Source organism: Bacteroides sp. AR20, assembly GCF_964250605.1.
In the GTDB taxonomy this organism is placed as follows: domain Bacteria; phylum Bacteroidota; class Bacteroidia; order Bacteroidales; family Bacteroidaceae; genus Bacteroides; species Bacteroides uniformis.
Map to the genome: position 1 here is coordinate 115,344 of NZ_CAXUGK010000003.1, position 57,671 is coordinate 173,014.

The window sequence follows — 57,671 nt, forward strand, 5'->3', positions numbered from 1 at the left end:
TACCTCTCTATTTACCTGCTTCCACACAAGTTTCTTTTCTGTGCTAAAAAGCTGTAAACTACCCGAATTTATCCGTTTGTTTAGCACCATATCCCGAGGATTTTCACTATATTTGCTCTGTTATTACAATAAGGAAAAAAGATTATGACTGAAGAACAGATTCACTCCAATAACGGGAGCTATTCTGCCGAAAACATCCAGGTACTGGAAGGTTTGGAAGCAGTGAGAAAGCGTCCCGCGATGTATATTGGCGACATTAGCAGCAAAGGGCTTCACCACCTGGTGTACGAGGTTGTGGACAACTCCATCGACGAGGCACTTGCCGGCTATTGCGACCACATCGAAGTCACCATTAACGAGGACAACTCCATCACCGTACAAGACAACGGACGTGGTATCCCGGTAGACTATCACGAAAAGGAAAAGAAATCCGCACTGGAAGTTGTAATGACCGTACTGCATGCCGGAGGTAAGTTCGACAAAGGTTCCTACAAGGTATCGGGAGGTCTGCATGGTGTAGGTGTATCTTGCGTAAACGCCTTGTCTACACACATGACTACCCAGGTTTTCCGTAACGGAAAAATCTATCAGCAGGAATATTCCTGCGGACATCCGCTCTACTCCGTCAAGGAAGTGGGCACAACAGACATTACCGGTACACGCCAGCAGTTCTGGCCGGACGATACCATCTTTACGGAAACAGTCTACAACTATGATATTCTTGCCACCCGCATGCGCGAGTTGGCTTACCTGAACGCAGGCATCAAGATTTCACTGACCGACCTTCGCGTAAAGGACGAAGAGGGAAATGCCAAGAAGGAAATCTTCTACTCGGAAGAAGGCCTGAAGGAATTTGTGCGCTACGTGGACTCCTCACGCGAACACTTCATGAACGATGTAATCTACATCAACACCGAGAAGCAAGGCACACCGGTGGAAGTAGCCATCATGTACAACACTTCTTATAACGAAAATGTACACTCTTACGTAAACAACATCAATACCATTGAAGGGGGTACCCACTTGGCAGGTTTCCGCCGTGCACTGACCCGTACATTGAAAAAATACGCCGAAGACAACAAGATGCTGGAGAAAGCCAAGGTAGAGATTGCAGGCGACGACTTCCGCGAAGGATTAACTGCCGTTATCTCCATCAAGGTGGCAGAGCCTCAGTTCGAAGGACAGACCAAGACAAAGCTGGGTAACAACGAAGTGATGGGTGCCGTAGACCAGGCTGTGGGCGAAGCCCTCACCTACTACTTGGAGGAACACCCGAAGGAAGCCAAGCTGATTGTAGACAAGGTGATTCTTGCCGCCCAGGCACGTATCGCCGCACGTAAGGCACGCGAATCCGTACAACGCAAATCGCCGATGTCCGGCGGTGGCATGCCCGGTAAGTTGGCCGACTGCTCCAGCAAGGACCCAGAAGAATGCGAATTGTTCCTCGTCGAGGGTGACTCGGCAGGCGGTTCAGCAAAGCAAGGCCGTAACCGTGCGTTCCAAGCTATCCTGCCGCTTCGCGGTAAGATTCTGAATGTGGAAAAGGCCATGTGGCACAAGGCATTCGAGAGCGACGAAGTAAACAATATCATCCAGGCGCTGGGCATCCGTTTCGGCGTGGACGGTGAAGACAGCAAAGAAGCGAACATTGACAAGCTGCGCTACAAGAAGATTATCATCATGACCGATGCCGACGTCGATGGTTCTCACATCGACACGCTGATTATGACGCTTTTCTTCCGCTACTTCCCGCAAGTTATCCAGCAGGGTTGCTTGTACATCGCCACTCCTCCCCTTTACCTTTGCACCAAAGGCAAGGCGAAAGAGTATTGCTGGACAGACCAGCAGCGCCAGAAGTTCATCGACACTTACGGCGGCGGTTCGGAAAACGCAGTACACACCCAACGCTACAAAGGTTTGGGTGAAATGAACCCGGAACAGTTGTGGGAAACCACCATGAATCCGGAAAACCGCATGCTGAAGCAGGTGCATCTTGAAAATGCAGCCGAAGCCGACTATATCTTCTCCATGCTGATGGGTGAAGACGTGGGCCCGCGCCGCGATTTCATCGAAAAGAATGCAACGTATGCAAATATTGACGCTTAATAAATAACCAACCTCACATCTTACAACGAGGAAGCCCCGGACGGGCAGGATAATCCTGCTGACCGGGGCTTTTCCTTTATCCCTCTTCTCCTCCAAAGAAGAGGTCCGTCTCCGCACGGAAGAACTATAGGATTCCTTGTTTTTTCATCTCTTCCACTACCAATTCCAGCTCTGCATACCAGTCCTCACCAAACTTACGGATAAGCGGCTCTTTCAGAAACTTGTACACGGGCAGATTTTCCTTTTGTCCCAACAGCATAGCGGCTTTGCAGACATCCCAATGATGATAGTTCACTGCCTTATAGAGTCCGTAGTTCCCCACCCTTATCGGATAGAGATGGCAGGATATAGGTTTGTAGAAGTTGGTCCTACCCTCACGGTAAGCCTTTTCGATGGCACAATAGCAACAGCCTTTATCATCATAGCAGGTAAAGACGCAATCCTTGTTGTTCACAATAGAAGTCACCAGGTCACCTTCACAATCGGTATAGACCACACCTTGCTCCTCTATCACGGTACGGGCTTCGGGAGAAAGCTCGTCCCAAATCAGCGGAAGCACCTCTTCCAGTTTCTCCACCTCGTCCAGCTCTACGGGAGCACCGGCATCGCCCTCAATGCAGCAAATCCCCTGGCAGGCATCCAAGTCACACAAGAACTTCTCGCGCAAAACATCGAAAGAAACCACAACATCACCAATCTGTATCATAATCGTTCTATTGAAAAAAGACGCGGATTATCCGGATTGCACAGACTCAACTTTAAGAGCATCCGTGGAATCCGTATAATCCGCGTCTAAATATTGTTACGGCTTTGACGCCTTACTTAATCAAATCCTTACCAGTCATTTCAGCCGGCTGCTCCATACCCAAGATATGCAGGATAGAAGGAGCTACGTCAGCCAATACACCGTTCTCAACCTTGGCGTCCTTGTTTGCAGTAACGTAAACGAAAGGAACGGGGTTCAGAGAGTGGGCAGTATTCGGAGTACCATCCTCATTCAGAGCATGGTCGGCATTACCGTGGTCGGCGATGATGATTACTTCATAATCGTTTGCCTTGGCAGCCTCAACGGTGTCTTTCACACATTCGTCGATGGCTTTCACTGCCTTCTCGATAGCTTCGTAGATACCGGTATGTCCCACCATATCACCATTGGCGTAGTTCACCACGATGAAATCGAACTTCTGGGTCTTGATAGCTTCAACCAACTTGTCCTTCACCTCGTACGCACTCATTTCAGGCTTCAAGTCGTAAGTGGCAACCTTCGGAGAAGGAACCAGGATGCGCTCTTCAGCATCGTAGGGAGTCTCGCGGCCACCGTTGAAGAAGAAAGTCACGTGTGCATACTTCTCTGTTTCGGCAATGTGCAGCTGGGTCTTGCCATTGGCAGCAAGATATTCGCCCAATGTGTTCTGTACATTCTCCTTATCAAAAAGGATATGTACACCCTTGAAGCTGGCGTCATACGGAGTCATGCAGTAGAACTGCAGGCCCGGAATGGTTTGCATGCCTTGTTCGGGCATATCTTGCTGGGTGAGGACAACGGTCAATTCCTTGGCACGGTCGTTACGGTAGTTGAAGAAGATTACAACATCACCTTCCTTGATGGTACCGTCGAAGCCACCGTTCACAATCGGCTTGATGAATTCATCCGTAACGCCTTCGTCGTAGGACTCCTGCATAGCCTGGACCATATCCGTAGCGACCTTCCCTTCACCGTTTACCAACAAATCGTAGGCAACCTTCACACGTTCCCAACGTTTGTCACGGTCCATGGCATAGAAACGTCCCACGATGGAAGCAATCTTGCCGGCAGACTTCTCGCAATGGGCAGTCAGCTGCTCAATGAAGCCTTTACCGCTCTTCGGGTCGGTATCACGACCGTCCATAAAGCAGTGGATGAAGGTATTCTCGATACCGTATTCCTTGGAAATATCGCAGAGTTTGAACAAATGGTCAAAAGAGCTGTGCACGCCACCGTTGCTGGTCAGTCCCATAAAGTGGATATTCTTGCCGTTTTCCTTTGCATATGAGAAAGCAGAAACAATTTCCTTGTTCTTCAGGATGCTGCCATCGGCACAAGCACGGTTAATCTTCACCAAGTCCTGGTAAACGATGCGTCCGGCACCGATATTGAGGTGACCTACTTCAGAATTACCCATCTGTCCGTCGGGCAAACCAACGTTTTCACCGCTTGCCTGAAGCTCGGAATGCGGATAAGCTGCCAACAGACTGTCCCAATACGGAGTAGGTGTATTGAAAATCACATCATCTTTACCTTGATCGCCGATGCCCCAGCCATCAAGAATCATTAAAAGGGCTTTCTTACTCATAATATTAATCGAATTTAATTGTATAATCTTTTTGTATGATACAAACGTTCTTTATAGTAGGAACCTGTTTTTGCGCTGCAAAGGTACAAAAAACAGCCGTTAAAGCGTACTGTTTCAAATGATTTATGTACTTTTGCCACGCTTAAAAAATAAAAAACAAGAAATATGGACGATTCAAACCCACGAACGTGCAATAGTATTCACCAATAAAACGAACGGAGACGTTGACTGCAATGCCTCTGTTCCAACCTGAAAGGAGGCAAACAATGAGAAAGTATCTCTACAGTGAAAACGGCTTCACTGAAAAGGCCGAATGGCAACCCAACTGCTGGGTCAACGTAGAATGCCCGGACAACGATGATTTCAAATTCCTTACCGAAGAGCTGAAAGTTCCCGAATCATTCTTGGAAGACATAGCCGACGTGGACGAGCGCCCGCGTACGGAAACAGAAGACAACTGGCTGCTGACCATCCTCCGCATCCCGATGCAGAGCAACCAACGCGGCGTGCCGTTCATCACCGTGCCCATCGGCATTATCACCAATGACGGAATCATCGTTTCTGTCTGCTATCACCACACGGAGCTGATACCGGACTTCATCCAGCACACACGCCGGAAGAACATAGTCGTCAACAATAAACTGGATTTGATTCTGCGAATCATCTACTCTTCTGCCGTCTGGTTCCTGAAGTATCTGAAACAGATAAACAACGACGTGGCCACCGCCGAAAAAGAGCTGGAGAAAAGCATCCGCAACGAAGACCTCCTGCAACTGATGAAGCTGCAGAAGACGCTGGTCTACTTCAACACTTCCATCCGTGGCAATGAAGTGATGATAGGACGGCTGAAAAACATCTTTCAGGACACCAATTATCTGGATTTGGAATTATTGGAAGACGTGGTCATCGAGTTGAAGCAGGCATACAATACCGTGAACATCTACAGTGATATTCTGACGGGAACCATGGACGCCTTCGCCTCCATCATCTCCAACAATGTGAATGCCATCATGAAACGTATGACAAGCCTCAGCATTACACTGATGATTCCCACGTTGATAGCCAGTTTCTACGGCATGAATGTGGACATCCACCTGGAGAGTTTTCCGCACGCGTTTATTTTCATCATACTTTTGTCAGCAATATTATCAGCAGTGACATTCGTATGGTTCAGAAGGATTAAGTGGTTCTAAACAGCATCATTGTCCGAAGTTCAGCGACAACTGCCCATCCCCCAAGAGATTAAACGTCAAGCGATGATAGGGTGTAGTACCCCGCTCAGCAATGGCGGCACGATGTTTCTTGGTGGGATACCCCTTGTTACGATTCCAGTCATAATACGGATATTCCTCGTGAAGGCGGTTCATGTAGTCATCACGATAGGTCTTTGCCAAAATGGAGGCGGCAGCGATGGAAAGGTACTTCCCGTCTCCTTTCACTACGGTAGTATGCGGCAAGTCCCGATATTTTTTAAAGCGGTTGCCGTCTATCAGCAGATGTTGCGGACGGACATTCAGTTGGTCAACAGCACGGTGCATGGCAAGAAAGGAGGCATTGAGAATATTGATTTTGTCAATTTCTTCGGGAGAGACGACGCCCACCGCCCATGCCAGAGCCTCTTTTTCAATCACTTCACGCAAGGTATAGCGTTGTTTTTCCGTCAGCTGCTTGGAGTCGTTCAAAAGTTCATTCTTAAAGTCCGTTGGCAGAATAACAGCAGCGGCATAGACCGCACCGGCCAGACAGCCGCGACCGGCCTCATCGCATCCTGCCTCTATCAAATCTTTATTCAAATAAGGTAATAACATATATATCGCTATCTTTGAGGCACAAAGATAAATCTTTTTGGAGGGAAACCGGACTTCTAAGAAGAATTAATTAAATTTGCAGAAACAAGACGATGCCATGAAGAAAAACCTATGTCTACTACTCGTATGTCTTCTGTCAGCAGCTGCCCCACTGCAAGCTCAAGACATGCAGCAAGCACAGAAATTGATTGACCAAGCACAGAAATACCTGTACAACAACCCCAAACAAGCTTCCTACTATGCAGCTCAGGCTTCTGCCTTGTTTCCCGAAGATGAGCCCAGTGAGGTCCGCGCACAAGCTATGATTCTCTACTGTCAAGCCGAACAATTGTTGGGGAACTTCGACCTAAGTATCAAGAATCTTTATGACACCCAAAAATATATCCATCCCACCAACAAAAAACAAATGGCACAACTCTGCTCCTTGATGGGGCGTGTATACAGCAAACTAGGCGATTACAACAAAGCCATTGAACTGAACGACAAAGCAACCTCCATCTTCAAATCCATCGGCGATTCCACCTCTGTGGCCGGATGCTATAACGAACGTGGAGTAATGCACCACTTCATGAGTGAATTTACCGTTGCCGAGCGTTTCTTCCAGCGTGCGCTGGCCATCAACCGTGCCCAACGAAACCTGAAAGAGATTGCAACCAACCTGAACAACCTCTGTCTGTACCGGGGAAATACGGAAGAGAAACTTTCTTTCATCCAGGAAGCCATCACCATCAACAAGAATCTGGATGCCCAATGGTCTCTTGGCGAAAACTACAACAACATGGGGAAACAGTATTACTATGACAAGCAATACTCCAAAGCCTTGGAAGCCTTGCATAAAGCCTACGAGTATGCCCACAACATCGGAGCCCGCGAACTGATTTGCGACAATTACGAATATTCGTCCATGGTATATGCAGCTATAGGTGACTATGCCCAAGCCTATAAATACCTGGAGAAAATGCAGCACCTGAGCAAAGAGCTACAAAGCAGTAACAAGCTGCGTAACATTGAGCTGGAAATCTCCTATAAAAGATATCAAGACCAGAAGCATGCCACTGAAATGCAGGAACAAATCTATGAAATAGAACTGCTGAAACGCAATCTATGGCTCTTGGGCAGCATACTTATTCTCGGTTTGGCTGTCAGTATCTTCTTATATAAATGGTATAAACGCAGAAAAGACCTGCAACTGATTGAAACCCGCTATCAGCTGGAACTCTCCGAACGCGAAGTATCCGAACTGAAACTACAACAGCAAGAAATGGAACTGAAAAACGTGCAGAGTGCTTTGGATGACAGCCGCCAGGAGGTTACCAGCTTTGCCGTGTTCCTAAGAAGCCGCAATGAGCTACTCGACAAGATACGTGGAATGATTAAAGAGGGTTATAAAATGGATAACCAAACACTCATTCCCCACCTGAAGAAAGTGAATGCCTTCATCAGCCAATATCAAAGCGGAGATAAGACAAACAGTAGCTTATTGCTGAATATAGAAGAAAAGAACAAGGAATTCCTGGACCGGCTCGCACTAAAGCATCCTAATCTGACGCAAGGTGAAAAATACCTAGCAACTCTATTACGCGTCAATCTGTCAACCAAAGAAATCTCCATGATAACCGGTACCATTCCCAAAACAATCAATATGAACCGGTATCGTTTACGCAAATCTTTGAACTTATCCACAGAAGAAGACTTGGTTGAATACCTTCAGAGTTTCTAAAAACGAAGCCAAAGAGAAAAGCTCTCTTGTAGATAGATCATATTAGAATATAATACTATTATTCAACGATTTAGCAATCGGATTGTAGATTAAATAACAGTACTTTCAACCCCCTTTGTAGATATTTTATAGATAAAGTTCATAGCCAACCTTTTAATTATATCGCTTCCTTTGCCCTTGTGAAAAACAAAGTATTAACCTTAAAAAACTTTATCACACATGGGTAAAATTAAACAGTATTTCTCAATGCAAAGAGTATTACTACTTGCCTTACTCTTTGTATGTCTAGCGCCGCTAAGTGCATTAGCGCAAACCATCCAGCTAACCGGTACCGTAACCGATACCAAAGGAGAATCTCTTATCGGTGCCAGTGTCCTGGAAAAAGGAACCAGTAATGGTTGCATCACCGACGTTGACGGCAACTTTACGTTGACAGTCTCTCCCAAAGCAACTATGGTAATCTCTTATGTGGGTTATGTAACCCAGGAAATTCCCCTCAACGGGCAGAAGAACATCAAAATAGCATTGAAAGATGATTCTGAAATGCTGGATGAAGTCGTAGTCGTAGGTTACGGTACGATGAAGAAGAGTGATATGACCGGTGCCATTTCTTCGGTGAAAGCGGAAGATTTGATGAAGCGTGCCACTACCAGCGCAACCGAAGCACTGCAAGGTAAAATTGCCGGTGTAAGCGTTTTGAAATCGGGAGGTAATGCAGGTGCAAGCATTTCTGTAAAAATCCGTGGTATCAAGACTATGGGTGACAATGAGCCGCTTTACATCATCGACGGGTATCCTGGTGACATCAACACCATCAATCCGCAGGATATCGAATCCATGGAAATCCTGAAAGATGGTGCCGCCGCTGCCATTTACGGTTCTGTGGCCGCCAATGGTGTAGTCATCGTTTCTACCAAGAACGGAAAGGAAGGAGAGCTGAAAGTTTCCTTTAATACGTATATGACGGTCAACTCGGTAGCCAAGAAGTTCGACATGCTCAATGCAGACGGCTACTTGAAAGTGCACAACATGATGTACGAGAATGCAGGAACAAACAAGCCCGCTTATCTTACGTACAAGAATGGACAGAACCCTACCGGTGCCGATACAAACTGGCAGGATGAAATGCTCCGTACCGGTATCGCACAGAACTATTATGTAAACCTCATCGGAGGTTCTGAAGTTGCCAAATATTCACTTTCTTATGGGCATGCCGACGAGAAGGGTATCTTTAAGGGTAACTCTTACATCCAGGATAATGCCCGCCTGAAACTGAATGCGCACAAATATATCTTTGATTTCGATGCGAGCTTGAACTTCAAGGTCACACAAAGCAAACAGCCCCAGTATTCCTTGAAAGAAATGTACTCCATTTCGCCACTGGTGCCCGTTTACGACGAAAACCAGACATACGGATACGGTCTGACCGACATGTCGGTAGACGGTACCAAGATGGAATTCCCAACCAACCGTAATGTCATGGCAGACGACCATTACAAAGACAGAAAATATACGGGCTACGACATTACCGGCAATATCGGTCTGACCATGAAGCTCGCCCCGTGGCTTACATTCAAAACAAGCTATACGTACGACGGTTACTACTACAACGACCGTTATCATCGTGCCAAATACGAAGCCAATGCACAAGAGCCGAGCCTCTATCCTTATAACTACGAGTACAACTCATACTATCGTAAGCAAACATTCGAGAATGTATTGACCTTCATGAAAGACTTCGGCAAGCACTCCGTTACTGCCATGGTAGGTAACTCCATCATTTCCGCCCATCAGGATAAAAGTTCTGTCAGCGTGGAAGGCAAGAAAACCGAATATGATGTAGTAGGCGGCAGTCTGAGTTCCAGCGAGGTTCCCGGCGGATTCTTCGACCCGACATCTCCCACAATCGATGCAGGTATCGGCGGTACATTTGCCGGCACAGGTACTTTCTACGATTACAACCGCGCTTCTTTCTTCGGACGCTTCAACTATTCATACGCCAGCCGTTACTTGCTGCAAGTGACTGTACGTTCCGACGGCTCTTCCAAGTTCGGTAAAAACAACCGTTGGGGTACCTTCCCTTCCGTAGCAGTGGGATGGAGAATCAGCGAGGAAGATTTCTTCCCCAAAAACACCCCTATCAGCAACTTGAAGTTCCGCGCCAGCTGGGGACGCCTGGGTAGCGAGAGTGCACTGGGCTACTATTATGCGCCAACAATGAGTAACAGCAACACCCAATGGATGAGCTACATACAAGGTGGTAATCCTTGGGCCGGCATGTCCAACCTCTATCTGGTAAACGACGATTTGCGTTGGGAAACTACCGATACCAAAAACATCGGTTTCGACTTCGGTCTTTTCAACAATAAGTTGAGCGGTAGCCTTAACTACTATTACAACACAACGGAAGACTTACTGATTGAAAAAGTCATGCCGCCTTCTGCAGGTATCTACAATCCTACTGTCAACGTAGGAAAGATGGTAAACAAAGGTTTCGAGCTTGAATTGAACTATGGAGACAACATCAACGGTTTCGACTATAATATCGGTTTCAACCTTTCTACCATCCACAACGAAATGTTGAAGGCAGACCCGAACCAGGTACTTTATGGTTCTGCCTGGAAGGGTGACGGCCACTTCGTAACCCAAACACTGAAAGGTTATCCGGTAGCCAGCTTCTGGCTGTATCAGACTGACGGCATATTCCAGACTGATGCAGAAGCTGCTGCTTACGTAAACAGTGCAGGCGAACGTCTCCAGCCGAGTGCCAAAGCCGGTGATATCCGCTTCAAGGATGTAGACGGCAATGGAAGCATCGACTCCGGCGACAAGGTATATTCCGGTTCCGGTATTCCCAAGGTGGAAGCCAACTTGTCATTCAGCGGTTCCTATAAGAACTTTGACCTTTCCTTCCAGTTTGGCAGTGCATGGGGGCACAAACTCTACAACGTAAACCGTCTGTATTATGAAGGAATGGACGCCGGTAGAAACTACTTCACAAGCACCATGAATGCATGGACACCGCAAAACGCAGGAACAAGTATGCCAAGAGCTGTACTGGGTGACCCGAATGAAAATACCCGTGAATCCGATCGCTTCCTCGAAAACGGTAACTTCGTCCGCCTTCGCCAGTTGCAGTTAGGATACAGCTTGTCCAGAGCTTTAGCTAAGAAAATGTATCTTGAAAAATGCCGCCTCTATGTCAGTGGAGAGAATCTCTTTACCATCACTAAATATTCCGGTATCGACCCTGAATTCTCTTCAAGCATTCTGGACACCGGTGTAGACTCCTTTGTATACCCGTTCACCCGCTCATTTGTAGTAGGTCTGCAAGTTACATTCTAATCACCATTAAAAACAAGAAGACAATGAAAAAAATTATATATATAGCCTCTTTCTTATGCGCCGCCTTACTGGCAGGATGCGATGATTTCCTGACGACAGAGTCTCCCGACTTTTCTACAGACAAATACTGGAGAGATAAAGCCGATGTAGAGGCAGGTCTATCAGCGGTATATGGCCAGCTGGATAACCGCACCGGCTCTTACACGGTTGCAGAAGTCAAGTTTGTTGTGGAAACCTTCCGTAGCGATGAGATGGTAAAAGGCCAGGACGTCAACAACTATCCGGAATGGGCTGCATTGTACGGATTCACCTACAACAATGAGAACTCCAGCATCAAAGAATACTGGATGAACAATTACAATGGCATCAACTACGCCAACAACGTATTATACGGTATTGACAAAGTACAGACCAGCGGTGAGAAGATGAGTGCCGATGACGAGAACCATCTTACGGGCGAAGCTCTGTTCCTGCGTGCCTACTATCATTTCAAACTGATTATGAGCTGGGAGAAAATCATTATCCGCAATGAATATCTGACCGGAGAATCCCAGACTCACAAAGCATTGTCTACCAGAACGGAAGCATGGGACTTTATCTGTACTGAACTGGACAAAGCAGGCAGCATGCTGCCACAAGACCGCCCTTCTTCCGAAGCGGGACGTGTAACCAAAGGAGCAGCCTACTCTTACCTGGGATGGGCTTACTTGACCCGTGCTTATGAAGAAAGTGACAAAAAGGCCGAATACCTGGGGCTGGCAGAAGCCGCTTTCAACAAAGTGACCGGCTACGAACTGGAGTCCGACTACGGAAGCATGTTCGACGGAACCAACAAAAATTGCAAAGAGTCCATTCTGGAACTTCAGTTTACCAACAGTACGGCCGACGGTACTTTCCACAAGCACGTACTCCACTTCTGGGTGGCTCCGGGCAGCATGTCCGGTTGGGACGAAATCCGTGTCAGCGACATGATGTACAACGAATTTCTGAAAGAAGGACGCATTGCCGAAGGTAACATGTACGATGCCCGTGCCTATGGTTCCATGATGTTTGATGATCCGTATTACTACGAAGGCGGGCACATCCTGGGGTACAATTACGATGACATCTATGATGAGAATTCCGCCACCCGATATAATTACCGTAAATACATGCCTTCAACTTGGAGCGACTACGCACAAAACTACGTAGGTACCAACATGCCACTGATGCGTTATGCCAATGTATTGCTGATGAAGGCTGAAGTCTACAATGAACAAGGTCATCCAGAAAAAGCCATTCCATTGATTAACGAAGTACGTAGCGTGCACGGCAAGCTGCCTGCCATGACCGGAAGTGACCAAGCTGCTGTTAAAGCGCAAATTGAGCATGAACGTCTGGTGGAATTCACACTGGAAAACTCACGCTTCTACGACCTCCGTCGTTGGGGCAAACTGGACGAAGCCATGAAGGCTGACGGCAGAACCGGATTCAGTGCATCTACCCACTCCTTCCTGCCCATTCCTCTGATGGAGATTCAGACCAACAATGAAATAAACGAATAATCCTTTTCTCCAAATAGTATATCGAGGCGGCATTCGCCCCGGCAATGCCGCCTCGTTTACTTTGAAAGCTTTATCTTTGCACCTGCAAAAATAGACCATACTATCTTTGCCACTAAAAAACGACATAGATATGTTTACAATCATCGGACTAATGCTCACGGGAATGCTGTTGGGCTATCTCTTACGGAAACGGGACTTAAAGAAAATCCACCAAATCATCACCCTGCTCATCTGGCTGCTGCTGTTTATCCTCGGCATCGAGGTCGGAAGCAACGAGCAAATCATCAAGGGGCTCCATACCATAGGTCTTGAAGCTGTGATACTCACCCTGGGAGGGACCTTGGGAAGTGTTATCGCTGCTTGGGCACTCTGGAGAGCCTTGTATAAAAGGAAAGGAGGCAGGGCATGAAAGGAAGTCTTATCATTGTGGGCTTTTTTGTATTGGGTACGATTTGTGGTGTGTGCCATCTGCTGCCTTTTGATATTGCAGAAACCAATATCAGCTACTACGCGCTTTGCGCGCTGATGTTCAGTGTAGGGTTGAGCGTAGGCAACGACCCGCAGACCCTGAAGAACTTCCGTTCACTCAATCCGCGGCTGGTATTCCTGCCCATCATGACGATACTGGGAACACTGGCAGGTTCGGCAGCCGTCAGTCTGATTCTGACACACCGTTCTATAACGGACTGTCTGGCCGTAGGCTCGGGATTCGGCTATTACTCGCTCTCCAGCATCTTCATTACCGAATACAAGGGAGCCGAGCTGGGCACCATCGCCCTGCTTGCCAATATCAGCCGGGAGATTCTGACACTGCTGGCCGCCCCGTTGCTGGTACGATGGTTCGGAAACCTTGCCCCCATCTCTGCCGGAGGAGCCACGACGATGGACACCACACTGCCCATCATCACACGGACAGCCGGACAGCAGTTTGTCGTAGTTTCCATCTTCCACGGGTTTGTGGTCGATTTCAGCGTTCCGTTCCTGGTGACATTGTTCTGCTCGATATAGGGCTTTTACCCTCTTTTGACAGACACCGGTCTCTGACAAGAGCCATTTTTATATCACTAAATCCTATTAATAATGAAAACCAAACTTTATACCTTTCTCCTTTCTTCGCTGCTTTGCACCGGTGCCCTGGCCGACAACGAGCCGTGGCAGAACCCGCAAGTCAACGAAATGAACAGAGAACCGATGCACGCCCACTTCACCCCGTTTACGAATGAAGCCAACGCATTGAAACAACGTGCCTTGCCCGCCGACGTACGGTTCGACGTTAATCCTGCAACGGAACGCCGTATCACTCTGGACGGCACCTGGAAATTTCTTTTTTCAAAGAACAATGACCTCTGCCCCAAAGACTTTCACAAGCCCGGATTCAGTACCCGCAAGTGGAGTAAAATTGAAGTTCCGGGAAGCTGGGAACTGCAAGGCTTCGATGCACCTATCTATACAGATACCCGTTATCCGTTCCCCCCCAATCCGCCCTACGTGCCTACCGACTACAATCCCGTAGGTGCTTATATCCGCGAGTTCACCGTCCCGGCTAGCTGGGAAGGCATGGACATCTTCCTTAATTTCGAAGGGGTGGAGTCTGCCTACTATGTATGGGTAAACGGCGAATTGGCAGGATATGCAGAAGACAGCCGCCTACCGTCGCACTTCAACATCACCCACCTGCTGAAGAAGGGCAACAATAAACTGGCTGTAAAAGTATTCCGTTATAGCGACGGTTCCTACCTGGAAGGCCAGGACTACTGGAAATACAGCGGCATCGAACGGAGTGTTTATCTCTACGCCCGCCCCCAGAGCCGCGTCAAGGACTTCCGGATGACAGCGGAACTGATAAACAACTACAAGGATGGCGAACTAAAGCTGGATGTATTCCTCCATCAGCCTAAAGCCGGAGAAACGGTGGAAGTGAAGGTAATGGACAGGGATAAGGTTATCTATGACCGGAAGAAGTCCATAGCCTCTGCCACGGACACCTTGTTTACCCAGCAGCAAGTCTTCCCGAATGCACGCACCTGGAATGCCGAAACACCGAACACCTACACGCTGGTAGTCAGCACCTTTGATGCACAAGGGAAACCGCAGGAATCCTTTACGCACCTTTTTGGCTTCCGTACCGTGGAAATGATGAACGGCATGCAGATGATTAACGGCCAGGCCGTCCTCTTCAAGGGGGTGAACCGTCACGAGCACGACCCGCACAAGGGACGTACCATCACCGTGGGGTCCATGATACACGACATCCAGCTGATGAAGCAGTTCAACCTGAACGGTGTACGCAACTGCCACTACCCGAACAACTATGCGTGGTACGAGCTTTGCACAGAATTCGGACTTTATATGGTAGACGAAGCCAACATCGAGAGCCATGGCATGATGTTCCACAAGGATGAGACCCTTGCCAACTATCCCGACTGGGAGGTGCCTTTCATGCAGCGGATGAGCCGTATGATTGCACGCGACCGCAACTACTCTGCCATCGTGACTTGGTCCATGGGCAACGAGTCGGGCTACGGCAAGCACTTCGAAACTCTGTATGACTATACCAAGAAGATAGACCCCACCCGTCCCGTACAATATGAAGGGGGTGGCTACAACTCCAAGAGCGACATCTATTGCCCCATGTACGCACGCATCTGGAGGTTGCGCCAACACGTGAACCAGCGTGATGCCCGCCCCATGATTCTCTGCGAATATGCCCATGCCATGGGTAACAGTGTAGGTAACTTCCAGGACTACTGGGACTTGATTTACAAGTACGACCAACTGCAAGGCGGTTTCATTTGGGACTGGGTGGACCAGACGTTTGCCATCAAGGACGAGAACCAGCGCGACATCTGGGCTTTTGGCGGCGACATGGGATTTGTAGGCGTCGTCAACGACTCCAACTTCTGTGCCAACGGCTTGATTGCTGCCGACCGCACCCCACACCCGCACATCTACGAAGTGAAGAAGGTATTGCAATATATCCATTTCGAACCGCTCGCCTTCACCCCGAACAAGATAAAGGTCACCAACTGGCACGATTTCATCGGATTGGAAGGATATACCCTCCGCTGGGCAGTGGAATGCGACGGCAAGACCGTTCAGGACGGTGAAATGGATTTCCCCAAGATTGCTCCCAGAAACTCTGCCAACATAGAATTGCCACTGAAAGCGCTGCCTGCCGACGGCAAGGAGTATTTCCTCACACTGCGTGCATTCACCAAGCACGAAGCGCCATTAGTACCGAAAGGACACGAGGTTGCCATCGAACAATGGGAATTGCCTTCTGCACCGTCAGCCAAAACCGTTCAGCCGGTGGAAGGAACGCTGACCGTAGACCGCAACAACGAAACACTGACCGTGAAAGGCAACAACTTCCAGGTAGCTTTCTCTACCCGAAACGGTGAAATGACAGAGTTGAACTACACCGGAAAGAATCTGATTAAGGAAGGGCTGCAACCCAACTTCTGGCGCCCGTTGACCGATAATGATATTCCAAATGGGCACCTGATACGCTGCGGCACCTGGAGAAACGCCGGACGCGATGCCAAACTGCAGAACATCGAAGTTGCAGAAGCCGGACAAACGGCTACTGTCACTGCGACCTACCGCATGGAAGAACAAGATGCTGATTTGCAGACTCTCTACAAAATCACTCCCGACGGCAAGGTTCAGGTAACCATGCACTTCACCCCCGGCAAGAAGCCATTGAGCGAGATGCCTCGTCTGGGCATGCGCATGATACTCCCTGCCGAATATGAAATGATGACCTGGTTGGGCCGTGGTCCGCAAGAGACGTACGCCGACCGCAAGACGGGAGCATTGATAGGCCTCTACAACGCCACGGTGTGGGAACAATTCCATCCGTATGTACGTGCCCAAGAGACGGCCAATCATTGTGACGTACGCTGGGTGGCCCTGCGCAATGCTGCCGGTGAAGGTCTGCTGGTAGTGGGCGAGGAACCGTTGAGCGTAAGCGCCTGGAACTTCCCGATGGAGGACATTGAATACCGTCCCTCACAGATGGAGCGCCGCCACGGTGGAAGCATCCAGAAGAAAGATATGATATGGCTCAACATCGACCACAAGCAGATGGGCGTAGGCGGTGACAATACCTGGGGAGCACAAGTTCATCCCGAGTACACCATCACTCCGCACGAATGGAAATACAGCTTCACGCTCGCCCCTCTCGCACCGGAGGATGATGCAGCGGAACAAGCGCACAAATAACCGTTAAATACCTCATTCATATGAAATACAAATTTATACGCATACTCTGCTTCACATTGTTGGCCGCAGGCATCGCAGCCTGCACCCCCGGCATGAAAAGCACTACGGAGAAACGGTATGCCTTCGCCGACATACTGGACATCTCCTACACTCCCGACACCCTGCACCGCTGCTATGGTTGGTTCACCGACGCCGGCTCGTGGATGGGCTTCACGCTGCCCGAACGGCAACAATGGGTCAACGGCTTCTGCGGCCCCTTCAGCCTCGATATGTTCCGCCGCCAGTGGATGGCACAGTCAGCCGCCGTCGTAAGCTTTGCCAAAGATACACAAGAGATTTTTGTTCCGGATTCCACTTGCTATTACCCCGGCGAGCTCTATATGTCGGCACATTCCACCCACGGGAGCATCACGCAACGGCTCAACTTCACAAGTGCCTCGACCGCCTTGCTGCGCATCGAAGCCGACACGGCTGAAGACCTGCTGCTCTCCGGTAGCCAATGGGGCAAAGACATCACCGTCAGCGTAGAACAGAACTCCGTCATCGCCCGTCATCCCAGTGGCGAAACCGTAACCGTGACCTTCACTCCTAATGTAGAGCTGGCCAAGACCGACAATAACTATACAGCCCTCGTCCGCTCTCCGCGCTACCCTGTCAACGTAGCCATCTCTTTCTTCACTTCCGAAAAAGAGATGACTGCCAACCTGCAAAACCTGCCGAGCCTGCTCAACAATCCCGCCCCCGCCCTGCAAGCCAATGCCGAACGTTGGGAAGGTTACCTCACCAAGATACTGCGCAAGGACATGAAGCCCGAATATGACCGTATCGCCGTGAAAGCCGTCACCACGCTCATCTCCAATTGGCGGACACACCGCGGTGGATTGCTTCACGAAGGTATCATCCCGAGCCATGCCGTAGGCTATTTCGTCGGCTTTTGGGCATGGGATAGCTGGCGCTTCAGTGCCGGAACCGCCAAATTCGACCCCGAACTGGCCAAGAACAACATCCGAGCCATGTTCGACTACCAGCAACCGGACGGCATGATTATCGACTGTATCTACACCGACCCCTCCGAGAACAATGCCCGTGACAGCAAGCCTCCCTTGGTATGCTGGGCTGTCGATGAAATATTTACCCATACGGGTGACACCGCCTTCGTTGCCGAGATGTATCCGCAACTGCTCTCCTATTATAGATGGTGGTACGAGAAGCGCGACCACAACCGCAATGGCATGTGCGAGTACGGTGCTACCGACGGAACACTGGAAGCTGCCGCCTGGGAAAGCGGCATGGACAACGCCATCCGTTTTGACGGCGCCGTGATGCTGAAAAACGAAGGCTACGAGGATGCCTGGAGTATGGATCAGGAGAGTGTGGACTTGAACGCTTATCTGGCACTGGAATGCAAACTGCTGAAGAAATTCTCCAGCCTGCTGAAGATACCTTTCGACGCACCGGACTACAGTAGCCAGGTAGCCGACTATTTCTTTGACAAGAACATCAACTTCTTCTGCGATCGCCGCCTGAAGGACGGTTCATTCATCGAAGAGCCGGGCTGCGAAGCCTACACTCCGTTGTGGACCCGGATTGCCACACAAGCGCAAGTGGACAGCATGCTGCCCATGCTTCAAGATACGGCAAAGTTCTCCACGTATATCCCCTTCCCGACCATTGCCGCCGACAATCCCAAATACAATCCGCGCGGCTACTGGCGTGGCCCCATCTGGCTGGACCAAACCTACTTTGCCATCCGCGGACTGCGCAACTACGGCTACAACCGGCTGGCAGATGAATATACGCTGCAAGTCTTCGACCGCCTGAGTGGGCTGAAAGAGGGTGCTCCCATCCACGAGAACTACGGAACCCATACCGGCGAACGCCTGAAAGCTCCCCATTTCAGCTGGAGCTCCTCACATCTGTTGATGATGTACGACGATTACGGTAAGTAAACCGGGATTCCATATATGTCATAACTCACCACAGATTACACAGATTCACGCAGATTTTTTTAGTTTATTGATATCTGACATATTTATCTGTGTGAATCTGTGTAATCTGTGGTGAGTTATGACACTTTCATGAAGAACAAAAGCGATATGATTATTATCGGTAAACCTGCACCGGAAGCTCTCCACGCAAAGCTCCCAGCGCATTCATTACCAATGCTTCCAATTCGTCTTCTCCGGGATAGACGTGGACGGGAGCAAGGAAAGACACGCGCTCCTGCAACCGCGAAGTGATGTACTCGGAATGTGCCATACCTCCCGTAAGCAGAATGGCGTCCACCTTGCCATAAAGCACAACAGCAGCACCGCCTATCTCCTTGGCAATGCGGTAAATCATGGCATCAAGCACCAAAGCGGCATGGGTGTCTCCCTCAGCGATGCGCCTCTCTATGGCGGGAATGTCGGTAGTACCCAAATGGGCGGCAAGTCCCGCCTTGCCGGAAATACGTTTCTTCAGTTCTTCGGTAGTGTAACGCCCCGAGTGACAAAGGTCTATCAGTTGCCCGGCGGGCAGGGTACCTGCACGTTCGGGCGAAAAAGGACCGAAACCGTCGAGGGCATTGGGCACGTCCACCGCACGGCCGTGGCGGTGGACTCCTACGGAAACGCCTCCACCCAAGTGACAGACAATCAGATTGAGGTCTTCGTAATGCACGGGAGCTTCGGGCTGCAGGGCACTACGCTCGGCAGCATAGCGCCGGGCGATGGCTCGCTGGTTCAAGGCGTGCCAGATGGTGATGCTGGGCATCAGAGGCGAACCGGTGATGCGTGCCACATCGTCCAGTTCGTCCACCACGCCGGGATCGGCTATGAAAGAGGGGCAGCCGGGCAGCATGGCGGCAAGTTCGTGGGCTATCAGACAACCTAAGTTGCAGGCGTGGGTACGCATGGCGTGGAGCATATCGTCCAACATGGCATCGTTCACGGCATACACACCGCCAGGAATGGGTTTCAACAATCCCCCACGGCCGACGATGGCATCGAACTTAAAGGGAATGTCATTGGCCTCCAGCGCTTCCAGCACCAAGTGCTTGCGGAATTCGAACTGGTCGATGATGCGGGGAAATTGGGAAAGCTCCTCCACCGAATGCCGGATGTTGAGTACCAGACGGGGAGTTTCATCCTCATAGACAGCAATTTTTGTCGAGGTGGAACCGGGATTTACTGCCAGTATTTTCATTGATTACGATTTACAAATTACGAACTACAAATTACTAATTACAATCAAGGTTCTTTCACCCCGCTGGTCAGGCAAGCCATGGCAATGCTGTAATATTTGGACAAACCGGAATCGCTACGCGACGGTAATACCACCGGACATGAGGGTCCTTGCAGCAACCCGGCCATATCGGCATGAGAAAACAGAGATACAGCCTTATAAAAAGCATTGCCCGATTCGATGTTTGGGAATATCAACACATCCGCCTCCCCGTCAATCGGTGATACAATGCCTTTGATGTTACCGCTCGTCTTCTCACAAGAGGTCTTCACATCCAGCGGGCCGTCGATGATGACATTGCCGAACTCTCCGGCTTCCGCCAGTTCTACAATATTCACATAGTCCAATGAATGGGGGAATTTGGCGCTAACCTTCTCCGTGCAATGAATCAGCGCGATGCGTGGCTGCTCTATCCCGAAATGGCGGCAAGTATGGATGGCATACCAAATCATTTCAATGCGCTGTTGCAGTGTCGGGCGGGGAATGACCGCAGCATCGGAGAAAAAGAGCAGTTTATCGTAAGTAGGTATCTGCATCACGGCCAGATGGGTCAGAATCTTTCCTTTAGGCAACAAACCATGTTCCTTGTCCAGAATGGCACGTAGCAAATTGTCGGTATTGATGATGCCTTTCATCAGGATGTCCGCTCCACCCTCGCGTACGATACGCACCGCCTCACGTGCAGCCTCATCGGAATCTTCTATATGCAAGGTACTGACATATTGAGGATATTTCTTCAAAGTGGGATATTTTTCCAATATGGCAGAATCGCCAATCATCAGAAATTCCGCAATCCCCTCCTCCAAGGCACGGGATATGGCATATTCTGTATTAGGGTCATTGGCACAGACTACCGCAATACGTTTCCTCTTATTCAAGGTTTTCAGGTGGGCTGTTAACTGGGCAAAGTTCCGTATCGGTTCCATAACGTTAGATTTTTAGCAAATATCTAAAAAAATGTCGAGAAATACAGCATTTGCCCCGTTGAAATTTTATATGTTTAATATCATTTTGATATGTTCACCACAGATTACACAGATTGACACGGATTTGAACAGAATTTGAATTACTCTGTTGATTATATATCATATATAACCTCCCTCTCTTCTGTTAAAAATCCGTGTTAATCTGTGATATCTGTGGTGAATTGTGTACTTTTGCCCAAAATAGATTGATAATATATATGGGTAGTCTTATTTTCCCTCCGTATCTGCAGGAAGGTGACCGTGTCATTGTTCTCTCCCCTTCCAGCAAGATTGACAAATCTTTCCTGAAAGGCGCCTACAAACGTTTGAAGTCCTGGGGGCTGGAAGTCGTATTCGCAAAGCACGCGGGGAGTTCCAACGGAACGTATGCAGGAAATATCCGGCAACGCCTCGAGGACCTGCAGGAAGCCATGGACGATGAAGAAGCCAAAGTCATATTCTGTAGTCGGGGCGGTTACGGAGCCGTGCATCTGATAGGCAAACTGGATTTTACCAAGTTCAGGCAGCATCCCAAATGGCTCATCGGATTCAGTGACATCACCGCCCTCCATAATCTGTTCCAGCAGAATGGCTTCGCGTCGTTGCACGCCCCCATGGCGCGCCATCTCACAGTAGAACCGGAAGACGACTTCTGCACACAAGCACTGAAGGATATACTATTCGGGCAGGCATTGGGAGGAACCGAAGCATTCAGTTATGTCTGCCCGGGGCACAAACTAAATCATAAGGGAGAGGGAAAAGGCGTGTTGCGCGGCGGCAATTTGTCTGTGTTCTACGGGCTGCGTGGTACTCCTTACGATATTCCCGCCGAAGGCACCATCCTCTTCATCGAAGATGTGGGAGAACGCCCACATGCGGTGGAACGCATGATGTACAATCTCAAACTGGGAGGTGTCCTCGACAAGCTTTCCGGCCTCATCATCGGACAATTCACCGAATACGAGGAGAACAAGTCCCTGGGAAAAGACCTATATGGCGCATTGGCCGATTTGGTGAAGGAATACGATTACCCGATATGTTTCGATTTTCCCGTCGGACATGTCAGCATGAATGTACCGCTGATAAACGGCGCTGCGGTAACACTGAAAGTTGGAAAGAAAGAAGTGAAACTAAGTTTTAATACAGAAAGAGAATGAAACGGAATTATACATTCATCCCGTTGCTGCTGTTGCTGATTGTAGCGATAGTGGCATGCAGCAACAACAGCAGCAAGTCTGCAGCCGATAATGACAGTGAGGGCGATGCGACCAAAGCGACTGTCCAAGTGCCTCAGTTCAGTGCAGACAGTGCATATCAATACATACAGACCCAAGCGGATTTTGGTCCGCGCGTGCCCAACACCGCCGCCCACAAAGCCTGCGGAGAATTCCTTGCCAAGAAGCTGGAAGAATTCGGCGCCAAAGTATACAACCAGCATGCCGACCTGGTGGCTTACGACAACACCATCCTGAAAGCGCGCAATGTTATCGGCGCCTATAATCCGGAAAGCAAAAGGCGTGTACTGCTCTGTGCCCATTGGGACAGCCGTCCTTATGCCGACCAGGATGCCGACAAGACGAAGCATCACAGCCCCATCCTGGGTGTGAACGATGGAGCCAGCGGTGTGGGCGTATTGCTCGAAGTGGCCCGCCAACTACAGCAGCAGGCTCCAGCCATAGGCATCGACATCATCTTCTTTGACGCCGAAGACTATGGCATCCCCTACTTCTATCAAGGTGCATACAAGAACGACACTTGGTGCCTGGGCTCGCAATATTGGGGACGAGTACCCCATGTAGACGGCTATAATGCCCGCTACGGCATCCTGCTCGACATGGTGGGTGGAAAGAACGCCACCTTCTACAAGGAACAGTTCTCTCAAAGAACCGCCGGTAAGTACGTGAACAAGATATGGAACACAGCCCACCGCCTGGGCTTCGGCAACTTCTTCCCCAAAGAAAAAGGCACCGAAGTGACAGACGACCATATGTATGTATACAACCTGCGGCAGATTCCCTGCGTAGACATCATCAACTATGACCCGAACTGCGACACCGGCTTCGGTGACTTCTGGCACACGATAGACGACACCATGGACATCATCGACAAGGGCACTCTCAACGCAGTGGGACAGACCTTGCTCGAAGTCATCTACAATGAGAAATAGACAATCAAATAGTAAATCGTAAATAGTAAATTCCATGATAAGTATCAACGAAGTACAAGATGAAGTAATTGCCGAATTCAATGATTTCGACGATTGGATGGACCGGTACCAACTTCTTATTGATTTAGGAAACGAGCAGGAACCGCTCGACGAAAAATACAAGACGGAACAAAACCTGATTGAAGGTTGCCAGAGCCGCGTATGGCTGCAGGCAGACGAAGTGGACGGAAAAATTATTTTCCAGGCCGAAAGCGACGCACTGATTGTGAAAGGAATCATTTCACTGCTTATCAAAGTACTCTCCGGGCACACACCGGATGAGATACTGAACGCCGACCTCTATTTCATTGATAAAATAGGACTGAAGGAACACTTGTCGCCCACCCGTAGCAACGGACTGCTGTCTATGGTAAAGCAGATGCGAATGTATGCGCTGGCCTTCAAAGCGAAAGACATCTAAAGGTTACGACCGACAATATATAAGCTAATAATCAGCAGATTATATTTACCGGATGTTTACCCTATAATGTAAAAGCCGTTACTCCAGAATGTAACGGTTTTTACATTATGAAGTAACGACGTTTACCATAGTATGTAAAGGCGTTTACCGTAGTATGTAAAGGCGTTTACCGTAGTATGTAAAGGTGTTTACTGTAGTACGTAAACGGAGTTTCTTAAGGCGGTAAGCATTTCAACCTCTACTTGCGCCTTCTTCTCCCTATTTATCCCTCCTTAAACTCCAGTATATCCCCCGGCTGGCAATCAAGTTCCTTACAGATTGCTTCCAGTGTAGAGAAACGGATGGCCTTAGCCTTTCCGGTTTTGAGAATAGAGAGATTGGCAGGCGTAATATCAATCTTCTCCGCCAGTTCGCCCAAAGATATCTTTCTTCGGGCCATCATTATGTCAAGGTTTACTATAATCATATAATTGTGTTCTATTTATCAATTATTCTTTTCCCACTCACACCACCAGTCAGTGTACCGTTTCGTCAACCGGTAATAACCATATATGCACAGATACATCCACGGCATTACAATATAGACTTTCCACTTCCCGTCAAAGGCCGGAAACAAGAGGAGAAAATAGACAATACTTGCCAACAATAAAACCGCCACAAGTCCGACAACGAAATACAGACCATATTTCACACTTTTCTTCATATCGCGCTCTTCACTTTTATTTAAATCGTCAACTCTTGTTCCTCACGCATACGAACTCCCATCTTAAAAAGATAGCCCATAAAGATGATGAAAACTCCCAATAACACGAATATCCGATAAGAAGTATCAGTCGGTACTCCTTCGGGAGTAAACCAGGAGAGAGTTACCTGAAAAAGCCCATTCAATGCTATCAGCACCCCAATGGTTTGTATCAAAGATGAATTCTGATAAACAAACACTTCCTCTTTCTTCACATTGCGGAGAATGAGAAAAATACACAAGCCACATATTGTCATCACCAGCATTGTTACTGATTCGGGTAATATGTGCCAGATAAAATTAGCAGTATCATCCTTTCCCAACTCATAGCACAATGTCAGATTACGAACAATGCCGCCACCAATACATAGTCCACAGAAATAAAACAGCACATTCATAATAAGCGCTATCCGTCTCTTTGGTTCCTTTGGTTCCTTTTGTTTCATAAGTGTCATAATCCCTCCTCTCACTTTTAAATAGTCAAGTCCTGTTCTTCCTTTATCTTCACCCCGGCGGCAAATATCTCGGTGAAAAGAATTATAATAACCAGGGATGTGAAATCCGTATCATGCGATGCAACCACTTCATAGCCCAGCAGAGCCACTTGCTTCACTGCTTCAAGATGATTCAGCCAATCGTGCAAAGTCATCAAGCCGTACAATGCAGCAAACGAATAAGTAAAGAAACGCAACCGGGCTACATTATCCGAAGTAAACACTTCCCGCTTTGAGATGGATACCAGCAAACGTATCAGACAATAGATTCCTACAAAGAAAGGAATGATGGCAAACATGGCAAAGAAGTTCACTATGGAACTCCAGACAGTGGGGACAATCACAGTGCCTATTCTCTTTACCTGATAAGGTACTGACTTATCGGCAAAACGATTCGTCAAGGAATCGACTGCTGTCGTTTCCAAAGGTCTTACATCCACATATACCTTATCAAATAAACCGGAATACTCCGGCTGTGGAGTTCCCGAATGCACATTTACACTATTGTAACCCTCAAGAAAACTATTCTTCATATCCACCCAGCCCGCTATCATCGCATAGGTAAACTCTGCAACAATGACCAATATAGCCAGGATACCCAATATACTTATCTTTTTCATAATCCTCCCCCCACATTAAACCGTTAAATCCTGCTCTTCCTTTATCTTCACGCCGATGGCGAATATCTCGGTGAACAATGCCAACAGCATATAATTGAACCAAGCATACTTGAAAGAATAAGGCAACACCTCGTATCCCTCCAGCTGCACTTGAGAAGCCAAGTCATGATAGATGCCCCATTGCTGCAACTCGAATAAAAGACTCACCGAAATCAGCGCATAGACAAAGATGCGCATCCGACGCACATTCTTGTGCACAAACACCTCGCCTTTCGTGGCAGTAAGCACCAGCCGCGCCACACTATAGAACCCGTAAAGCGCAAACAGTCCCGCAGGAAACAGCAAGAACGATACCCACCGCCACTTCGTACTACGGAAACCTTGCACCGATACCTCACTTGTATTGCAATACATGGGCGTATCCTGTGCCGCACTAATCAAAGTATCGGCAGGCAGCGTATCATCTGCCCGCACCAAAAGTGACACAGAGGGTAAGGCATGAAAATCCTTCTGGTCGCCCGCCTCATTCCAGCCGTCCATAAATCCACTAAACATATCCGTTACAACACTACCAATAAACACTACCAAAGCCAGGAAGGCACATACTCTGATTTTATTCATATCTCTGTCCGTTCTTCTTATTATTAAATCGTCAAATCCTGCTCTTCCTTCATTTTCAATCCAATGGCAAACACTTCACCTACAATCAGCGAACAAAGCCCAAGTACCAGCGTGGTAGTGCTCACCAATTCTGAGAGGCTCAGCTCGTAACCATGCAGCGAGAATACGGTATCGATACCTATAAAATCAAGATATGATGACGCAAAGGTACAGCAGAAGCTGACAACCAGTGCCATTCCCAATCGACGCAGCCGACGTACATTCCGCCAGTTGAAGATGTCGGACTTGTTGATAGAGATTATCAAGCGGATAAACAATACTACCGCCCAAAGGGAAAAGCCCAAATGCAGATATATCAGCAAATACTTTGCCACCACTTTCCCGACAGAATCATGAGAATCTACGCTGACCATCAACGAAGAGTAGGCTGCAGGCACATAACTCCTGCTTTTCTCATTGTAGACGGAATCCCTGAAGAAATCAAACGACTCCATGGAAGAAGGTATCAGGTTGACAACCTTTAGGTTCATCAGTTCCTTGTAGGCAGCAATGTCACTCCCTTTCTTTCCCAGCTCCAGTCCGGTCTGCGCCCCCATCTTGGCTCCCAGAAAGATATAGTACCCCTGCTCCAATACCGAGTAACTCAGTACAAGCATTACCACCAGGCAGAGAATGTTCAATCTTCTTTTCATAATTCAGTTGTTGTATTAGTATCAGATATATTATATTTATTCAGTTGTTTCAAGGAGAGTAGAAGCAACAATATGAAAACCACTGCCCAAACCAGTACATACGGGTTACTCAGCAGATGTGTCACATCCTCCATTTCAGGATGTTTCAGGCTCAGATAGACAGACAAGCCGTTATTCATGATATGTATCAGAATACATGCCATAAGACTCCGTGTCTTATAATAAAGCCAGGCAAGCAAGAAACCGATGAGGCAAGCACCTATTATCTGAACCGGATTCAGATGAAAGATACCAAATATCAACCCGGAAAACAAGATAGCCTTTGCCGGGCTATATCTGCGAAGCAGCTCCTTGGTAATGGCACCACGGAAAAGCAGTTCTTCCAGTACGGGTCCCAAAACAGAAATACAGAGAATACCCAGCCAACCGGATTGCAGTATATCAAATGTCTGGTCCAACAAATTGGGCAAAAAAGTAAGTTCGGACATCAGAAGACCTATTATACATATGGAAGTCATTCCGGCAAGCAGGCTCCATGCCAGATAAGGGACTGACACCGGAGAATACAGATGCTTGTCTCCCGTCAGGTAGTTCTTGCGCCACAAGTACAGTCCCATGAAAACAAAGCCCAGCAGCATGGTAGGCGCCACAGCAATCTGACCAGCCTTGTCCATGTCGAAAGTTCCATAAGCGAAATACGTATACAGCAGACAGAAAGGTCCTGCAAACAGTGCTCCTACAATCTGCATCAAAAAGTAAATCAATACTAGTTTTATTGCCGTTTTCATTGTTCTATTCGTCTAAAAGTTCGCAAAGATACACATTTTCTCTGTCAATCCGTCAAGCTGTGGCAACAAGTCCCATCAGCAGCACCATCACTGTAGAAAGTGACAATACCAATAGTGTAATACTCATGAATGCTCTTCTCATAACCTAAACCCCTCCCTCATTTCTATATTGTTCTTCATTTATTTTACTGCCAGGAGCAATACGTCTTCCTCCGCAGTGGCATGTTCCACCAACAGATTCCAGTCGTTGTCCTTCTTACTCCATTTGTAACTCAAGTAGTTGATGTCATCTCCCGCCTGCAGATAAACAGCTTTTTCCTTCACATCGGAGTAGGCATTCGTCTTGTTGTCCCACAAGGCATATTCCACATCCGTACCGGCTTCCGTATAATTGTAGTTCAAGCAATAGAAGCGTTCAAACGCCTGCTCAATCTCGTTCCATCTCAACGCCTCCTTCTGTATCGTACGCCCTTGGGCATCATAGGTGAAATTGTATTTCAAATGGTTCTGCAGAAACTTACCGTTCTCTACTTTATATACAATTTGGGACTCCACCTGATTTCCGTTCATCACTTCATTATAGGCAAAGTTTTCCTGGATATTACCACCAAAAGCATTTATCACTACTGTCACTACAAAAATTGTTGTCATTACTAAAGTTTTCATACCGTTATTGTTTTATTAGTTCTTTATTTTGTTTTTCGATAATCATTTATCGTTTTTCGATATGCAAATAAAAGGCCTTTTTTTGATATGACAAAGAAAAACAGAAAATATTTATCGAAAAACAATAAAAAAAACGCGTTTTACGATAAATATACAGAAAACAAACACTTCAAACGGGAAAATACATAGAACTGCAAGGGGATAAATGACCTCGCCTTATGTTTATAAAGAAAGAATGGATTTAATCTCCACCTCGTCACGGTGAAGCTGGGCAATAAGTTCTTCTATACTGTCGAATTTCAGTTCAGGACGGGTGCGGCGCACAAAGGAAAGACGCATCGGCTGCTGATAAATATCAGCATCAAACCGGAATATATGGACCTCAATACTGCGATCGGGTCCGTTCTCCAACGTAGGCCGGTAGCCAATGCTTAGCATACCGCCGTACTCCTTGCCTTCAACACAGACACGGACGGCATACACACCATCGCAGGGAATCAGCTTGTCAGGATCGGAAACACGGAGATTAGCCGTAGGGAAACCTATCTTACGCCCCACCTGATAGCCACCGACAACCGTACCGTCCAAAAAGAAATCATATCCCAGATACTCGGCAGCTTCCGAAACGTTTCCCTCCAGCAACAGACCGCGAATAGCCGAGGAGCTGACAGTAACCTCCGTTACCGATGTCTCCTTACTATAAGAATACGCGCGCGCAAGAAGCACCTCCATACCCAATTCGCGACCATAGTGCACATAGTCTTCAAAACCCTCGCTGCGGTTATGCCCGAAACGATGGTCGTACCCCACTACCAAAGCTTGTATCTGATAGCGATCCTTCAGTATGGACATGAATTCCCGTGCCGAAAGCCGGGCTATTTCAGGAGTAAAATCAAGCATCATGCAATAATCCACCCCAGTCTTGGCAAGCAGGGAAACTTTCTCATCACAAGTGGTCAATAACTTCGGATGATAATCGGCCTGCATCACTTTACGCGGATGTACCGGAAAAGTCACGACCGACGAAGCAAGCCCACGCCCGGCAGCTACCGCACACACTTGCTCTATCAGGTAGCGGTGTCCCCGATGTACTCCGTCAAAGAAACCGATAGTGGCTACACTTGGACGGGAACCAATGTCCGATGTTTCACAAAACAACTGCATGTCTCCAATCCTCGTGGGCCTTTGGCGTATAGGTAGAAATACCCAACGCCTCCGCTGTCCGGCAATTGGCCTCAGAATCGTCAATGAAAAGAGTCTCGTTGGGAAGAATACCGGTCTCATCCAGTACTTTCTGAAATATATCGGCATCCGGTTTTGCCATCTTCATCTCATAAGAGAGATAGATATGCTCAAAAAAGTCCTCCGCACGGAAAGCCTTGTAGCGAAACGCGTGCAGACACGACCATTGCCAATGGATTTCATTGGTGTTGCTCAGCAGATAGACCACATATTTTTTGCGCAGTTCCAACAGTAAATCCAATTTAAAAGTAGGAATACTCACTAGGAAACTGTTCCAGGCGTCATCTATCTGGGCATCAGTCACCGGTTTCCCTATCTTTCCACGAATCACTTCCCGGAACTCCGCACTGGTAATCAACCCTTTTTCATATTTCTGGAAGAAATCCTGCTGGTGATAGAGGTCCAACATGACTTCCACGTCCGGCAATCCCAGCTTTCTGAAATTCTCCAAACAGCGCTGGCGGTCCAAATCAATCAGAACTCCGCCAAAATCAATAATAAGGTTCTTGATTCCTCTTCTTTTCATCACTATTTCTGTGTTAAACGTCGGATAAGGCGAACCAGTTCACCTATCCACAAAACAAACGAAGTAGAAACGACAATCGTCATCCAAGTCATAAAATCGAGCGGCACTGTGCGGAATACAGCTCCACCAAACTGTACAATCAGTATCTGTCCGCCCAAAATGGCAAGTATAATCAGCTCCATGCCATAAGATTTGGAAATGCCCTTGAACGCCGAGTCCGAAGTGCCGAACACACGCGCATTGAACAAGTTCCAGAACTGAAGCATAACAAAGAATGTGAAGAACACAGTCAGCCGATAGGTAGTCATCCCTCCCTCCTCACTGTTAAACCAGAAGAGCATTCCCATAAGTAACACCAGGAAGGCAGTCCCCATTCCCAGAATGTAATACCTCATGGACTTGGTTATAATGAAATCCGTACTCTTACGCGGCTTTTCCTTCATCACGCTCTCACTGGGTGGAATGGACGCCAGGGCCAGGGCCGCAAACGTATCCATAATCAGGTTCACCCACAACATCTGCGTGACGGTCAAAGGAAGCGTCGTACCCACCAGTGAGCCCAGAAGAACGATAAACAAAGCCACAAAATTGATAGTCAGCTGAAAAACAATGAAACGCTGTATATTTTTATATAAAGAACGTCCCCACATCACGGCCGTGCCTATACTGTTGAAGGAGTCATCCAGCAGCGTGATGTCGCTGGCCTCCTTGGCAACGGAGGTTCCGGTACCCATCGAAAGTCCCACTTGCGCATGGTTCAGCGCAGGAGCATCATTCGTGCCGTCACCCGTCACAGCCACTACCGCACCTTTCTGCTGCAACAGTTGCACCAGACGCTGTTTGTCTGTGGGGCGTGCACGCGACATTATCTTCAAGTCCATCACACGGTCCAATGCCTCCTCATCCGTCAATTCGGCAAATGCAGCTCCCGTAATGCGGTTCTTTTCCGTATCCTCCGGTTTCCACAGACCAATCTGGCGTGCTATCTCGGTAGCCGTACCCGGTGTATCTCCCGTCACAATCTTCACTCCGATACCTGCCGACTGGCATTTGGCAACGGCCGCAGGCACATCCGGACGGATAGGGTCACTGATGGCAACCACACCGAGGAACGACAAGTCATTTTCAGCAACCAATGACACACAATCAGACGCTTCCGCATCATCCACAATCTTGAATGCAAAGCCAAGTGTACGCATAGCCATATTCTGATAGTTGAGCAACTGAGCCTCCACTGTAGAACGGTATTCCACCGCATCCACACGCTTGCCGTCCAACATGACATCCTTGCATTTACCCAAAACAATCTCGGGAGCTCCCTTCACATACAGCACCTTCTTCCCAATCAGGGGAGATTGCACCAGGGTAGCCATGAATTTCCTTTCCGTAGAGAAAGTCAGCTGGTCGATAACCGTAGCTTTCTCACGCAGTGCCAGGTAGTCGCATCCCTGACTGCTCAGCCAAAGCAGCAGTGCCACCTCCGTGGGATTACCCACCCCTTTCGGCTTCTCTCCAGTCACCTCTTCTTCCAGGAAAGCAGTGGAGTTAGCACTGATACCTTCCATTACCAGCTTGCTGAGGTCATCATTCCCCAGCTGCCCGTTATTCTTCAAACTATAGAAGTTGGGTTCATGCACCTGCATCAGATTTTGGGTCAATGTCCCGGTCTTGTCGGTACAAATCACTGTAATGGCTCCCATCGTCTCGCATGCATGCATCTTGCGCACCAGATTGTTGGTGGAGAGCATACGCCGCATGTTCAACGCCAGACTGAGTGTCACGCTCATCGGCAATCCTTCGGGCACAGCCACCACAATCAGGGTAACTGCCATCATAAAGTATTGCAAAGTAGCCTGCAAGGCCGGCAGCCAATCACGGAAGGTGTGGAATGAAGAAAAATCATAGACCAGTACCACATCCTTTACAAAGAAAATGAGAAAAGCCAGACCCGCTACGGAAAAGCCAATCTTTCCAATCAGATTGGCCAATTTGGTCAACTGAATATTCAGCGGAGTAGGTTCCGTATTCTGTTCGGTACTTTGACGTGCCACTTTACCGATTTCCGTAGCATCGCCCACAGCCTCCACACGCATGGTGCCATGTCCGTCCACCACCGTTGTACCGCGCAAAATGCGGTTGGAAGCATACGTAGCCTCTTCGTCAAAGTCAGCTTCTACGGTAGTTTTCGTCACTACCGGCTCACCGGTCAGATTCGATTCGTTCACTTGCAGGGAAATGGCTTCCAGCAATTCACCGTCCGCCGGAACCTCTTCACCGGTTTCCAGCACCACTATATCACCCACCACTACATCTTTACGGGGAATCTCCTGCACATGTCCGTTACGAATTACTTTCACCAAAGTTTCTTCGTTCACTGCATTCAGCAGGTCAAACTTCTTTCCGGCATCATACTCAAAGAAGAAACCGATACCGGTAGCCAGCAGAATGGCTACTATAATGCCGATAGTCTCGGCATATTCATTCTCTACAATGGAAATAATCAAAGAAAACAGAGCGGCAACCAGCAATACCCTTACTACGGGGTCCTCAAACTTCTCCAGATACAATTTCCATAAGGAAGGCCGTTTAGGAGGCGTCAATAAATTTACTCCATGTTCGTCGCGGCTCTTCCGCACTTGTTCGTCGGTCAGTCCGACATGATAATAATCATCCTTTATTGCAGTCATGCAAGTCTTTAGGTTTAATTTTGGAACGCAAAAATACAATAATAATCCGGGAAAACAATACCTATATAATGATTAGTGATTAATTGACTGTCATTGATTCTCTTTTTCCCTCACCAGTTTCGGTCTGGTTGCAGGCTCCCACGGCAATGTGAACCAGAAAGTCGAACCTGCCCCTTCTTCCGATTCCACGCCTATTTCGCCCCCCAATTTGCGGACAATGGTCTGGCAAATGGAGAGTCCCAGTCCGGTACCGTTCTTTTCCTGCTTCAGCTTGACGAAACGTTCAAAAACATGTGGCAACTTTTCCTGGGGAATACCGGTTCCCGTGTCTTTTACGTAGAAATAGAGACCTTCCTCATAGGGTCTGAATCCGAGGGTAATACTGCCTTCCTGGGTGAACTTCAGGGCATTCGTCATAAAATTGGATACCACTTGTGCAAGCCGGTTTCTGTCTGTATGCATGGTATATTCCTTCTCAGAAGCCTCCCGGACAATCTGCACTCCACTACCCAACTCGGCCACCCGCATACGGAACTGTTGTTCCAAATCGAACATCATCTGGTTGATGTCCACATTCGAGAACACAAATTCCAATGTTCCGGCTTCTATCTTCGAGAGGTCCAGAATATCAGCAATCAGCTGTTGCAGCATTTCATTGTTACTTTGCACAATTTCCAGGAACTGTGTCTTCTCCTCGTCTGTCGATGCAGAGGCCAGCAATTCCGAGAATCCGACAATTGCGTTCAGCGGGGTACGGATTTCATGGCTCATATTCGCCAGGAACACCGATTTGGAGCGGTCGGCATTCTCTGCCTTCTCACGTGCCAGTTTCAATTCAGCTTCCACTTGTTTCAGTCGGGTAATGTCATGCACGGTAATCACCATGCAGTCGCGGTCCTCAATCTCCATATACTCGCCGGAAACATAAGCATTGCATTCCGTAGTTCTGCCTTCGCTATCCCTAAGATTCAGAATAGCTGCCAAATCCGTGAAGTTCTTCTGCACCACAAAGGCATTCTCTATGGCATTCCGCACGGGGCAGTGCTCACACAAATCGTGAGTGCCGCAACCTCCTGCTGCCGACAAGGCATTGTTACAGCGCAGAATATCTCCTACCCGTCCGGTTTCGGCAGGCTTTACAGCTCCGGTAATATCGTAGTAATTGGTGTAGAATACAGTGAAGTCGCGGTTTATCAGCAGTACATAGGCGTGCAGATTCCGCATAATCGCCCTGAACAGCTTGTCGGTCATTTTCATAAAATGTTGTTTTAATAGAGAACAAAAAGGGCTTTTAAACGTTATTATAAGAGAATAAACCTAAAAAAAGAAATTTATGGAAAAGTACATTTGCACTGTATGCGATTATGTCTATGACCCTGAATTGGGCGACCCTGAAAATGGAATAGAACCGGGAACATCTTTCGAAGACCTTCCCGAAGATTGGGTTTGCCCCTTGTGTGGAGTAGGCAAAGAAGAATTTGAGAAAGCGCCCTAAGACGCTTTCTTTTCTTTTATATCGCTGCTGGCTTCCACTACATTCACCACATAGTCGCCCAGCTTTTCACATTCCGCAATGATGTCCATATAGTAAACACCCATCTGGTAATCATATTCCTTGTTGTTCACATCCAAGATATTCTGGTTCTTCAGCTGATTGCGGTAATTATTGATTTCGTTCTCCAAATTAAAGGACTTGTTCACATCCGCGCCTGCATGCTCCGGATGTTCCACCACGACAATCATCTGCTCCAAGGCATCATCCGTCAGCTTCATCATGAAATGGATATGCTCGTACTGCTTCTCGGTGAAATCCTGGTTGGTCTGGCGCTTGCGGTTGATGGTACGTGCCAGATTATAGCAGCTGTCGCCGATGCTCTCTATCTCCGTCACTTCACGCAGCATGGCACGTATCTGCAACTTACTTTCCGAACTCAGGCGCCCTTCGGACACTTGATTCAGATAATTGGCAATCTCCAGCTCCATGCTGTCACTGATATTCTCGTACTTCTCCACACGGCTGAACACTTTGTTGAAATCATCATCCTTCTCCGTATGCAGCAAGTCCTGCACCATTCCGAACATACGGCGGGTACGTTCGGCAAAGAGATGTATTTCCTTGCTTGCCTGCAGGATGGACAGCTCTGCCGTAGAAAGCATACCGCCCGAGATAAAACGCAAGCGATATTCCTCGTCCTGCTCCTTCATTGGAATAATGGCACAGACCGTACGTTCGATAAACTTCACGAACCATATCAATATCAGCACGTTGCAGATATTGAAGCAAGTATGGAATGCCGAAAGCTTGAAGGATACGGCCACAGCCGGATCTTTAGTACCCATCACGTTCTCTACGAACCATGACACAGCCTCGGTAAAGGGGGTGAAAAGACACAACACCCATATCACACCAAACACATTGAATACCAAATGAGCCAAAGCAGCCCTCCTCGCCTGCGTATTACCGGTCAGCGCCGCAAGGTTTGCCGTGATGGTTGTACCGATATTCTCTCCCAAAACCAGTGCTGCCCCCAATTCGAAACTAATCCAGCCGTTGGCGCACATAATAAGCGTAATGGCCATAGTTGCCGCAGATGCCTGCACAATCATGGTCAACACCGTACCGATACCCACAAAAAGGAGTATGGAGATAAAGCCCATGTCGGTATAGTCCTGCACAAATGACAGCATATCAGGATTTTGGCTCAAGTCAGGAGCATTGTTTTTCAAATAGGAAAGCCCCATGAACAAGAATGAGAAACCGAAAATAAATTCACCGACAGACTTGCGGTTACTTTTTTGAGAGAAGAGGAGAGGAATGCCGAAAGCAAGAAGAGGAAGAGCAAAGGCGGCAATGTCCACCTTGAAACCTAAAGCTGAAATAATCCATGCCGTAACAGTCGTACCGATATTAGCACCCATTATGACACCTATGGACTGTGAAAGCGTTAACAACCCCGCATTGACAAAACTTACAACCATCACCGTGGTTGCAGAGGAAGATTGTACAAGTGCTGTAATCAGCACGCCCGTCAACATACCGGTCACTCTGTTGGTTGTCATTGCGGTCAATATCTTCCGCAGTCTGTCACCGGCAAATTTTTGAAGCCCCTCACTCATAATCTTCATTCCGTAAAGAAACAGTGCCAATGAGCCGAGTAGCTTTAAAAAATCATAAAAAGAATATTCCATCTTTAATTATTTAAGGTGTTTCATTCCTTCACGTGTTATAATGTCCTATATTTAACGTGTCAACCCACTAAAAACGAGACATCATGAAACACATGTTACAAATTTGTTGCAAAAATAATAATATTTCTAAAGAATTCCCTATAGGGAGCTCACTTTTGGATATTTATTACGGTTTTAATCTAAATTTCCCCTATCAGGTAGTCAGTGCAAAGGTCAACAACCGTTCCGAAGGGCTGAATTTCCGTGTATACAACAATAAGGATGTAGAATTTCTCGACATACGCGACTCCTCAGGTATGCGCACCTATGTCCGTTCCCTCTGCTTCATTCTTTACAAAGCTGTCAGCGAGCTGTTTCCGGAAGGAAAACTGTTCGTAGAGCATCCGGTATCCAAAGGTTACTTCTGCAACCTGCGCATCGGCCGCCCCATAGAGCTGGAAGATGTGGCAGCCATCAAGAAGCGGATGCAGGAAATCATTGCCGAGAACATCCCCTACCACCGTGTAGAATGCCACACCACCGAGGCTGTACGCATCTTCAACGAACGGGGCATGAACGACAAAGTGAAGCTGCTGGAAACTTCCGGCTCGCTATATACCTATTACTACACACTGGGCGACACCGTAGACTACTACTACGGCAACCTGTTGCCCAGTACCGGATACATCTGGCTGTTCGATATCGTGAAGTATTACGACGGCCTGCTGCTACGCATCCCCAACCGGGCAAACCCAAATGTACTGGAAGAAGTGGTGAAACAAGAGAAAATGCTCGACGTATTCAAGGAACACCTGCGCTGGAATTACATTATGGGACTGGGCAACGTAGGCGACTTCAACATGGCTTGCGAGGAAGGCCATGCCACCGACCTCATCAACGTAGCCGAAGCCCTGCAGGAAAAAAAGATAGCCCAGATTGCCGATGACATCTACCACCGCGGCGAAAACGGAAACCGGGTGAAGCTCGTGCTCATCTCCGGCCCCTCGTCTTCCGGAAAAACCACTTTCAGCAAACGCCTCAGCGTGCAGCTGATGACCAACGGCCTGCGTCCTTACCCCATCTCGCTGGACAACTACTTCGTAGACCGTGAAGACACCCCGCGCGATGAGAACGGCAATTACGATTACGAATCGCTCTATGCCCTCGACCTTGAGCTCTTCAACACCCAATTACAAGCATTGCTCCGTGGCGAAGAAGTGGAGCTGCCCCGCTTCAACTTCAACCTCGGGAAGAAAGAGTACAAGGGAGACAAGCTGCGCATCGACGAGCATACCATCCTCATCCTGGAAGGAATCCATGCCCTGAACCCTGAACTGACACCACAGATTCCCGCCGCCAGCAAATACAAGATTTATGTATCCGCCCTGACCACCATCTCGCTGGACGACCACAACTGGATTCCCACCACGGACAACCGCCTGCTGCGCCGCATCATCCGCGACTTCAACTACCGCGGCTACTCGGCACAAGAGACCATTTCACGCTGGCCCAGTGTACGTGCCGGCGAGGACAAATGGATATTCCCCTACCAGGAAAATGCCGATGTCATGTTCAACTCCGCCCTCTTGTTCGAATTTGCCGTGCTCCGCTGCCACGCAGAGCCCATCCTTACCAGTGTTCCACGGAACTGTCCGGAATACGCAGAAGCCTACCGGTTGCTGAAATTCATCAAATATTTCACCCCCGTGCAGGACAAAGAAATTCCACCGACATCCTTATTGAGAGAATTTTTAGGAGGCAGTAGCTTCAAATACTAAGTTTTTATTCTAACTTTGTGAGCAAATAAAACAAACGTACACATGAAAAAAATTATTTCGATACTTCTCTTAGCGACTTTCTGCATCTTTACTCAACTCCATGCGCAAAACCGTGCAGACGAATTGATGAAACAAGCACAAGAAAATCTTACGAAAAAAGAATATATCAAAGCCCGCTATCTATTCCTGCAAGCCTACAATGCCTTTGCCACGCAAGACAAGTATGCCCAGGCAGTGGAATGCGGCGTCAATGCCAGCGCCCTCTACCATCGGGAGAATTACTATAAAGAAGCTTTTGAACTGCTGCGCGGTGCCGAGCAAGTGGTGGCAACCGGCGAACAGAAAACGGGCAAGGCCATGCCCAACCTACGTTTCCGCATCAACAAGGAACGCCTGCAGATGTACATCAACCTGAAAAATCCCGCACGCGCCAAGGAACAGCTGACCAAACTGGAAGAGACCGCCAAAGCCTCTCACAACGACTCTCTGAGCAACGACCTGCTTTATACGCAGGCCAACTATTACTACACCTTCGGTATGAATGCGCAAGGTGATGCCGCCACCAACCGCCTGATAGGGCAATATAAGGAACAGAAGAACTACGCCAAGGTAGACGAATGCTACAAGACTCTCATCAGCATTGCCCGCAAGGCAAACAATGCCGGACTGGTGGCTCGTACATACGACAAGTATATCCTCTGGACCGACTCCGTGAAAGCGCTTACCGCACAGGACGAACTGAACGTCCTGAAGAAGAAGTACGATGAAAGCCTGGCCACCATCCAGGAGAAGGACGACTCCTTGAGCGCCAAGCAATACATCATCATCGGACTCTGCGTACTGGCTGCCATCCTTGCCGCAGTCCTGATATTCGGTGCTATCGTATTGTTGCGCTTCATCGTCCTTACCCGCAAGCAGAAGAAAGCCATCGGTATCGCCAACGAGCACAACGAACTGAAAACAAAATTCATCCAAAACATCTCCGCCCAGATGGAACCGACACTGGACACGCTCGACGCTTCGCTGCCGGGAGTAAAGGCCCTGCATACATTCTCCAACCACATCCAGGAACTGTCCGAATTGGAGAACACCTTGTCCGAACCTTACGAAATGCAAGAGAAGAACATCTCCGCCTTCTGCGAGGCTATCATGGACAAGATTAAGGGAAAAACCCGGGAAGACGTTTCCCTGGCCGTCAATGCTCCAAAGCTGAATGTAAAAATCAATCCGGAGCAACTGGAACGCATACTGCTGCACCTTTTAGAGAACGCCGCCGAATACACTCCCGCCGGAGGCAAGATATGGCTCGACTTCAAGAAACGCGGTGCACACACGCATCAGTTCATCGTCAGCGACACCGGTTGCGGTGTTCCCGAAGAGCAACGCGAAAACATCTTCAAGCCCTTCACCGAAGTGAAGGACTTGACACTGGGCGACGGCTTGGGGCTTCCCATCTGCTCACTGATAGCCACCAAGATGAACGGCAGCCTGACACTGGATACCGGCTACAGCAAGGGGGCACGGTTTGTACTAGAACTGCATGCTTAACGGCAGGTTGGTACAGAATAGAGTGGAATTCAGCAGCAAGCGAGAAAGAAACAAGAAGTTATCAAACCTGCCCTCACTGCCCTCACCGCTTTTCTGAAATGCCCTGCTCATCGGCATTGCAGCGGCGAGTGAGAGCAAATAAAAAGAGTGAGGGCAAAATTTGCCCTCACTCTTTTCAGTTACCCGGTTACTTGCTGCCACTCCCCCTCAGTACGCACGGGCTTTCGTCCGCCTCTCCCCCGTCTTTTATTAAGAAAAGCATATACATTTCTTGTGCCAGACACAGTGTATTGACAACGGCTCACTATAGTGGTCTGTTCAGCTCACTGTAGTGGTCTGTCTTGTTCACCTTAGTGAGCCGACTTGTTCACTGTAGTGGAGCATTGGCAAATCAAAAGGTTTCTCGGAAGAAACACGCATGCGGAGCACAACGAAACCATAGCCTTTACATCCATACCGACCGTGCCATTGGCAGCCTGCACTGAAACGACAAGTTACAAAACGGCTAAAAAGCATGATAAACAGCACTCCTTCCGATACATGAGACATGTATCATGCAAAATGAGACAATTCACCTCAAAAATGAGACATGCTTTATTGCGCAATAGATAAAAATTGGCTAACTTTGCCATAAGCCCAAAAGCAAAAAGCATGAAACAAGTCTTGTATCTTACCGCTTCAACCGTATTCTTTGGAATAACAGGTACAACCATCCCCCCTCCCGCTCCTTATTCAATACCATCATAAATTAAAATCTTGTACTTATGAAGTATTTATGTATCATCCTTTTTCTGGCAATAAGCATTTCATCCTGCCAGCAGCAAGCCGTCAATGAAAAATGCGAGAAGAACATTATAGTATGTTTCGACCATTATCATCCTAAACCATACAAGACACCGGGAGGAATGGGACACATGCCGATGCCTAAAGTCCTCTATACCGACAGCATAGGAACTCTTGTGGAATACATGCCCAACAAAGATTCCGATACCCTGACCATCTATTCCACTGAATACTTCAAGGAGTTGGGCCTGAACTATGGAGATTTTGAGTTCAACTACTACCCATTAATGCAAGGAGATACCGTTATTATTTCCATGGATAGCCTTGGCTACCCCATTTTAAGCAGCAAGCATCATCCCGGATATAGCAGAATCTATAACATGAACCATGAGTTGCGCAAAGGGAAGACCCATGCAGGACTGGAAGCAAAGACTTGTCTTGGGGGTGACTGGGTGCGGATTGCCAAATCGATTGATATAATACGGGCAAATAACTGGACTTCATTACTAATGGATTACTGCCCTTTGGATTCATTACAATCCATGTTCGACAGTTACAAGAAAAACTATACAGACACCATCGATTCCTTTAAAGAACAGCAGCTTATCTCAAGCGAGATACACGACCGTTATCAATGCCTGCTCAAGCTGAAAGACTATGAATCCCGGCGAATGCTGAATGAAGACACCGCCTTCTACCGCCAGATGGAGCCCGAAATAGCTGACAAATACATCCGTTATCCCTCCTACCGTGAATTTCTGGACTATTACCTTTGGTTCTTCAACCAGCATATCCCGACGATACGCAAATCCCAGGGAGGAAGCAAGGACTGGCGTCAAACCTTCGATGAGCTATCTGCGAAACCGTTCCAGCCAAAATCCAAGCAAGCCCTGCTTGAACGCTGCATCAAAGAAATCGGTGAGAACTTTTCGGCACAAGACGCAAACAGCTATCTTGACAAATATATCCACATCACCCAAGACACACTGCTGTCCGACAGGATAAGAGACCAATACAACTTGTCTGCCGATGCCGGCCAGCTATTGCTGAAGGACATTCACGGAAAGTCCACTAACCTGAACAGACTGCTGGAGAAGAACAGGGGAAAGGTCATTTATGTGGACTTTTGGGCAAGCTGGTGTGTGCCCTGCCGGGAAGAGATGCCTCCCTCGGCAAAGCTGAGAGAACTGTACAAGGGAAAAGATGTGGTATTCGTCTATCTCGCCTTCAAGGACCAGGAAAGCAGTTGGAAAATGGCGGTAGAGCAGGAGGGCTTATCAGAAGTACCCGACAATTTCTTCATCACAAATCCAAAGAACAGCAAAATGCTGGAAAAGCTAAAACTGGAATTAATTCCCCGATACATCATTTTCGACAAACAGGGCAATATTGTTGAAATGAATGCTCCGAGACCAAGTGACAAACAAGTGACAACAACAATAGACAAGTATTTAAAATGATACATCAGCAAAAGTTTGAAGTATAATTAAAACTTTTCGGTCTATGAACTTTCCACAAAGCCTGCCGCATTCTCACACAAGATGCAGCAGGCTTTATCATTCTATATCTTAATGGATTCAGCGCAATGCCTCCACCTCTTCCGGTGTCAGTGGAATTTTCTTGCCCAAGCGGCGCGCTCCCGTTTCGGTAATCAGATAATCCTCCTCATTGCGGATGCCACCGAAATTGCGGTATTCTTCCACCTTATCATAGTCAATGAAGTCCATAAACTTCTTCTCTCCCCTCCACAAATCAATCAACTCGGGGATGAAATAAATGCCCGGCTCAACCGTATGCACAAAGCCCGGTTCCAGAGGGATGGCAAGGCGCTGGCTCTTTCGGCCGAACTGCGTACTCTTGGGCTGGCCGTCATAGCCTACCCAAAGCTCGCCCAGGTTCTCCATATCGTGTACGTCCAGTCCCATCATGTGACCCAGCCCGTGAGGATAGAACAAGGCGTGCGCTCCTTCGCGCACGGCATCCTCGGCATTGCCCTTCATCAGGCCCAGCTCTTTCAGCCCTTCCACCATCACTTGGGCGGAAAGCTCGTACACCTTCATATAAGGAATGCCCGGACGGAGGGCTTTGACAGACTCTAAGTGCATGGCGTTCTGGATTTCGTAAACGGCACGCTGGCGTGGAGTAAAAGTTTTGTCCGCAGGCACGGTGGACGACATGTCGCCACAGTAACCCGAAGGAAGCTCTGCGCCGGCATCAATCAGGAAGAGGTCGCCCGGCCTTACTTTATTTCCATGATAGTGGTTGTGCAAAGTCTGGCCATTGACGGTGGCAATCGTGGCAAAAGACAACTCGCAGTTGTTCATCTCGGCGATGCGGTTCATTTCGGCCACAACCTCGTATTCGTACATGCCCGGACGAAGCACTTTCATTGCGGTAATGTGCATGTCTGCAGTCACGTCGCAGGCCTTTTCTATTTCTGCTATTTCTTCTGTCGACTTGTAGTTGCGCTGTGCCACCACCGCACGGATAAACGGCACGGACCCTTCCTGACGTGCTGGAGGAACACCCAGCCAATCCATCAGTTTCAACTTATGCTCGGCACGATAAGGGGGCAAATAATGGATGGTCTGTCCCTTCTGTACAGCCTTGTGCAGATAACCGACAATGTCGGCAAAAGGACGGGTTTCGGAAATGCCCACGGCGGAAGCCTTTTCGTGAAGGGTGGGCTGGGTACCCATCCATACAATATGGTCGATGGTCAGCTCATCACCGAAAATGATTTCCTTATCTTCGTCTATGTCGATGAGAGCCGACAACCCGGCAAACGACAAACCGAAATAATAGAGAAAAGTGGAATCCTGGCGGTAACGGAAAGTATTGTCCTCATAGTTCAACCCTTGTTCATCGTTACCCAAAAACAGTAATACTCCGGAGCCAATCGTTTTTTTCAGCCGGGCCCTGCGCTGCACATACGTTTCTTTAGCAAACATAACGTTCCATTTTTTAGTAGTTATGGAACAAAGATAGGAACAAAAAAGCAACCAAGCTCCCGTTTTCTTGTTAAATATCATAAGAGAAGGTTTCGCGTTCCCGAACTATTCACTATTTTTGCGGTAGAAATTTCCCTTATTCGTAATTTGTAATTTATAAAGTATGGCACAAGGCTCCCGACAAGTACAGACCCAAGCGCAACAGCAGATACAAACGCTGTCGCCGCAACAAATTCTGGTGGTAAAGCTGCTGGAACTTCCCGCCGTGGAACTAGAGGACCGCGTACGTGCCGAACTTCTGGAAAATCCGGCACTGGAAGAGGGTAAGGAGGATACTCCTGGCGACGAATACCCCGACACACCCGATGCGGAAACCGGCTCAGAAGATGGTGGAGACACTAGCTATGATTCTTTAAGCGATTATCTGAACGAAGACGATATCCCCGACTACAAGCTGCAGGAGAACAACCGCAGCAAAGGGGAGCAGGCAGAAGAAATTCCTTTCTCCGACGCCACCTCTTTCTATGAAACCTTGCGCCAGCAGCTCGGCGAGCAGGACTTGACTCCGCACCAGCGCGAACTGGCCGAATATCTCATCGGCTCGCTGGACGACGATGGCCTGCTGCGCAAATCGCTGGACAGTATCAGCGACGAACTCGCCATCTACGCCGGTATCGACGCTTCTCCCGAAGAGCTGGAAGAAGTATTGAAGATTATACAAGACTTCGACCCCGCCGGTCTGGGCGCCCGCACCCTACAAGAGTGCCTGCTCATCCAGATTCGACGTAAGGAAGCGCAACGGCCCATGCCCTCGCCTCCACAATACTATATAGAAGAAGATATTCTTACCCAGTGCTACGAAGAGTTCACCCGCAAGCATTGGGACAAGATTATGCAGAAATTAGGTATCAGCGAAGATACCCTGCAACAAGCCGTTAAGGAAATCTGCAAGCTGAATCCCCGTCCCGGTGCCTCGCTCGGCGAAGCCATCGGCAAGAACATGCAGCAGATTGTGCCCGACTTCCTGGTAGACACTTATGACGACGGTACCATCAACGTGACACTGAACAACCGCAACGTACCGGAATTGCGCATGAGCCGCGACTTCACCGAGATGGTGGAAGAACACACCAAGAACCGGGCCAATCAGTCTAAGGAGTCCCGCGAAGCCATGATGTTCCTCAAACAAAAAATGGATGCCGCACAAGGTTTCATCGATGCCGTGAAGCAACGCCAGAATACGCTGATGACTACCATGCAGGCCATCATAGACCTGCAACGTCCTTTCTTCCTCGAAGGAGACGAGTCATTACTCCGCCCCATGATTCTGAAAGATGTTGCCGAACGCACCGGGTTGGACATCTCGACCATCTCCCGTGTGAGCAACAGCAAGTATGTACAGACCAACTACGGCATCTACCCGCTGAAATTCTTCTTCAACGACGGCTACACAACCGAAGACGGCGAAGAGATGTCTGTACGCGAAATACGCAAGATACTCAAAGAGTGCATTGACAACGAGGACAAGAAAAAGCCTCTGACCGATGACGAACTGACCGAGTTGCTGAAGGAGAAAGGCTATCCCATAGCCCGCCGCACGGTGGCAAAGTATCGCCAACAGATGAATATCCCCGTGGCAAGACTGAGAAGATGAGAGAAAAGGATGAGCGATTAGGGATTAAGGTTTAAAGATTAGTGCATTCAAATAGTAAATTGTAAATAGTCAAATCGTAAATAAAATTAGGTTGTGGAAGAGCATATTATAGCAGATAAAACTTTAATCAGAACAGCGAAAGTGATTTCGGCGGTATTCACACCGTTCTCCATCCCTTTCCTGGCATTTCTGGTTCTGTTTATATTCTCGTACCTGCGCATCATGCCGTTGCAGTACAAGTTGATAGTATTGGGTGTGGTGTATTGCTTCACCATCCTGATGCCTACACTGACTATCTTCATCTTCCGCAAAATCAACGGTTTCAGTCCGGAAGAACTGGTGGAACGAAAAAGGAGATACATTCCCTTTATTCTGACCATCACTTCTTATGTATTCTGCCTGCTCATGATGCACCGGCTCAATATCCCGTGGTACATGACCGGTATCATACTCTCCGCCCTGGTAGTGATGATAATCTGCGTCATTGTCAACTTAAAATGGAAACTGAGCGAACACATGGCAGGCGCCGGAGCCGTAATTGGCGGACTGGTAGCTTTCAGTGCCTTGTTCAGCTACAATCCCGTATGGTGGCTATGCCTCTTTATACTGGTGGCTGGCGTGTTGGGCACCGCCCGCATCATCCTGCGACACCACACCCTGGGCGAAGTTATGGGAGGCTTTGCCGTAGGGCTTATCTGCTCGTTGCTGGTACTCCACCCGCTGAGCAACATACTGTTCCGAATCTTCCTCTTTTAAGAGCCTTGTTTAATTTTTAATTTTCAACTTTTAATTTACATAGTATCAACCCTTAAAAACTAATGATCATGAATTTCCCGACTAATGTAAAGTACACCAAAGAACACGAATGGATTCGCCTGGAAGGTGATGTAGCCTATGTAGGTATTACCGATTATGCACAAGAGCAACTGGGTGACATTGTGTTTGTCGACATCCCGACCGAAGGTGAAACATTGGCTGCCGACGAAGTGTTCGGTACCATCGAAGTAGTAAAAACCATATCAGACCTCTTCCTGCCCGTAGCCGGTGAGATTCTGGAGCAAAACGAAGCCCTTGCCGACCAGCCGGAACTGGTAAACCAGGACCCGTACGGCGAAGGCTGGCTCATCAAAATCAAACCCGCTGCTGATGCCGACTTCGACAGCCTGCTGGATGCCGAAGCCTACAAAGCGCTGATAAACGAATGAAATGAAAGGATTAGGGGTTAGCGATTAGCACCGGACGGAATGATAGCGCAGTCCCTAACCCCTAATCGTTAATCCCTAACCCTTATAAAATTAACCCTTTAATAATTTAAAGATTCATGTCTCCAATCGTTAGCATCATCATGGGTAGCACTTCCGACCTCCCCGTTATGGAGAAAGCCGCGCAATTGCTCAATGACCTGCATGTACCGTTCGAAATGAACGCTCTCTCTGCCCACCGCACACCGGAAGCAGTGGAGGAATTTGCCAAGAATGCCCGTCAACGCGGCATTAAAGTGATTATCGCTGCTGCCGGTATGGCTGCCGCCCTGCCCGGCGTCATTGCTGCCAATACCACACTGCCGGTAATCGGGGTTCCCGTAAAAGGGGCCGTACTCGATGGCGTAGATGCCCTCTACTCCATCATCCAGATGCCTCCGGGCATACCGGTAGCCACCGTTGCCATTAATGGTGCCATGAACGCTGCCATCCTTGCCGTACAAATGCTGGCATTGGGCGATTCCTCATTGGCCGAAACATTTGCCACCTACAAAGAAGGGCTGAAAAAGAAAATAGTCAAGGCAAATGAGGACTTGAAGGATGTGAAGTACGAATACAAAACCAATTGATTTACGATTGGATGATTTACGATGTACGATTGAAATTACTTCTTGGTATCTTCAATCGTACATCGTAAATCATCCAATCGTAAATCTTTTAATCCTTTAACTGTAAATATCATCGTGGATCTATTTAACTATTCCCGACGGGAAACGTCAGAAGTAAACATCGGAGCCACCCCTATGGGCGGCTCCAATCCTATCCGCATACAAAGTATGACGAACACCGCTACGCAGGACACAGAAGCCAGTGTAGCGCAAGCCAAACGTATTGTCGATGCCGGAGGAGAGTATGTACGCCTCACGGCCCAAGGCATCAAAGAGGCTGAAAACCTGATGAATATCAACATAGGCCTACGCCAGGACGGATATATGGTGCCGCTTGTCGCCGACATTCACTTCAACCCGAAGGTAGCTGACGTGGCAGCACAGTATGTAGAAAAAGTACGCATCAATCCGGGAAACTATGTGGATGCAGCACGTACTTTCAAACATTTGGAGTATACCGATGAAGAGTATGCCCAGGAGTTGCAGAAGATACACGACCGCTTTGTACCCTTCCTTAATATCTGCAAGGAGAACCATACTGCCATCCGCATCGGCGTAAACCACGGTTCATTATCCGACCGCATCATGTCGCGCTATGGCGATACACCGGAAGGCATGGTGGAATCTTGTATGGAGTTTCTGCGCATCTGCGTGCAAGAGAATTTCACGGATGTGGTCATTTCCATCAAGGCATCCAATACAGTGGTCATGGTAAAGACAGTACGCTTGCTGGCAGCCGTCATGGAGCAGGAAGGTATGCGATTCCCGCTGCATCTCGGTGTAACGGAAGCCGGAGACGGAGAAGACGGACGCATCAAATCGGCCTTGGGCATCGGCGCCCTGCTGGCAGACGGCTTGGGTGACACCATCCGGGTTTCCCTGAGCGAAGCTCCGGAGGCGGAAATCCCCGTAGCCCGCAAATTGGTGGACTATATCGTGCAGCGCCACGACCATCCTTATATCCCCGGAGCAGATGTGCCGGAATTCAATTATCTCTCTCCCACCCGCCGCGAGACTGCCGCCGTACACAATATCGGCGGAGACAATCTGCCCGTGGTCATTGCCGCACGCTTAGACGGGGACATGGACTTCAATCCGCAATTCATGCCGGACTATATCTATACGGGACGTTCCATCCCGGAACAACTTCCGGAAGGCATGCAATGCATCATCGATGCCGATGTCTGGATGGAGCACAGTAACGGCAGAACGGAACCGGACAATGCCTGGCCTGCCTTTAAAGGAGACCAGCTTCCTTTCCTAAGCAGCTGCGGCGCTTCCTTGAAATTCCTCTTCATCACGTATATGGGATTGAATGACGAAGCCATCGCCTGCCTGAAGTATCATCCGGAAGTCGTATTGGTTTCGCAAAGCAATCATCCCAACCGATTGGGAGAACAACGCGCCCTGGTACACCAGATGATGAAGGAAGGCCTGAAGAATCCGGTAGTCTTCTTTGAACACTACGCAGAGAGCGAATTGGAAAATCTGCAAATCAAAGCGGCGGCAGACATGGGAGCACTCATCTTCGACGGTCTGTGTGACGGTATCCTTCTCTTCAACCAAGGAGAAACCATAAGCGGCAAAGTAGTGGATGCCACTGCTTTCGGTATCCTGCAAGCCGGACGTGTACGTACCAGCAAGACCGAATACATCTCTTGTCCCGGCTGCGGACGCACCCTCTACGACCTGGAAAGTACCATTGCCCGTATCAAGGCAGCCACCGGCCATCTGAAAGGACTCAAGATAGGAATCATGGGATGCATTGTCAACGGCCCCGGAGAAATGGCAGACGCCGACTACGGCTATGTGGGCGCCGGACGAGGCAAAATCAGCCTCTACAAGAAGAAGGAGTGTATCGAAAAGAACATTCCCGAAGAAGAGGCGGTAGAAAAGCTGATAGAACTGATAAAAAGTAACGGAGATTACGCTGAAAGGACTTAAGTCTCAGCGCAGATATTCGTCAAAGTCCACCTCTCTGAACTTAAAGTTATGATGTTCGGAGGGGTGGTAGGCTTTATTCCAAGTCGAATAGGTCTTCACATCTATCTCCCTTGTCTTCCGGTTAAAAGTTACAATGCGTAAGTAGCCCTCACCTCCCAATCTACTGCCTTCCACACCACGCTGATAGTTTGCCAGCATCTGATACACTTTATTTCCCTCTTTCCCTATAGAGACCAGCGTGCCGACTCCGCTTTTCAAGACATGCCCACAAAAGACAGCTATCACATTGCGATGTTTGAGAAGCAATTTCTCCCAGATTCCAGCACCATCGTTCACTGTGCGCCCAGACTCTTTGCCGATGCCATATCCTTGAGGGCGCCACCAGTCTTTCCCGTCATGCAACGTACTGTCACAATACAAATAGGCGTGTGTATTCAATATGACAAGCTTATCCGGATGAATACCCACTATGGAATCGGCCCATTGCAGAGCCTCATCAGAAGGCCCGAATTCCAGATTCAAGACCAGCCAATCGGTATCGCCCGACCTAAGGTTTATGTAATAGTTATCCAATGTCTTTCCATCCGCACTGCCTCCCCAATAACTCTTCTGCTTATAGTCAGAAAGAGGGAAATACTTGTTGGCCATTGCAGTGTTATGCACGTCCGAAAACTTGCCGGGCTTACTGCCAATATCATGATTTCCCCACACGACAGAATAAGGTATTCCCGCTTGGCTGATACGATGAAAAGCTTTCTGCATATACGCCCATTCCACCGGAGAATTATCTTGTGTCAAATCTCCCACTTGGAACACGGCATCTATTTTCTTACGGTTGGCAACCAACCAGTCCACTTGCGAATCAAAGACCTCCGGACATTGTTCCAGATAAGTCTGCGTATCCGGTAAGACCACAAAAGTACTTACCCTACCAGAAGTGGTGCAAGAAGTAAAAAAAGCGCCCCCTAAAAAGAGCGCTCCGATAACAGACAATATCCTCATCATTTTTTCTTCTGATTAAACAGCCAACCCATAAACTCAGAATCATTGAACGCCGGTGTCCAGCTGCCATGATTGACTCCGGGGAATTCGATATACTCAACATCGGCACCAGCAGCCTTCAAGGCCTTGTAAGCCTGACGCGAACCTTCTACCGGAACAATGTTATCGGCATCTCCGTGATAAATACGGAACTTCACGTCTTTGGCGGCAGAAAGCCTTGCCGGATTCACAATACCGCAGATGGGAACGGCTGCGGCAAAAACTTCGGGATAACGTATCGCCAAATCAAACGTCCCCATACCGCCCATGGAAAGTCCCATCACATAAATCCGGTCTTTATCCACCTGGGGCATAGCCAAATAGGTATCCAGCAACTCCTTCAATGTGCGGAATATACGCGTAGGCTCCTGTACCTCGGGCATTTCTCCAGGTACAAACGACTTGGGACGACCCACATAAGCCCAATAATCTTCCTTAGGACACTGGGGAGCCAATACAAAAGCCGGATATTCCTCTCTGTTCACCGGATTGAGCCACATCTGCCCACCATGCACCAATTGCTTCTGATTATCATCTCCTCGTTCGCCCGCACCATGCAGAAAAAGCACCAACGGATATTTCTTCCCTGCCTTTTCTGCTTCGGGACGCAGCAAACGGTACTTCAACGAATCTCCCTGCGAAGAGACATACACTTTCTTTTCATACTCTCCATACAACTCCTGCGCATACATACACACAGACATCAACAGCATCAAGGCTGTACAAACTATATTCTTCATATTTTATAAAATTAATGTTCAATCAAGAAGTTTACTATCTCACTTTTCTTATATCCTACCCGGAAAGCCTGCACTGCCACCCGGTCTCCTTTACGGACAGCAAACGGCTCAACATATAGACTCCAATGTTTCTCTCCATTCCGTCCCCGACCATTCAACTGATAGGCATAAGAGACTCCAGGAGTGGAACACTCCAGCTTGACCTGCCCCCCTCTGTACAATCTGCGGAGCTGACACGAGCGGCTGTACACCGTCCGGCCACATAGTTTATACTATTTCCGGTTCTGTCAGCGGACGACATTGCCAATATTTCCTTTCCCACTGCCGATACACCTTCCGCAAACGGTCAATGTCTTTCCGGTAAGCCGAATCATTAATCAGATTGCACATCTCATGAGGGTCTTTCTCCAAATCATAGAACTCTTCACGCTGACGGGGCCAGACAAACCAGCTTTCTTGATTCTCATCGAGTGCGCCTTCTTCATGGAGTTGAAGCATACGGCGCATCATCGGCATGTTCAGACGAAATCCTACCGGCTGATAGCCGGGCTGATTGGGAGTATAATTACAGATATAACGATAACGGCAATCGCGCACGCCCCCCTGCTGGTCATAGCACTTATCCATACGGTCACGTGCGGCAAAAACATAGCGCCGCGATGGCGAAGCATATTTCCCAGCAAATGCCTTGCCATCCATATAGGCAGGAGGCTTGATACCCGCCAATGAAAGAATCGTGGGTGGAATGTCAATGACACTGCGAAGTCCATCATCAATACTGCCGGCCAATCGTCCGTCCGGATAACGGATAATGAGAGGAATATGGGTACCAACCTCTGTTATTTCACGTTTCTGCCGAGGAAGCGGTCCGCCATTATCCGAATAAAAGATAAGAATAGTATTATCCCACTCGCCTGCAGCCTTCAGTTCATCAATCATCTGGCGGACAAAACAGTCCATGCGGTAAATATTGCTGTACATGACAGCTATGTCGCGGCGCACAATGCTGTCCTCAGGATAATAGGGAGGCAGTACCACATCGTCGGGAGAGACGTATAGCGTATCCTTTGCACTTTCCCATACCTTCTGCTCATGCGAAGCAAGGGTATTGAATATAGCGAAAAAAGGCATTCCCTTAGGACGATTGCGCCAATGCGCCTGCCTACCGCATTCGTCCCAAGCTGTCAAAGGCGATAGAAACTGATAGTCGGTCTTCGGATTGTTCGTACAATAATAACCAGCGGCACGCAACAGCTCAGTATAGCATTTAATTCCTTCAGACAACACAATATCGTAACCGGTTACTGCTGGCGGACGTGCAATCTGCCCCCCTTGCGTACGCATATAATTAGCTTTAATATGTGTGGGATACATTCCCGTGATGAGTGCCGCACGCGAAGGAGCACTGACACCCACTGTCCCGTAAAGGCTGGTATAGCGTACGCCCTCTGCCGCAAGGGCGTCAATAGTGGGAGTCACTGCCACACTGTCACCAAAACAGCGTAGCCAAGGACTGATGTCTTCGCATACCACACAAACAATGTTGGGACGAACAACCTCGCCATCCTCTGCAGCAGAAACAGAAGTTCCACCGGCCTTTACTCCCTGCGATACAGCACAAGCTGCCCAAACGGTACCACCACACAAAAAAGAGTGTATTATCTGTTTCATTATTACTCAATTTACATAATCAGTGAGCCTCTCGAAGAAAGACACGTTGCGAAATACCATTTTCATTAAACGATTCGATGGCAAAATAATATTTTTGTCCCACCGTGAGGGCACGTAAGTCTAATGAATTATCGCCATATACCATCCACGAACTATACAATTTATCAAGAGCAACACCCCACAATACATTATAGCCTTGCGCACCCTTCACCGCTTTCCAAGAAATGCGGGCATTACGTTCGTCCGCTTCACGCACTACCGTAAAACCTTTTACCGTAGCCGGTTTTTTCCCACGTCCCAAACCGAACACGCGAATATCCCCCATTGCCAGATTCTTGCCCGGCACGTAATGGTGGCGATAACGAATATAGCGTGCTTCTATCGGTTGATCCAGTTCTATGTAATTATGAGGGGCATCACGGAAACTGTTGCGATAGTCCACCAATACCCGCCAACGGGCACCATCCACCGAAGCTTCTACAAGATAGCGTTGCCGGAGGTTTGGCATACGTCCCCAAAATCCGGTTTCCTCATAGTCAAAGAAATTCAGTTGCAAGGCATACACGTCACTCACTTCTTCAAGGTCTATCTCCACCCATTGCTTATCGTCATTTTTTTCGGCCACCCAGAAGGTTTTCAAGTTCTCGTCCGTCACATTTTCCACCGGATAACTTTCTAATTGCGAAGAAGCCTTCACGGGTTTGCCATAAGAAAGCAACATCCAGCCCCGGAAACCACCGCTTGTCGTCTGTCGCGAAACCTGGTCGGGAGAATAATGAGGATAATCGCCAAAGTAAGTGTCGGAGTACATCGCACCGTCTTCGTCAAAAAATGTAGGAAACATACAAAGCCTACGCTCAAACTTATAATTAATGGACAGATGAATCGTACCGAAATGCCAGTAAATTCCTCCGGGACCACAAACCGTACTTCCATGCCCGGCACCGGTAGCAAATCCTCCCGGCTTGTAACAAAACGGATTATGAGCCGCATACTCGAAAGGCCCCAAAGGAGATTTTCCTACATAAACACCGTCACCATACACATTGAACTGAGTGCCCGGAGCGGCATATTGCAAATAATATTTCCCATTGTGTTTCGTCATCCACGCACCCTCGATGAATGGTTTGATGTCACTGGTATGATTTTCGCCAAAACGTTCCCACCCATGAATGTCAGGACGGAGAAAGAGCAGTGAATCCGGCTTTTTCGCTATCGGCAGGAATTTATTCTTCATATCAAGTTCCTTACCACGGATAGGCCAACGGTTGGAAGACCCCCAATACATATAAGCACGTTCATCATCATCAATGAAAAGGGCAGGATCCTGAAGGTCGTGGAGCACCGATGGCACTGCCTTCCAGTCCCCCCGTTTGGGATTATCGGTATACAGTATGCTCATGGCTCCGGATGGATTCCCACAAACATAGAGTACGGAATCTTTATAATTATGGGCAGCAGGAGCATTGCAACCTTCGAAATACCATTTTTCGGGAGTAATAAAGTCCCAATTCAGCAAGTCCTTGGAATGCCAATAACCCCAGGAACGGGTAACGAACATATAATACTCCCCCCGAAACTCCACTACGGCAGGGTCGGCACCCGAACGATAGGACTTGCCCAAATGGGAATTGTGAAAAGGATAAGTATAGTCCAGATTAAGAGGGTTACAGTAGGTAGTAGTACGATATTGTGCATGTAATGAACCGACGAACAACAACATCAACCAAGCGATGCAATACGACTTTTTATCCATAGTTTTATTAAGCTGACAATAAACAAAATACACATAAAACGACAAATAAGGGTGTGTCAAAACGGTTGATGGCACACCCTCATTTTACAACACATTATTTCACTTCTTTTACGACAGAAATTTGAGATACACCGTTTTCATTGAAAGATTCGATAGCAAAATAATATTTCTGGTCGGTAGAAAGACATTTCATCAGATGCCTACACTCGTCACCATACACCATCCAAGAACTGTAAAGCTTGTCCGGCGCAATACCCCAAAGGATGTTGTATCCTTGTGCACCTTTCACCGGTTTCCAAGTCAGCGTGATGTCACGGCGATCTTCGTGACGGCGAGGGTCAAATGTCTTCACTTGAGCAGGCGCCTTACCTTCGCCCAGACCGAAAATACGGATGGCAGAAATGGAAAGGTGCGGTGTGGGAACATGGATGTTTTTGTAACGTACATAACGTACCCGGGCAGGGATTTCCAGTTCCACATAATCGTGCGGAGTGTCTTTGAAACTGTTGCTACGGTTGACAAGACGTATCCAGTTGACGCCATCTACGGAACCTTCGATAGTGTAACGGTGGCGCAAATCGGGATAACGACCATACATATCACTCTTATAATCGTTGTAATTCACCTGAATAGCGTTTACAGTGGCAGGTGCCTGAAGGTCTATCTCCACCCACTGCGTTTCATCGTTGGAAGAAGCCAGCCAATAGGTCTTGCAATTCTCGTCCGTCAATCCGGCAGCTGTATGACCCTCTACAGCCGAAGAACCTCTGGCAGGCTTGTTGTAAGAAAGAAGCATCCAGCCGCGGAACTCCCCTTTCTTTCCCGGCACAGTAGGTGCATAACGGGGATAATCTCCAAAACGGGTGTCACAATACATGATGCCGTCTTCGTCAAAATAAGTAGGGAACATGCAGAGACGGCGTTCCCAGTGCATATTAATGGGCAGAGCCATAGAACCGAAATGCCAATATTGCCTACCTGGTCCGAGCACCGTACTTCCATGACCGGCACCGTTGATATAACCGCCAGGCTTATAGGAAATGGGGTTATGTTTCTGATAGGTATAAGGTCCCATCGGATGGTCGGCCACATATACACCATCGGCATATACATTGAACTGAGTGCCCGGAGCGGCATATTGCATGTAATACCTCCCGTTGTGCTTTGTCAACCACGGTCCTTCGATATAGCCGCCCAGCACGGTATCGGCATGATTTTCTCCAAAACGTTCCCAACCATGTTTCTCTGGGTCGAGATTGAAAAGTTCCAGCTTCTCGCCTTCTTGTATGAAACGATGGTTCTTGTTGAGCTTCATGCCGCGAATGGGCCACTTGTTGGAAGAGCCCCAGAACATGTAAGCACTGCCGTCATCATCAAGAAAAAGGTCAGGGTCTTGCAAGTTGGTGATGATTGCAGGAGTGGCTTTCCAGTTACCCGACTTGGGGTTGTCGGTATAAAGCACACTCATCACACCCGAAGGATCGCCACAGACATAAAGTACTGAATCCTTGTAGTTATGTGCCGCCGGAGCGTTACAACCTTGTGGATACCAGTTTTCCCCCGGATTGATAAAATTCCAGTTTTGCAAATCCGTAGAATGCCAGTAGCCGTGCGTACGGGTAACGAACATATAATATTCTCCACGAAACTCTACTACGGCAGGGTCGGCACCCGAGCGGTAGGAGATATCTTTCGAAGAATTGTATATCATATAGGTATAGTCTACATTCAGCGGATTACAATAAGTATCCATGCGCATGTCCTGCGCCAAAAGGGGAGACGCCAAGCATAATAATGCCAGCAGCAGATTAGTAATCAGTCTTCTCATTATCTTTTATCTTTATTATCAGGTTATTAATGTTCAATATGTCTTCCGGTAGCTTTTCAGCGGCATAACTCCTGCGGCACATCGTATTCTTTTTGCAAGCGTGCCAGTTCAGCCTTCAGTTCGGTGGTAATCTTCTCCATTCCCTTCTTCCCATAAAGATTGTGCATTTCTTCAGGGTCTGTCTTGAGATCATAAAGTTCCCAATTGTCATCCACGTAGAAGTGCATCAGCTTGTAGCGTTCCATCTTCACACCGTAATGGGCACGCACGCTGTGGAAGCCGGGAAACTCATAATAGTGATAGTACAAGGACTTACGCCAGTCGCGCGGTGTCTTACCTTTTTCCACCAGTTCCTTGAACGAAACGCCCTGCATGTCCTGCGGAATGGAGATGCCGCACATATCAAGGAAAGTAGGAGCAAAGTCGATGTTCTGGGTCAGACCTGTAACTTGCGTACCCGGTTTGATATGTCCCGGCCAGCGCATCACCATCGGCATACCAAAAGACTCTTCGTACATGAAACGCTTGTCAAACCAGCCATGTTCGCCCAAGTAGAAGCCTTGATCGGTGGTATAGACTACAATCGTATTCTTGTCCAACCCCGTACGTTTGAGATAGTCCAGTATCTCGCCCACACTCTCGTCCACACTTGCTACACAAGCCATGTAGTCTTGCAGGTAACGTTGGTATTTCCATTCAGCCACTTCCTTAAATGAACGTGGCTTGGAATAGAACTTATTATTTCGATCGCGGTAAGCATCAAGGAAACGGCGGCGTTCTTCCGGTGTCATTGTTCCCATGAAAGCGTGCGGCCAAGGGTCAAAGAGCAGGCTGTCGCTATCGATACCCGCAACCATCTTCAAATCGTGACCTTCGTACATGTCACGGTATATATTCATCTTCTGCATCTGTGCTGCGTAACGTCCCTCATAGGCATCGTAATAATTATCGGGAAGCGGGAACTTGGCGTGTTCATACAAACGATAATGCCGTTCGGCAGGTACCCAATTGCGGTGAATGGCTTTGTGGTGCATCATCAGGAAGAACGGCTTGTTCTTGTCACGACCGTTGTCCATCCATTCCTCACAATATTGAGTGATGAGGTCGGTCACATATCCTTTATGAATAGTAGTGTCCCCCTCGGTAATGAACTGTGGGTTACAGTATTCGCCTTGGTCATTGAGAATCATCCAATGGTCAAATCCCGTCGGCTTGGAAATAAGATGCCATTTACCGATGACGGCAGTCTCATAGCCGCCTTGTTGCAACAGTTTAGGCAACGTCTGCTGAGAGCCGTCGAAACCTAGTGCCCAATTCTTCATGAAGCCGTTCTTATGGCTATGCTTGCCAGTAAGTATCGCGGCGCGACTGGGGCCTGAAATAGAATTGCAGCAATAATTATTCCAGAACACAGCTCCTTCCTGCCCGATACGGTCAATATTAGGAGTAGGTGCCACTTTACCTATAGGATGACCATAGATACTCATAGCCTGCTGTGCATGGTCATCACTCATGATAAAAATAATGTTAGGACGTTCACCGTCTTGTCTGCTTTGTTCCTGAGCCTGAACAGCAGGAACCAATGGAAGCATGGCAAGTCCTAAAGATAGTTTATGATTCATCATCTTCAATGATTTATAAGATTTTTCAATTTATCATATCAACGTAAAAACAGATTCATTCCGCTCATCTGCCGACGATGTTCCTACCCAGAGCCGGAATTCCCCCGGTTCCACCTGCATCTTCATATCAGCACCACAAAAGGCAAGGTCTTCTTCAGTCAGCACAAATGTCAGAGACTTCTTCTCGCCAGCCTTGAGATACAGCTTTTGAAAACCCTTCAATTCTTTCACCGGACGAGTCACACTTCCCACAAGATCGCGAATATAAAGCTGTACCACCTCTTCACCACCGACTTTACCGATATTGGCTACATCCACTGTAACGGTAAGTGTTTCCCCCTT

At 48.2% G+C, this 57,671-nt stretch carries 48 protein-coding genes (1 of these 48 only partly in view); 21 read left to right on the forward strand and 27 right to left on the reverse strand.

Annotated features, from left to right (window positions below; all coding sequences use genetic code 11):
* The first annotated feature begins 144 nt into the window (after nt 1-144).
* Entirely contained in the window at nt 145-2,106 is a 1,962-nt protein-coding gene (gene gyrB / locus ACESTD_RS02915; RefSeq protein ID WP_005830422.1) for a DNA topoisomerase (ATP-hydrolyzing) subunit B, read from the forward strand.
* Between the two features lie 124 nt (nt 2,107-2,230).
* Here gyrB and ACESTD_RS02920 read toward each other — a convergent pair whose 3' ends face one another.
* A complete protein-coding gene (locus ACESTD_RS02920) occupies nt 2,231-2,812 on the reverse strand; it encodes a DUF3109 family protein (RefSeq protein WP_117866076.1) in 582 nt (193 codons plus the stop codon).
* Between the two features lie 112 nt (nt 2,813-2,924).
* Nucleotides 2,925-4,439 carry a 2,3-bisphosphoglycerate-independent phosphoglycerate mutase gene (gene gpmI / locus ACESTD_RS02925; RefSeq protein WP_005830427.1) on the reverse strand — a complete coding sequence of 505 codons (1,515 nt, stop codon included), beginning with the start codon at nt 4,437-4,439 and terminating at the stop codon, nt 2,925-2,927.
* Nucleotides 4,440-4,705: 266 nt separating this feature from the next.
* Here gpmI and ACESTD_RS02930 point away from each other — a divergent pair, with 266 nt between their 5' ends.
* The gene (locus tag ACESTD_RS02930) at nt 4,706-5,632 is read left to right on the forward strand and encodes a magnesium transporter CorA family protein (RefSeq protein ID WP_005834540.1); all 927 of its coding nucleotides are present in this window, start codon (nt 4,706-4,708) and stop codon (nt 5,630-5,632) included.
* 6 nt (nt 5,633-5,638) lie between these two features.
* Here the strand turns inward: ACESTD_RS02930 and ACESTD_RS02935 are convergent, their stop codons facing one another.
* Nucleotides 5,639-6,247, reverse strand: coding sequence for a ribonuclease HII (locus tag ACESTD_RS02935; protein WP_008662678.1), 609 nt, complete (start codon nt 6,245-6,247; stop codon nt 5,639-5,641).
* A 97-nt stretch (nt 6,248-6,344) separates the two neighbouring features.
* On the opposite strand from ACESTD_RS02935, the gene ACESTD_RS02940 reads away from it, so the two are divergent.
* The 7 genes from ACESTD_RS02940 (at nt 6,345) to ACESTD_RS02970 (ending at nt 19,029) form a co-directional block, all read left to right on the forward strand.
* Complete coding sequence (locus ACESTD_RS02940; protein ID WP_057097772.1) at nt 6,345-7,967, forward strand: tetratricopeptide repeat protein; 1,623 nt, start codon at nt 6,345-6,347, stop codon at nt 7,965-7,967.
* Nucleotides 7,968-8,186: 219 nt separating this feature from the next.
* Nucleotides 8,187-11,312, forward strand: a complete 3,126-nt coding sequence (locus ACESTD_RS02945; protein WP_098031811.1) for a TonB-dependent receptor — start codon at nt 8,187-8,189, stop codon at nt 11,310-11,312.
* Nucleotides 11,313-11,335: 23 nt separating this feature from the next.
* Nucleotides 11,336-12,856 carry a RagB/SusD family nutrient uptake outer membrane protein gene (locus ACESTD_RS02950; protein WP_057097764.1) on the forward strand — a complete coding sequence of 507 codons (1,521 nt, stop codon included), beginning with the start codon at nt 11,336-11,338 and terminating at the stop codon, nt 12,854-12,856.
* A gap of 130 nt (nt 12,857-12,986) precedes the next feature.
* Nucleotides 12,987-13,265 (forward strand): LysO family transporter, encoded by a 279-nt coding sequence (locus ACESTD_RS02955; RefSeq protein ID WP_057097774.1) that lies wholly within the window; start codon nt 12,987-12,989, stop codon nt 13,263-13,265.
* Nucleotides 13,262-13,864: a lysine exporter LysO family protein gene (locus ACESTD_RS02960; RefSeq protein WP_005830487.1), complete on the forward strand. Its 603-nt coding sequence runs from the start codon at nt 13,262-13,264 to the stop codon at nt 13,862-13,864. The genes ACESTD_RS02955 and ACESTD_RS02960 overlap by 4 nt, the downstream gene beginning before the upstream one ends.
* A gap of 72 nt (nt 13,865-13,936) precedes the next feature.
* Nucleotides 13,937-17,080 carry a glycoside hydrolase family 2 TIM barrel-domain containing protein gene (locus tag ACESTD_RS02965; RefSeq protein ID WP_373158658.1) on the forward strand — a complete coding sequence of 1,048 codons (3,144 nt, stop codon included), beginning with the start codon at nt 13,937-13,939 and terminating at the stop codon, nt 17,078-17,080.
* Between the two features lie 20 nt (nt 17,081-17,100).
* A complete protein-coding gene (locus ACESTD_RS02970; protein WP_008662663.1) occupies nt 17,101-19,029 on the forward strand; it encodes a trehalase family glycosidase in 1,929 nt (642 codons plus the stop codon).
* Nucleotides 19,030-19,183: 154 nt separating this feature from the next.
* Here the strand turns inward: ACESTD_RS02970 and buk are convergent, their stop codons facing one another.
* Nucleotides 19,184-20,266, reverse strand: a complete 1,083-nt coding sequence (gene buk / locus ACESTD_RS02975) for a butyrate kinase (RefSeq protein ID WP_005830498.1) — start codon at nt 20,264-20,266, stop codon at nt 19,184-19,186.
* Nucleotides 20,267-20,310: 44 nt separating this feature from the next.
* The gene (locus ACESTD_RS02980; RefSeq protein WP_005834523.1) at nt 20,311-21,231 is read right to left on the reverse strand and encodes a phosphate acyltransferase; all 921 of its coding nucleotides are present in this window, start codon (nt 21,229-21,231) and stop codon (nt 20,311-20,313) included.
* Nucleotides 21,232-21,488: 257 nt separating this feature from the next.
* Here ACESTD_RS02980 and ACESTD_RS02985 point away from each other — a divergent pair, with 257 nt between their 5' ends.
* Genes ACESTD_RS02985 through ACESTD_RS02995 form a run of 3 tightly spaced genes read left to right on the forward strand, consistent with a single transcriptional unit; the run spans nt 21,489 to nt 23,897 of the window.
* Nucleotides 21,489-22,427 carry an LD-carboxypeptidase gene (locus ACESTD_RS02985; protein WP_005830507.1) on the forward strand — a complete coding sequence of 313 codons (939 nt, stop codon included), beginning with the start codon at nt 21,489-21,491 and terminating at the stop codon, nt 22,425-22,427.
* The gene (locus ACESTD_RS02990; protein WP_005830510.1) at nt 22,424-23,437 is read left to right on the forward strand and encodes a M28 family peptidase; all 1,014 of its coding nucleotides are present in this window, start codon (nt 22,424-22,426) and stop codon (nt 23,435-23,437) included. Before ACESTD_RS02985 ends, ACESTD_RS02990 begins: the two co-directional genes overlap by 4 nt.
* Before the next feature lie 37 nt (nt 23,438-23,474).
* A complete protein-coding gene (locus ACESTD_RS02995; RefSeq protein WP_034525971.1) occupies nt 23,475-23,897 on the forward strand; it encodes a SufE family protein in 423 nt (140 codons plus the stop codon).
* 262 nt (nt 23,898-24,159) lie between these two features.
* On the opposite strand, the gene ACESTD_RS03000 is transcribed toward ACESTD_RS02995, so the two are convergent.
* From ACESTD_RS03000 to ACESTD_RS03055, 12 genes are all read right to left on the reverse strand, one after another.
* Nucleotides 24,160-24,363 (reverse strand): helix-turn-helix transcriptional regulator, encoded by a 204-nt coding sequence (locus tag ACESTD_RS03000; protein ID WP_005830522.1) that lies wholly within the window; start codon nt 24,361-24,363, stop codon nt 24,160-24,162.
* Between the two features lie 18 nt (nt 24,364-24,381).
* A complete protein-coding gene (locus ACESTD_RS03005) occupies nt 24,382-24,600 on the reverse strand; it encodes a hypothetical protein (protein ID WP_005830523.1) in 219 nt (72 codons plus the stop codon).
* Nucleotides 24,601-24,620: 20 nt separating this feature from the next.
* Nucleotides 24,621-25,094, reverse strand: a complete 474-nt coding sequence (locus tag ACESTD_RS03010) for a DUF2975 domain-containing protein (protein WP_022402156.1) — start codon at nt 25,092-25,094, stop codon at nt 24,621-24,623.
* Between the two features lie 17 nt (nt 25,095-25,111).
* Nucleotides 25,112-25,753: a DUF2975 domain-containing protein gene (locus ACESTD_RS03015; RefSeq protein WP_005830526.1), complete on the reverse strand. Its 642-nt coding sequence runs from the start codon at nt 25,751-25,753 to the stop codon at nt 25,112-25,114.
* A 15-nt stretch (nt 25,754-25,768) separates the two neighbouring features.
* Complete coding sequence (locus ACESTD_RS03020; protein WP_005834520.1) at nt 25,769-26,374, reverse strand: DUF2975 domain-containing protein; 606 nt, start codon at nt 26,372-26,374, stop codon at nt 25,769-25,771.
* Between the two features lie 23 nt (nt 26,375-26,397).
* Nucleotides 26,398-27,066 carry a DUF2975 domain-containing protein gene (locus ACESTD_RS03025; RefSeq protein WP_005830532.1) on the reverse strand — a complete coding sequence of 223 codons (669 nt, stop codon included), beginning with the start codon at nt 27,064-27,066 and terminating at the stop codon, nt 26,398-26,400.
* Nucleotides 27,063-27,854, reverse strand: coding sequence for a CPBP family intramembrane glutamic endopeptidase (locus ACESTD_RS03030; protein ID WP_005830534.1), 792 nt, complete (start codon nt 27,852-27,854; stop codon nt 27,063-27,065). Before ACESTD_RS03030 ends, ACESTD_RS03025 begins: the two co-directional genes overlap by 4 nt.
* A gap of 180 nt (nt 27,855-28,034) precedes the next feature.
* Complete coding sequence (locus tag ACESTD_RS03035; protein ID WP_005834518.1) at nt 28,035-28,520, reverse strand: DUF3836 domain-containing protein; 486 nt, start codon at nt 28,518-28,520, stop codon at nt 28,035-28,037.
* Between the two features lie 222 nt (nt 28,521-28,742).
* Entirely contained in the window at nt 28,743-29,684 is a 942-nt protein-coding gene (locus ACESTD_RS03040) for a bifunctional riboflavin kinase/FAD synthetase (RefSeq protein WP_005830540.1), read from the reverse strand.
* On the reverse strand, nt 29,668-30,288 hold the full coding sequence (locus ACESTD_RS03045; protein WP_005830542.1) for an HAD family phosphatase: 621 nt from the start codon (nt 30,286-30,288) through the stop codon (nt 29,668-29,670). Before ACESTD_RS03045 ends, ACESTD_RS03040 begins: the two co-directional genes overlap by 17 nt.
* A gap of 2 nt (nt 30,289-30,290) precedes the next feature.
* Nucleotides 30,291-32,975, reverse strand: a complete 2,685-nt coding sequence (locus ACESTD_RS03050; RefSeq protein WP_117704106.1) for a calcium-translocating P-type ATPase, PMCA-type — start codon at nt 32,973-32,975, stop codon at nt 30,291-30,293.
* Nucleotides 32,976-33,065: 90 nt separating this feature from the next.
* Nucleotides 33,066-34,232, reverse strand: a complete 1,167-nt coding sequence (locus ACESTD_RS03055; protein WP_195288332.1) for a HAMP domain-containing sensor histidine kinase — start codon at nt 34,230-34,232, stop codon at nt 33,066-33,068.
* Nucleotides 34,233-34,308: 76 nt separating this feature from the next.
* On the opposite strand from ACESTD_RS03055, the gene rd reads away from it, so the two are divergent.
* A complete protein-coding gene (gene rd / locus ACESTD_RS03060) occupies nt 34,309-34,470 on the forward strand; it encodes a rubredoxin (RefSeq protein ID WP_118264545.1) in 162 nt (53 codons plus the stop codon).
* Here rd and ACESTD_RS03065 read toward each other — a convergent pair.
* Nucleotides 34,467-36,164 carry a Na/Pi cotransporter family protein gene (locus ACESTD_RS03065; RefSeq protein ID WP_005830551.1) on the reverse strand — a complete coding sequence of 566 codons (1,698 nt, stop codon included), beginning with the start codon at nt 36,162-36,164 and terminating at the stop codon, nt 34,467-34,469. The genes rd and ACESTD_RS03065 overlap by 4 nt on opposite strands.
* Nucleotides 36,165-36,247: 83 nt before the next feature.
* Here ACESTD_RS03065 and ACESTD_RS03070 point away from each other — a divergent pair, with 83 nt between their 5' ends.
* The 3 genes from ACESTD_RS03070 (at nt 36,248) to ACESTD_RS03080 (ending at nt 41,712) form a co-directional block, all read left to right on the forward strand.
* On the forward strand, nt 36,248-37,921 hold the full coding sequence (locus tag ACESTD_RS03070; RefSeq protein ID WP_373158657.1) for a nucleoside kinase: 1,674 nt from the start codon (nt 36,248-36,250) through the stop codon (nt 37,919-37,921).
* 42 nt (nt 37,922-37,963) lie between these two features.
* Entirely contained in the window at nt 37,964-39,469 is a 1,506-nt protein-coding gene (locus tag ACESTD_RS03075; protein WP_009037676.1) for a HAMP domain-containing sensor histidine kinase, read from the forward strand.
* Nucleotides 39,470-40,233: 764 nt separating this feature from the next.
* Nucleotides 40,234-41,712 carry a TlpA family protein disulfide reductase gene (locus ACESTD_RS03080; RefSeq protein WP_373158656.1) on the forward strand — a complete coding sequence of 493 codons (1,479 nt, stop codon included), beginning with the start codon at nt 40,234-40,236 and terminating at the stop codon, nt 41,710-41,712.
* Nucleotides 41,713-41,829: 117 nt separating this feature from the next.
* On the opposite strand, the gene ACESTD_RS03085 is transcribed toward ACESTD_RS03080, so the two are convergent.
* Nucleotides 41,830-43,203 carry an aminopeptidase P family protein gene (locus tag ACESTD_RS03085; protein ID WP_373158655.1) on the reverse strand — a complete coding sequence of 458 codons (1,374 nt, stop codon included), beginning with the start codon at nt 43,201-43,203 and terminating at the stop codon, nt 41,830-41,832.
* A gap of 163 nt (nt 43,204-43,366) precedes the next feature.
* Between ACESTD_RS03085 and rpoN the strand changes: the two genes are divergently transcribed.
* From rpoN to ACESTD_RS03110, 5 genes are all read left to right on the forward strand, one after another.
* The gene (gene rpoN, locus ACESTD_RS03090) at nt 43,367-44,857 is read left to right on the forward strand and encodes an RNA polymerase factor sigma-54 (protein WP_005830563.1); all 1,491 of its coding nucleotides are present in this window, start codon (nt 43,367-43,369) and stop codon (nt 44,855-44,857) included.
* A gap of 93 nt (nt 44,858-44,950) precedes the next feature.
* A complete protein-coding gene (locus tag ACESTD_RS03095) occupies nt 44,951-45,613 on the forward strand; it encodes a membrane protein (RefSeq protein WP_005830565.1) in 663 nt (220 codons plus the stop codon).
* 68 nt (nt 45,614-45,681) lie between these two features.
* Nucleotides 45,682-46,062, forward strand: coding sequence for a glycine cleavage system protein GcvH (gene gcvH, locus ACESTD_RS03100; RefSeq protein ID WP_022402164.1), 381 nt, complete (start codon nt 45,682-45,684; stop codon nt 46,060-46,062).
* A 116-nt stretch (nt 46,063-46,178) separates the two neighbouring features.
* On the forward strand, nt 46,179-46,688 hold the full coding sequence (gene purE, locus ACESTD_RS03105) for a 5-(carboxyamino)imidazole ribonucleotide mutase (RefSeq protein WP_057256695.1): 510 nt from the start codon (nt 46,179-46,181) through the stop codon (nt 46,686-46,688).
* 114 nt (nt 46,689-46,802) lie between these two features.
* Nucleotides 46,803-48,671, forward strand: coding sequence for a 4-hydroxy-3-methylbut-2-en-1-yl diphosphate synthase (locus tag ACESTD_RS03110; RefSeq protein ID WP_120128545.1), 1,869 nt, complete (start codon nt 46,803-46,805; stop codon nt 48,669-48,671).
* A gap of 3 nt (nt 48,672-48,674) precedes the next feature.
* Here the strand turns inward: ACESTD_RS03110 and ACESTD_RS03115 are convergent, their stop codons facing one another.
* From ACESTD_RS03115 to ACESTD_RS03150, 8 genes are all read right to left on the reverse strand, one after another.
* Complete coding sequence (locus ACESTD_RS03115; protein WP_057256697.1) at nt 48,675-49,676, reverse strand: metallophosphoesterase; 1,002 nt, start codon at nt 49,674-49,676, stop codon at nt 48,675-48,677.
* Nucleotides 49,673-50,416, reverse strand: coding sequence for a prolyl oligopeptidase family serine peptidase (locus ACESTD_RS03120; RefSeq protein WP_369738710.1), 744 nt, complete (start codon nt 50,414-50,416; stop codon nt 49,673-49,675). Before ACESTD_RS03120 ends, ACESTD_RS03115 begins: the two co-directional genes overlap by 4 nt.
* A 47-nt stretch (nt 50,417-50,463) precedes the next feature.
* Entirely contained in the window at nt 50,464-50,703 is a 240-nt protein-coding gene (locus tag ACESTD_RS03125; RefSeq protein WP_229095737.1) for a hypothetical protein, read from the reverse strand.
* A gap of 16 nt (nt 50,704-50,719) precedes the next feature.
* Nucleotides 50,720-52,123, reverse strand: a complete 1,404-nt coding sequence (locus tag ACESTD_RS03130) for a sulfatase (protein WP_243634935.1) — start codon at nt 52,121-52,123, stop codon at nt 50,720-50,722.
* 19 nt (nt 52,124-52,142) lie between these two features.
* Entirely contained in the window at nt 52,143-53,879 is a 1,737-nt protein-coding gene (locus tag ACESTD_RS03135; protein WP_057281412.1) for a family 43 glycosylhydrolase, read from the reverse strand.
* Nucleotides 53,880-53,973: 94 nt separating this feature from the next.
* Nucleotides 53,974-55,707 (reverse strand): family 43 glycosylhydrolase, encoded by a 1,734-nt coding sequence (locus ACESTD_RS03140; protein ID WP_118274612.1) that lies wholly within the window; start codon nt 55,705-55,707, stop codon nt 53,974-53,976.
* A 56-nt stretch (nt 55,708-55,763) separates the two neighbouring features.
* The gene (locus ACESTD_RS03145; RefSeq protein WP_120128702.1) at nt 55,764-57,329 is read right to left on the reverse strand and encodes a sulfatase; all 1,566 of its coding nucleotides are present in this window, start codon (nt 57,327-57,329) and stop codon (nt 55,764-55,766) included.
* Nucleotides 57,330-57,362: 33 nt separating this feature from the next.
* Nucleotides 57,363-57,671 carry the end of a glycoside hydrolase family 3 N-terminal domain-containing protein gene (locus ACESTD_RS03150; RefSeq protein ID WP_120128550.1) on the reverse strand. Its footprint extends 1,962 nt past the window's final position, so only the last 309 of its 2,271 coding nucleotides appear in the window; the start codon falls outside the window, past its right edge; the stop codon is at nt 57,363-57,365.

Coding starts and splice junctions, on each gene's coding strand:
- ACESTD_RS03055 (WP_195288332.1), bottom strand. CDS start 34,232: ATGAAAATGACCGACAAGCTGTTCAGGGCGATTATGCGGAATCTGCAC.
- ACESTD_RS03085 (WP_373158655.1), bottom strand. CDS start 43,203: ATGTTTGCTAAAGAAACGTATGTGCAGCGCAGGGCCCGGCTGAAAAAA.
- gpmI (WP_005830427.1), bottom strand. CDS start 4,439: ATGAGTAAGAAAGCCCTTTTAATGATTCTTGATGGCTGGGGCATCGGC.
- gcvH (WP_022402164.1), top strand. CDS start 45,682: ATGAATTTCCCGACTAATGTAAAGTACACCAAAGAACACGAATGGATT.
- ACESTD_RS03010 (WP_022402156.1), bottom strand. CDS start 25,094: ATGACACTTATGAAACAAAAGGAACCAAAGGAACCAAAGAGACGGATA.
- ACESTD_RS03145 (WP_120128702.1), bottom strand. CDS start 57,329: ATGAATCATAAACTATCTTTAGGACTTGCCATGCTTCCATTGGTTCCT.
- ACESTD_RS02980 (WP_005834523.1), bottom strand. CDS start 21,231: ATGGAACCGATACGGAACTTTGCCCAGTTAACAGCCCACCTGAAAACC.
- ACESTD_RS03115 (WP_057256697.1), bottom strand. CDS start 49,676: ATGATGAGGATATTGTCTGTTATCGGAGCGCTCTTTTTAGGGGGCGCT.
- ACESTD_RS02930 (WP_005834540.1), top strand. CDS start 4,706: ATGAGAAAGTATCTCTACAGTGAAAACGGCTTCACTGAAAAGGCCGAA.
- ACESTD_RS03005 (WP_005830523.1), bottom strand. CDS start 24,600: ATGAAGAAAAGTGTGAAATATGGTCTGTATTTCGTTGTCGGACTTGTG.
- purE (WP_057256695.1), top strand. CDS start 46,179: ATGTCTCCAATCGTTAGCATCATCATGGGTAGCACTTCCGACCTCCCC.
- ACESTD_RS02920 (WP_117866076.1), bottom strand. CDS start 2,812: ATGATACAGATTGGTGATGTTGTGGTTTCTTTCGATGTTTTGCGCGAG.
- ACESTD_RS02985 (WP_005830507.1), top strand. CDS start 21,489: ATGGGTAGTCTTATTTTCCCTCCGTATCTGCAGGAAGGTGACCGTGTC.
- ACESTD_RS03040 (WP_005830540.1), bottom strand. CDS start 29,684: ATGCAGTTGTTTTGTGAAACATCGGACATTGGTTCCCGTCCAAGTGTA.
- ACESTD_RS03015 (WP_005830526.1), bottom strand. CDS start 25,753: ATGAAAAAGATAAGTATATTGGGTATCCTGGCTATATTGGTCATTGTT.
- ACESTD_RS03025 (WP_005830532.1), bottom strand. CDS start 27,066: ATGAAAAGAAGATTGAACATTCTCTGCCTGGTGGTAATGCTTGTACTG.
- ACESTD_RS03075 (WP_009037676.1), top strand. CDS start 37,964: ATGAAAAAAATTATTTCGATACTTCTCTTAGCGACTTTCTGCATCTTT.
- ACESTD_RS03080 (WP_373158656.1), top strand. CDS start 40,234: ATGAAGTATTTATGTATCATCCTTTTTCTGGCAATAAGCATTTCATCC.
- ACESTD_RS03070 (WP_373158657.1), top strand. CDS start 36,248: ATGAAACACATGTTACAAATTTGTTGCAAAAATAATAATATTTCTAAA.
- gyrB (WP_005830422.1), top strand. CDS start 145: ATGACTGAAGAACAGATTCACTCCAATAACGGGAGCTATTCTGCCGAA.
- ACESTD_RS03120 (WP_369738710.1), bottom strand. CDS start 50,416: ATGTCTGTGTGTATGTATGCGCAGGAGTTGTATGGAGAGTATGAAAAG.
- ACESTD_RS03035 (WP_005834518.1), bottom strand. CDS start 28,520: ATGAAAACTTTAGTAATGACAACAATTTTTGTAGTGACAGTAGTGATA.
- ACESTD_RS03045 (WP_005830542.1), bottom strand. CDS start 30,288: ATGAAAAGAAGAGGAATCAAGAACCTTATTATTGATTTTGGCGGAGTT.
- ACESTD_RS02960 (WP_005830487.1), top strand. CDS start 13,262: ATGAAAGGAAGTCTTATCATTGTGGGCTTTTTTGTATTGGGTACGATT.
- rd (WP_118264545.1), top strand. CDS start 34,309: ATGGAAAAGTACATTTGCACTGTATGCGATTATGTCTATGACCCTGAA.
- ACESTD_RS03065 (WP_005830551.1), bottom strand. CDS start 36,164: ATGGAATATTCTTTTTATGATTTTTTAAAGCTACTCGGCTCATTGGCA.
- ACESTD_RS03030 (WP_005830534.1), bottom strand. CDS start 27,854: ATGAAAACGGCAATAAAACTAGTATTGATTTACTTTTTGATGCAGATT.
- ACESTD_RS02935 (WP_008662678.1), bottom strand. CDS start 6,247: ATGTTATTACCTTATTTGAATAAAGATTTGATAGAGGCAGGATGCGAT.
- ACESTD_RS02940 (WP_057097772.1), top strand. CDS start 6,345: ATGAAGAAAAACCTATGTCTACTACTCGTATGTCTTCTGTCAGCAGCT.
- buk (WP_005830498.1), bottom strand. CDS start 20,266: ATGAAAATACTGGCAGTAAATCCCGGTTCCACCTCGACAAAAATTGCT.
- ACESTD_RS03135 (WP_057281412.1), bottom strand. CDS start 53,879: ATGGATAAAAAGTCGTATTGCATCGCTTGGTTGATGTTGTTGTTCGTC.
- ACESTD_RS02970 (WP_008662663.1), top strand. CDS start 17,101: ATGAAATACAAATTTATACGCATACTCTGCTTCACATTGTTGGCCGCA.
- ACESTD_RS03050 (WP_117704106.1), bottom strand. CDS start 32,975: ATGACTGCAATAAAGGATGATTATTATCATGTCGGACTGACCGACGAA.
- ACESTD_RS03140 (WP_118274612.1), bottom strand. CDS start 55,707: ATGAGAAGACTGATTACTAATCTGCTGCTGGCATTATTATGCTTGGCG.
- ACESTD_RS02965 (WP_373158658.1), top strand. CDS start 13,937: ATGAAAACCAAACTTTATACCTTTCTCCTTTCTTCGCTGCTTTGCACC.
- ACESTD_RS03000 (WP_005830522.1), bottom strand. CDS start 24,363: ATGATTATAGTAAACCTTGACATAATGATGGCCCGAAGAAAGATATCT.
- ACESTD_RS02955 (WP_057097774.1), top strand. CDS start 12,987: ATGTTTACAATCATCGGACTAATGCTCACGGGAATGCTGTTGGGCTAT.
- rpoN (WP_005830563.1), top strand. CDS start 43,367: ATGGCACAAGGCTCCCGACAAGTACAGACCCAAGCGCAACAGCAGATA.
- ACESTD_RS03020 (WP_005834520.1), bottom strand. CDS start 26,374: ATGAATAAAATCAGAGTATGTGCCTTCCTGGCTTTGGTAGTGTTTATT.
- ACESTD_RS02950 (WP_057097764.1), top strand. CDS start 11,336: ATGAAAAAAATTATATATATAGCCTCTTTCTTATGCGCCGCCTTACTG.
- ACESTD_RS02990 (WP_005830510.1), top strand. CDS start 22,424: ATGAAACGGAATTATACATTCATCCCGTTGCTGCTGTTGCTGATTGTA.
- ACESTD_RS03130 (WP_243634935.1), bottom strand. CDS start 52,123: ATGAAACAGATAATACACTCTTTTTTGTGTGGTGGTACCGTTTGGGCA.
- ACESTD_RS02945 (WP_098031811.1), top strand. CDS start 8,187: ATGGGTAAAATTAAACAGTATTTCTCAATGCAAAGAGTATTACTACTT.